This is a genomic window from Chryseobacterium sp. Tr-659 (assembly GCF_011752975.1).
Lineage (GTDB): Bacteria > Bacteroidota > Bacteroidia > Flavobacteriales > Weeksellaceae > Chryseobacterium.
On record NZ_VWWP01000009.1, the window covers coordinates 57,672 to 115,342 of the forward strand.

General features: G+C 37.1%; 52 protein-coding genes and 1 riboswitch (2 of these 53 cut by a window edge). Of the genes, 34 read left to right on the forward strand and 18 right to left on the reverse strand.

The genetic code is table 11. From position 1 onward, the window contains the following. A protein-coding gene (locus F3J23_RS18030; RefSeq protein WP_167032267.1) for a hypothetical protein crosses the window boundary here: on the forward strand, nucleotides 1–1,628 show its 3' portion. 412 nt of this gene lie to the left of the window's left edge; the window shows 1,628 of its 2,040 coding nt (coding positions 413–2,040); its start codon lies off the left edge, out of view; the stop codon is at nucleotides 1,626–1,628. A 47-nt stretch (nucleotides 1,629–1,675) separates the two neighbouring features. On the opposite strand, the gene F3J23_RS18035 is transcribed toward F3J23_RS18030, so the two are convergent. The 4 genes from F3J23_RS18035 to F3J23_RS18050 form a co-directional block, all read right to left on the reverse strand. Beyond that, on the reverse strand, nucleotides 1,676–2,275 hold the full coding sequence (locus tag F3J23_RS18035) for a DUF4126 domain-containing protein (RefSeq protein ID WP_167032270.1): 600 nt from the start codon (nucleotides 2,273–2,275) through the stop codon (nucleotides 1,676–1,678). A gap of 182 nt (nucleotides 2,276–2,457) precedes the next feature. Then, nucleotides 2,458–2,829: a ribonuclease P protein component gene (gene rnpA / locus F3J23_RS18040; protein ID WP_167032273.1), complete on the reverse strand. Its 372-nt coding sequence runs from the start codon at nucleotides 2,827–2,829 to the stop codon at nucleotides 2,458–2,460. Beyond that, nucleotides 2,829–3,554, reverse strand: a complete 726-nt coding sequence (locus F3J23_RS18045; RefSeq protein ID WP_167032276.1) for a ThiF family adenylyltransferase — start codon at nucleotides 3,552–3,554, stop codon at nucleotides 2,829–2,831. Before F3J23_RS18045 ends, rnpA begins: the two co-directional genes overlap by 1 nt. Beyond that, nucleotides 3,547–4,173 carry a TatD family hydrolase gene (locus F3J23_RS18050; protein WP_167032511.1) on the reverse strand — a complete coding sequence of 209 codons (627 nt, stop codon included), beginning with the start codon at nucleotides 4,171–4,173 and terminating at the stop codon, nucleotides 3,547–3,549. The genes F3J23_RS18045 and F3J23_RS18050 overlap by 8 nt, the downstream gene beginning before the upstream one ends. Nucleotides 4,174–4,270: 97 nt before the next feature. Here F3J23_RS18050 and F3J23_RS18055 point away from each other — a divergent pair, with 97 nt between their 5' ends. The 9 genes from F3J23_RS18055 (at nucleotide 4,271) to F3J23_RS18095 (ending at nucleotide 13,608) form a co-directional block, all read left to right on the forward strand. Further along, nucleotides 4,271–4,900: a TetR/AcrR family transcriptional regulator gene (locus F3J23_RS18055; protein WP_167032279.1), complete on the forward strand. Its 630-nt coding sequence runs from the start codon at nucleotides 4,271–4,273 to the stop codon at nucleotides 4,898–4,900. 103 nt (nucleotides 4,901–5,003) lie between these two features. Further along, complete coding sequence (locus F3J23_RS18060; protein ID WP_167032282.1) at nucleotides 5,004–5,999, forward strand: outer membrane protein assembly factor BamD; 996 nt, start codon at nucleotides 5,004–5,006, stop codon at nucleotides 5,997–5,999. A 42-nt stretch (nucleotides 6,000–6,041) separates the two neighbouring features. Then, nucleotides 6,042–6,365 carry a DNA-directed RNA polymerase subunit omega gene (locus F3J23_RS18065; protein WP_027372958.1) on the forward strand — a complete coding sequence of 108 codons (324 nt, stop codon included), beginning with the start codon at nucleotides 6,042–6,044 and terminating at the stop codon, nucleotides 6,363–6,365. 124 nt (nucleotides 6,366–6,489) lie between these two features. Further along, nucleotides 6,490–7,695: a bifunctional phosphopantothenoylcysteine decarboxylase/phosphopantothenate--cysteine ligase CoaBC gene (gene coaBC / locus F3J23_RS18070; protein ID WP_167032285.1), complete on the forward strand. Its 1,206-nt coding sequence runs from the start codon at nucleotides 6,490–6,492 to the stop codon at nucleotides 7,693–7,695. 36 nt (nucleotides 7,696–7,731) lie between these two features. Continuing rightward, nucleotides 7,732–8,637 (forward strand): DUF4835 family protein, encoded by a 906-nt coding sequence (locus tag F3J23_RS18075; RefSeq protein ID WP_167032287.1) that lies wholly within the window; start codon nucleotides 7,732–7,734, stop codon nucleotides 8,635–8,637. Between the two features lie 127 nt (nucleotides 8,638–8,764). Beyond that, nucleotides 8,765–10,414 (forward strand): DNA repair protein RecN, encoded by a 1,650-nt coding sequence (locus tag F3J23_RS18080; RefSeq protein ID WP_167032290.1) that lies wholly within the window; start codon nucleotides 8,765–8,767, stop codon nucleotides 10,412–10,414. Between the two features lie 50 nt (nucleotides 10,415–10,464). Then, nucleotides 10,465–11,931, forward strand: a complete 1,467-nt coding sequence (locus tag F3J23_RS18085) for a DUF5687 family protein (protein WP_167032293.1) — start codon at nucleotides 10,465–10,467, stop codon at nucleotides 11,929–11,931. 3 nt (nucleotides 11,932–11,934) lie between these two features. Then, entirely contained in the window at nucleotides 11,935–12,666 is a 732-nt protein-coding gene (locus F3J23_RS18090) for an ABC transporter ATP-binding protein (RefSeq protein ID WP_167032295.1), read from the forward strand. Nucleotides 12,667–12,669: 3 nt separating this feature from the next. Beyond that, on the forward strand, nucleotides 12,670–13,608 hold the full coding sequence (locus F3J23_RS18095) for a Dyp-type peroxidase (RefSeq protein WP_167032298.1): 939 nt from the start codon (nucleotides 12,670–12,672) through the stop codon (nucleotides 13,606–13,608). A gap of 56 nt (nucleotides 13,609–13,664) precedes the next feature. Here the strand turns inward: F3J23_RS18095 and F3J23_RS18100 are convergent, their stop codons facing one another. Further along, nucleotides 13,665–13,871, reverse strand: coding sequence for a bacteriocin-like protein (locus F3J23_RS18100; RefSeq protein WP_167032301.1), 207 nt, complete (start codon nucleotides 13,869–13,871; stop codon nucleotides 13,665–13,667). A 246-nt stretch (nucleotides 13,872–14,117) separates the two neighbouring features. Here F3J23_RS18100 and F3J23_RS18105 point away from each other — a divergent pair, with 246 nt between their 5' ends. From F3J23_RS18105 to F3J23_RS18115, 3 genes are read left to right on the forward strand one after another with little or no spacing between them, the layout of a single operon-like run. Then, a complete protein-coding gene (locus F3J23_RS18105) occupies nucleotides 14,118–14,678 on the forward strand; it encodes an RNA polymerase sigma factor (protein ID WP_167032306.1) in 561 nt (186 codons plus the stop codon). Then, a complete protein-coding gene (locus F3J23_RS18110) occupies nucleotides 14,665–15,279 on the forward strand; it encodes a hypothetical protein (protein WP_167032311.1) in 615 nt (204 codons plus the stop codon). The genes F3J23_RS18105 and F3J23_RS18110 overlap by 14 nt, the downstream gene beginning before the upstream one ends. Nucleotides 15,280–15,308: 29 nt before the next feature. Continuing rightward, on the forward strand, nucleotides 15,309–16,346 hold the full coding sequence (locus tag F3J23_RS18115; protein WP_167032314.1) for a porin family protein: 1,038 nt from the start codon (nucleotides 15,309–15,311) through the stop codon (nucleotides 16,344–16,346). A gap of 90 nt (nucleotides 16,347–16,436) precedes the next feature. On the opposite strand, the gene fumC is transcribed toward F3J23_RS18115, so the two are convergent. After that, entirely contained in the window at nucleotides 16,437–17,831 is a 1,395-nt protein-coding gene (fumC, locus tag F3J23_RS18120) for a class II fumarate hydratase (RefSeq protein ID WP_167032317.1), read from the reverse strand. Between the two features lie 226 nt (nucleotides 17,832–18,057). On the opposite strand from fumC, the gene F3J23_RS18125 reads away from it, so the two are divergent. The 3 genes from F3J23_RS18125 (at nucleotide 18,058) to F3J23_RS18135 (ending at nucleotide 21,102) form a co-directional block, all read left to right on the forward strand. After that, nucleotides 18,058–19,062 (forward strand): hypothetical protein, encoded by a 1,005-nt coding sequence (locus F3J23_RS18125; RefSeq protein WP_167032320.1) that lies wholly within the window; start codon nucleotides 18,058–18,060, stop codon nucleotides 19,060–19,062. A 54-nt stretch (nucleotides 19,063–19,116) separates the two neighbouring features. Continuing rightward, nucleotides 19,117–20,724, forward strand: a complete 1,608-nt coding sequence (locus F3J23_RS18130; protein WP_167032323.1) for a fumarate hydratase — start codon at nucleotides 19,117–19,119, stop codon at nucleotides 20,722–20,724. Nucleotides 20,725–20,817: 93 nt separating this feature from the next. Beyond that, nucleotides 20,818–21,102 (forward strand): hypothetical protein, encoded by a 285-nt coding sequence (locus F3J23_RS18135; protein ID WP_185156478.1) that lies wholly within the window; start codon nucleotides 20,818–20,820, stop codon nucleotides 21,100–21,102. 92 nt (nucleotides 21,103–21,194) lie between these two features. Here F3J23_RS18135 and F3J23_RS18140 read toward each other — a convergent pair whose 3' ends face one another. Further along, the gene (locus F3J23_RS18140; protein WP_167032326.1) at nucleotides 21,195–22,067 is read right to left on the reverse strand and encodes a helix-turn-helix transcriptional regulator; all 873 of its coding nucleotides are present in this window, start codon (nucleotides 22,065–22,067) and stop codon (nucleotides 21,195–21,197) included. Between the two features lie 156 nt (nucleotides 22,068–22,223). Between F3J23_RS18140 and F3J23_RS18145 the strand changes: the two genes are divergently transcribed. The 15 genes from F3J23_RS18145 (at nucleotide 22,224) to F3J23_RS18215 (ending at nucleotide 47,822) form a co-directional block, all read left to right on the forward strand. After that, nucleotides 22,224–24,302, forward strand: a complete 2,079-nt coding sequence (locus F3J23_RS18145; RefSeq protein ID WP_167032329.1) for a T9SS type A sorting domain-containing protein — start codon at nucleotides 22,224–22,226, stop codon at nucleotides 24,300–24,302. A gap of 174 nt (nucleotides 24,303–24,476) precedes the next feature. Beyond that, nucleotides 24,477–27,311 (forward strand): alpha-amylase family glycosyl hydrolase, encoded by a 2,835-nt coding sequence (locus F3J23_RS18150; RefSeq protein ID WP_167032332.1) that lies wholly within the window; start codon nucleotides 24,477–24,479, stop codon nucleotides 27,309–27,311. Between the two features lie 82 nt (nucleotides 27,312–27,393). Beyond that, nucleotides 27,394–27,499: riboswitch (SAM riboswitch) on the forward strand. A 93-nt stretch (nucleotides 27,500–27,592) separates the two neighbouring features. After that, nucleotides 27,593–30,016, forward strand: a complete 2,424-nt coding sequence (locus tag F3J23_RS18155) for a TonB-dependent receptor plug domain-containing protein (protein ID WP_167032335.1) — start codon at nucleotides 27,593–27,595, stop codon at nucleotides 30,014–30,016. A gap of 4 nt (nucleotides 30,017–30,020) precedes the next feature. Further along, complete coding sequence (locus F3J23_RS18160; RefSeq protein WP_167032338.1) at nucleotides 30,021–31,316, forward strand: APC family permease; 1,296 nt, start codon at nucleotides 30,021–30,023, stop codon at nucleotides 31,314–31,316. Nucleotides 31,317–31,452: 136 nt separating this feature from the next. After that, a complete protein-coding gene (gene prfA / locus F3J23_RS18165; RefSeq protein ID WP_167032341.1) occupies nucleotides 31,453–32,538 on the forward strand; it encodes a peptide chain release factor 1 in 1,086 nt (361 codons plus the stop codon). Nucleotides 32,539–32,613: 75 nt separating this feature from the next. After that, nucleotides 32,614–33,285, forward strand: coding sequence for a hypothetical protein (locus F3J23_RS18170; RefSeq protein WP_167032344.1), 672 nt, complete (start codon nucleotides 32,614–32,616; stop codon nucleotides 33,283–33,285). 101 nt (nucleotides 33,286–33,386) lie between these two features. After that, nucleotides 33,387–35,489, forward strand: a complete 2,103-nt coding sequence (locus tag F3J23_RS18175) for a prolyl oligopeptidase family serine peptidase (RefSeq protein WP_167032347.1) — start codon at nucleotides 33,387–33,389, stop codon at nucleotides 35,487–35,489. Nucleotides 35,490–35,626: 137 nt separating this feature from the next. Beyond that, nucleotides 35,627–38,683 (forward strand): reprolysin-like metallopeptidase, encoded by a 3,057-nt coding sequence (locus F3J23_RS18180; RefSeq protein ID WP_167032350.1) that lies wholly within the window; start codon nucleotides 35,627–35,629, stop codon nucleotides 38,681–38,683. A gap of 138 nt (nucleotides 38,684–38,821) precedes the next feature. Further along, entirely contained in the window at nucleotides 38,822–40,942 is a 2,121-nt protein-coding gene (gene scpA / locus F3J23_RS18185) for a methylmalonyl-CoA mutase (protein ID WP_167032353.1), read from the forward strand. Between the two features lie 713 nt (nucleotides 40,943–41,655). Next, nucleotides 41,656–42,150 (forward strand): hypothetical protein, encoded by a 495-nt coding sequence (locus F3J23_RS18190; protein WP_167032356.1) that lies wholly within the window; start codon nucleotides 41,656–41,658, stop codon nucleotides 42,148–42,150. Between the two features lie 14 nt (nucleotides 42,151–42,164). After that, nucleotides 42,165–42,389, forward strand: coding sequence for a hypothetical protein (locus tag F3J23_RS18195; RefSeq protein ID WP_167032359.1), 225 nt, complete (start codon nucleotides 42,165–42,167; stop codon nucleotides 42,387–42,389). A gap of 27 nt (nucleotides 42,390–42,416) precedes the next feature. Next, nucleotides 42,417–43,808 (forward strand): RtcB family protein, encoded by a 1,392-nt coding sequence (locus tag F3J23_RS18200; RefSeq protein ID WP_167032361.1) that lies wholly within the window; start codon nucleotides 42,417–42,419, stop codon nucleotides 43,806–43,808. A 149-nt stretch (nucleotides 43,809–43,957) separates the two neighbouring features. Beyond that, the gene (prfH, locus tag F3J23_RS18205) at nucleotides 43,958–44,656 is read left to right on the forward strand and encodes a peptide chain release factor H (RefSeq protein ID WP_167032364.1); all 699 of its coding nucleotides are present in this window, start codon (nucleotides 43,958–43,960) and stop codon (nucleotides 44,654–44,656) included. After that, nucleotides 44,643–45,149: a hypothetical protein gene (locus tag F3J23_RS18210; protein WP_167032367.1), complete on the forward strand. Its 507-nt coding sequence runs from the start codon at nucleotides 44,643–44,645 to the stop codon at nucleotides 45,147–45,149. The genes prfH and F3J23_RS18210 overlap by 14 nt, the downstream gene beginning before the upstream one ends. 87 nt (nucleotides 45,150–45,236) lie before the next feature. Further along, nucleotides 45,237–47,822, forward strand: coding sequence for a T9SS-dependent M36 family metallopeptidase (locus tag F3J23_RS18215; protein ID WP_167032370.1), 2,586 nt, complete (start codon nucleotides 45,237–45,239; stop codon nucleotides 47,820–47,822). A gap of 49 nt (nucleotides 47,823–47,871) precedes the next feature. Here F3J23_RS18215 and F3J23_RS18220 read toward each other — a convergent pair whose 3' ends face one another. Then, nucleotides 47,872–48,159 (reverse strand): c-type cytochrome, encoded by a 288-nt coding sequence (locus F3J23_RS18220; protein WP_167032373.1) that lies wholly within the window; start codon nucleotides 48,157–48,159, stop codon nucleotides 47,872–47,874. Between the two features lie 19 nt (nucleotides 48,160–48,178). After that, the gene (locus F3J23_RS18225; RefSeq protein WP_167032376.1) at nucleotides 48,179–48,472 is read right to left on the reverse strand and encodes a c-type cytochrome; all 294 of its coding nucleotides are present in this window, start codon (nucleotides 48,470–48,472) and stop codon (nucleotides 48,179–48,181) included. 199 nt (nucleotides 48,473–48,671) lie between these two features. Here F3J23_RS18225 and meaB point away from each other — a divergent pair, with 199 nt between their 5' ends. Beyond that, nucleotides 48,672–49,664, forward strand: a complete 993-nt coding sequence (meaB, locus tag F3J23_RS18230) for a methylmalonyl Co-A mutase-associated GTPase MeaB (protein WP_167032379.1) — start codon at nucleotides 48,672–48,674, stop codon at nucleotides 49,662–49,664. Here the strand turns inward: meaB and F3J23_RS18235 are convergent. Continuing rightward, nucleotides 49,661–50,209, reverse strand: a complete 549-nt coding sequence (locus F3J23_RS18235; RefSeq protein ID WP_167032382.1) for a DUF4251 domain-containing protein — start codon at nucleotides 50,207–50,209, stop codon at nucleotides 49,661–49,663. The two genes, meaB and F3J23_RS18235, sit on opposite strands and share 4 nt — an antisense overlap. A 106-nt stretch (nucleotides 50,210–50,315) precedes the next feature. Between F3J23_RS18235 and F3J23_RS18240 the strand changes: the two genes are divergently transcribed. Beyond that, nucleotides 50,316–51,122: a M48 family metallopeptidase gene (locus tag F3J23_RS18240; RefSeq protein ID WP_167032385.1), complete on the forward strand. Its 807-nt coding sequence runs from the start codon at nucleotides 50,316–50,318 to the stop codon at nucleotides 51,120–51,122. Between the two features lie 86 nt (nucleotides 51,123–51,208). Next, nucleotides 51,209–51,520, forward strand: a complete 312-nt coding sequence (locus F3J23_RS18245; RefSeq protein ID WP_167032387.1) for a hypothetical protein — start codon at nucleotides 51,209–51,211, stop codon at nucleotides 51,518–51,520. A 37-nt stretch (nucleotides 51,521–51,557) separates the two neighbouring features. Here the strand turns inward: F3J23_RS18245 and F3J23_RS18250 are convergent, their stop codons facing one another. The 8 genes from F3J23_RS18250 to pgi all read right to left on the reverse strand — a co-directional run. Further along, complete coding sequence (locus F3J23_RS18250; RefSeq protein ID WP_167032390.1) at nucleotides 51,558–52,169, reverse strand: outer membrane beta-barrel protein; 612 nt, start codon at nucleotides 52,167–52,169, stop codon at nucleotides 51,558–51,560. Next, complete coding sequence (locus tag F3J23_RS18255) at nucleotides 52,153–52,968, reverse strand: ABC transporter ATP-binding protein (protein ID WP_167032393.1); 816 nt, start codon at nucleotides 52,966–52,968, stop codon at nucleotides 52,153–52,155. The genes F3J23_RS18250 and F3J23_RS18255 overlap by 17 nt, the downstream gene beginning before the upstream one ends. Further along, on the reverse strand, nucleotides 52,968–53,720 hold the full coding sequence (locus F3J23_RS18260) for an MlaE family ABC transporter permease (RefSeq protein WP_167032396.1): 753 nt from the start codon (nucleotides 53,718–53,720) through the stop codon (nucleotides 52,968–52,970). The genes F3J23_RS18255 and F3J23_RS18260 overlap by 1 nt, the downstream gene beginning before the upstream one ends. Nucleotides 53,721–53,823: 103 nt before the next feature. Next, nucleotides 53,824–55,194 carry an exopolysaccharide biosynthesis polyprenyl glycosylphosphotransferase gene (locus F3J23_RS18265; RefSeq protein ID WP_167032407.1) on the reverse strand — a complete coding sequence of 457 codons (1,371 nt, stop codon included), beginning with the start codon at nucleotides 55,192–55,194 and terminating at the stop codon, nucleotides 53,824–53,826. 43 nt (nucleotides 55,195–55,237) lie between these two features. Continuing rightward, nucleotides 55,238–55,867, reverse strand: coding sequence for a 7-carboxy-7-deazaguanine synthase QueE (locus F3J23_RS18270; protein ID WP_167032409.1), 630 nt, complete (start codon nucleotides 55,865–55,867; stop codon nucleotides 55,238–55,240). A gap of 7 nt (nucleotides 55,868–55,874) precedes the next feature. Beyond that, complete coding sequence (locus F3J23_RS18275) at nucleotides 55,875–56,759, reverse strand: bifunctional 5,10-methylenetetrahydrofolate dehydrogenase/5,10-methenyltetrahydrofolate cyclohydrolase (RefSeq protein WP_167032411.1); 885 nt, start codon at nucleotides 56,757–56,759, stop codon at nucleotides 55,875–55,877. A gap of 7 nt (nucleotides 56,760–56,766) precedes the next feature. Continuing rightward, nucleotides 56,767–57,600, reverse strand: a complete 834-nt coding sequence (locus tag F3J23_RS18280; protein WP_167032413.1) for a class I SAM-dependent methyltransferase — start codon at nucleotides 57,598–57,600, stop codon at nucleotides 56,767–56,769. 3 nt (nucleotides 57,601–57,603) lie between these two features. Beyond that, nucleotides 57,604–57,671, reverse strand: the 3' portion of a protein-coding gene (gene pgi, locus F3J23_RS18285; protein WP_167032415.1) for a glucose-6-phosphate isomerase. 1,573 nt of this gene lie beyond the right edge of the window; the window shows 68 of its 1,641 coding nt (coding positions 1,574–1,641); the start codon falls outside the window, past its right edge — the gene reads right to left on this strand; it ends in the stop codon at nucleotides 57,604–57,606.

A 57,671-nucleotide genomic window follows, 5' to 3' on the forward strand; every position in this document is an offset into this window, starting at 1 on the left:
TCAAGCACATCTATATCAATGGAGAGCGAAACAGAATTTTGTTTGAAGGAGAAGAAAACTTTCTGGATGAAGAAAATTCTGAAACCATAGATATTGAATCTACGCTGGAATCAGGAACTTTAGTAACTCAGAAAGTGCAACCCGCTGCAGAGCCGCTTAAAGTTCAATCCGAAGAGGATCTTAAGGAAATTGAAGAGGAGACGGGTGAAAATTTCACACCGGAAACTATCATTCATGAAGAAGATATTCCTTCGGAAAAAGAAGAAGAGGAAATTGAGAAAGACGAAAACTTAAGTTTCCATGAAGTGGAACCTATAGTACCGGAAGTAAATATTGAAGAAGAAATAGAAGAAGAGCCGGAAAGTAAAGATACAGCAGAGAATAATGAAACCCTTTCCAAGGAAGAAGAATCAATAGAAGAATCCGATGCTGAAGTAAGTTTCCATGGAACGGATGCTTTTATGCCGGATGTTAAAATACAGGCCAATAGTGAAGTAATTGCAGAAACGGCTGAAGTCTCACAACCGAATGTCAATAAGCATGAGGAAGAAATGAGACGTTTGATTGAACAGGTTGAAAAAAAGATGAAAGAAGCTAAACCTGTTGTACAAGAAGAAAAAGAAGAGCCTGAAACTGCTGAAGATCATGAAATAAGTTTTGCGGAAACCCAAAGTTTCCATTTTTGGTCGACAGATCAGGAAAATGCAGAACTTAAAACAACGGAAAACGTACAAGAACCAATACAGGAAGAGATTGTTGAAGCTCAATCAACTATAGAAGAGGAGTCCAAAGAAGAAATCGTTGAAGAAGGAATAATATCTGAAGCTCAGACAGCATGGAAGCCAATGAACGTTGAATCTAATATGCCGGATTCTTTGATCAGTAAATCAGCGGAAACTTCTGCTCCTGAAGTGAAAATTCCTGTAGAAGAGATTCCGGTGCCAATAGCAGAGCCGGTTGTGGAAACCATAAAAGAATCTGAAGCTGTTGCAGAAGCTTCTAATACTGAGATCTTACCGGTAGTAGATGAAAATCCGGAAATATCAACAGAAGAAGATGTAGAAGAACTTTCTGAAATTACCAATCCAGAAGAAAAAACAAATATTGAGGCTTCAAAAGATAAAAAAGAAGAAGTTCCTGTGATGAATGTTTCATTCTTTGGTACAGATATTTCGACTCTTAAAGTGGAAGAAAAGCAGAAAGAAAATAATGAGGAACCTGTAGAAAAAGAAACTGTACAGGAGGTTACAATGAAGAATACAACTCAAACTTCAGTAGATAGCAATGTTCCCGGTTTTATTAATACATGGCAAAGCTGGCTTAAAATCGACAGAACAGATGAAATTGAAAAAGAAAAGTCTGAGATCAAAGAAAAAGCGATTGAGACTTTTATCGAGAATAATCCTAGAATAAGCCAGTTAAAAGAAGAAAGTACTTATGTGATTAAGGAAAAGAATGATGATATTTCACATTTGATGACTGAGACGCTGGCCAATCTTTATTTTGAACAGAAACTCTATACTAAAGCCATAAAAGCGTTTGAAATACTTATCAGAAAGACCCCTGAAAAGAAAGAATATTTTGAATCGAAAATTAAGGATATAAAAGACTTCAGAAGTAAAAATTAAAATAAAAGGTACTGTTACAGAAAACAGTACTTTTTTATTTATAGGTTTTAGGGAGTGTCTTTATGAGCTCTGAACTTTTTCCAGGCCTTTCGTCCGAAAACAATGACCAGAATCAATATAATTATTGCAAAAACAGCAGCAATAATAGGGGCTGCCATGGCAAGAACAGACATAATGCCGGCACCTGCCGTTTCAGTGGTTCCTACGACAGAATTTCCCAATCCTCCGGTTGTTGCAGTAGAAGCGGCCCGTATCCCTGCAAATCCTGAGCTGATGGTGGCCGCAGTACCACCGCCGGCAATTAAGGCAAGCGCCCATTGTGGAAACGTACCCAAATCGGCAAACTGACTTGCAAATAGTATAGAGCCAGCCACTGTAGCCATCGGAATAGAGATGGTATCCAGCAAATGATCAATAAACGGAATATAGTAAGCTAAAATCTCTGCAACAGTAGCAATCCCTGTCGTTATAAGTGTAGGAAGACCTGCCAGCCACTCAAACTGTTCACTCATCGGAATCCATTGGAAATAGGAAGCAAGGCTTACAAAAAACATGGGAAGAAATACCCTGAAGCCTGTTGCAGCGGCTAATCCAATGCCGATAAAAGCACTGAGCACATAGGGAAGATAGGGAACATGATCTAACATATTAATTTTCAGATTTATTGTTTTCCCTAAATTACAAAAAGTCCTTGATATTTGGAATATTCGGATGCTGAGTTAAGGCATATTTGAGGATATATCAATAAACGTTTATACAAAACCACTCCTAAAAAAATCATATTATTTGTGCTGAAATCAGGATGGTTGGTAAAATTGAAGAAAATGTTTTATTTTTTGTGCGCCTCACAAAGTTTTTTAAACTGAACTTCCACATCCTGAAGTTTTTCAGGCATTTCAGGAGATACCCAGAATAACATAGCCATCGTCTTTTTTCCGAAAGCTTCATGAAATAAATCCTTATTCAGGCGGTAGCACTCTCTCAGTAATCTTTTGATCCGGTTTCTGTGTACCGCTCTCTTAAAATATCTTTTAGAAACAGAGACGGCCAGTTTGGTAGATTCTACCGGAATAGAGGGTTTATCTTTCAGAATAATGATTCTCAGGTTTCCGCTGGTCTTCCATTTACCTTTATCAAAAAGTAAACTGATTTCCGTATTTTTTTTGAGCTTTTCCGCTCTGGGATATTGAGAATTCTGCATTAATCTTTTTTCACTAAATAATTGATCACTTCAGCAGCTGCATACAGACCGAAAATAGCAGGAATAAAGCTGATCGTTCCATAAAATGATTTTTTGAAGTTGCTGCCGTCAGTCATTTTTAAACTTTCTTCTTTCTGAATCTCGTTAGAAAATACACATCTGAAGCCCTTATTGATCTTTTCTTTCTTTAATCTTTTTCTGACCTGTTTGGCAAGGAAGCAATTATGGGTTTTGCTGATGTCTCTTACCATAACCATGCTCGGGTCTGTTTTTCCGCCAGCACCCATGGAGCTTACAATTTTAATTTTTCTCCTTCTAGCAGCCTTTATCAGACAAATTTTTGGTGTTACACTATCAATACAGTCCAGTACATAATCAAACTTTCCGGAATCAAGAATCTCATCCATTCTTTCCGGATTCAGAAATTCGTTGATTTTGATTAAATTAATTTGTGGGTTGATATCAAGAAGCCTTTCAGCCACTACTTCTACCTTGTGTTTTCCCACAGTAGAATGTAAAGCGGGAAGCTGCCTGTTAATATTGGTAATGTCTACCGTATCACCATCCACAATGGTCATATTTCCTACTCCGGCTCTCGCAAGAAATTCTGCGGCAAAAGAACCTACCCCGCCCAAGCCTACTACAAGCACATTGGCTTTGATCAGCTTATCCAATCCATCTTCCTTAATCAAAAGTTCAGTTCTTTCCAGCCAGTATTTATCCATTTTTTATTGCGTGTAAATTTTGTAAAATCTGTTCATTCAGTTGTTCCAGGGAAATCCCTCTTATTTCCGAGACTTTAAGGTACAATTCTTCGATGTTAAAATCTTCATTGTCAGTCTCTAAAAAGAATTTATCCGGTGGAGTGTTTTTTAAAATATCCTGCAAAGATAGATTATACAAAACAGCTTTTCCAAAACTCAGATAAAAATTATTGGCAAGAAGATCCTCTGCAATCCTCTTTTTTTTATTAAAACCATGAATGATCATGGGTTGTTCAGCTTTCTTTTTAAAAGAAATTACCTCGTAAAATTTTTTGACGCAATGGATAATAATAGGTTTTTTTACCTCATTTGCGATCATGATCTGCCTTAAAAATACGGCCTCTTGTATTTTCTGGTCAATCGGAACCAATGCATCCAGACCACATTCTCCAATGGCAAAGCAGCTTTTAAACATCATGCTTCCCATCCACGAAAACTGTTTTTGAATATTGCTCACATCAATATCTTTTGGATGAATTCCAATGGAATAAGGAAAATCGGGTGGAATTCGCCCGATATCCAGATTATAAATTCCGTTTCTGATATATTTTTTATGATGGTGAAAATCAAAAAATTCCATCTTCAAAAATAATGTTTTTTTAGATTTAATCTAAAATTATTAAACGATCGTTTATAAATGTGTTAAAAATTTCTTAACTTTACTCAAAGTACACTTCATGAAAAAAAAATTTACAGAAAAACAGATTCACATACTGGATATTGCAGAAGAATTAATTGCAAAAAAAGGGTATGAGGGAACTTCTGTAAGAGATATCTGCTCTAAAGCAAACATCAATGTCGCGATGATCTCTTATTACTTTGGCTCTAAGGAGAAAATGATGTCTTACCTCTACCAGTACAGGGTATTGAAGACCAGGGAAAATTTTTCGGAATTTGCAGACACCATCAAAGAAGGAAAACCTGAAATGCAGCTGCGTGAAATGATTAAATATATTGTTTCCCAACTTTTCAAATACAATTATTTCCACGGATTTGTTACCCAGGAACTCCGCCATACAGAAAATCTTAAAGATGAACTCCTTGATTTCTATCAGTTGTTTGTAAAGAAACTAGACGAAGTCATTAAAAAAGGAGTGACTTCCGGAGTTTTTACTTTCACTCCAAAGCCTGAGGATATTCTTACTATGATTATCGGTTCCACTTTATTTGTGATCAGAAACAAAAATTTCTATGAGCTTTACGTCCCGAGTAAAAATGAAGAAACCTACGCCAAAGAAGCTGAGAAAAAAGTGAGAATGAATCTTTTATTAAGTGTTTTTGCAATTTTGGGATACGCTGCAGACTAAAATTACGTTAAATATTCATAAAAAAAAATCTATTGACAAAAAAGTTATATTTTTGCAAATTAGTAAATCGGCTGTATAATCCGAAAACTGTTGAATTTTTTATATGAAAAAATATATTTTAGGTCTTTTTGCTGTAGCGGTGGTTACTTCTTGTGTAAGCCAGCAGGAAAGAGCAATGAGAAGTGCTGATAAAGATTTTATCCTGAAGGCAGCTAATGAAAACTTCGCTAAGAAAAAGTGGAAAAATGCATTGGCTCTTTATGACAGGCTTGCTAATCTTGTAGCAGGAACAGATGATTTCCCTAATGTAGGTTTCAACACGGCTTATGCCAACTATTATGACAAAAGTTATAAGCTGGCAGGGCATCAGTTTAAGAATTTTGCAGTTAGCTTTCCAAAAGATCCCAGAGCAGAGGAAGCAGCTTATATGTCTGCACTATGCTACTATGAAGGGTCTATGGATTATAACCTGGATCAATCCAGTACAGAACTCGCAATTAATGAGCTTCAGGACTTCCTGAACAATTATCCTGCTTCTGAAAGATCTAAAAATATCAGCCAGCTTATTGATGAACTGTCTTACAAGCTTGAATTCAAAGCATATGAAAACGGAAGGCAGTATTTCAAAATGGGAGAATACAAGGCAGCGAACGTTGCTTTGGAAAATGTATTGGAAGATTTCCCAAGTACAAAACTTCGTTCAAAGATTTATGATTATATCATGAAGGCCCGTTATGAACTGGCAATGAAATCAATCTATGATCTTAAAAATGAACGTATCGAAAGTGCTTTAACCTATACAAAAATGGTTGAAAAAGAACTTCCAAATACAGAATATTCTAAAACGGCTACAGATCTGAGAGAAAAACTTGAAAAAGAAAAACAGAACTTTGTTATCGTTAAAAAACAAACGGAAGCAAGAATTGCAGCTTTAACTGCAAGACAAAAGAAAGAGGCTGATAAGCTGGCAGATAAGAATAAATCCGATCAGCAGGTGAAAGATCAGATCAGTAATGAAAAGAAAGCAATGCAGATCCAGAGGGACAGTGCGGCACTTCAGACACCTCCTCCTGCAGCGACTTTCAAAATTCAAAGATAATTCGTAAATTTGCCATCTTAAAATAAAAATAATTTTCTCAAAATGAGTGTAAAAGATACAAAAGCAGAAGTAAATACAATTACTTACGATAAAGATAAGATTGAAGATAAAGTAGGTTCAATCTATGAAGCTATTGTTATCATGGGAAAGAGAGCAGAGCAGATCAATGCGGAGATCCGTACGGAACTTCACAACAAATTGGATGAATTTGCCGTTCACAATTCTACATTAGAAGAGGTTTTCGAAAACAGAGAGCAGATTGAGATCTCTAAACATTACGAAAAGCTTCCAAAGCCAACTTCAATTGCTATTGAAGAGTGGTTAAACGAAGATATCTATTTCAGAAAAACAGAAGACAGAAAATAATCATCTGTGTTTTTTATAAACGAAGGTCATAAAGGAATTTACTTCTTTTATGACCTTTGTTGTTTTAAAGCCTGATTGTGTGGGAAAAAATAAGTATTTTAGTATTTCAAAAAATTAGAACTAAATGAGTGTTTCCGGTAAAAAGATACTGATCGCCGTTTCGGGAGGAATTGCCGCTTACAAAATCCATTTTCTGATTAGAGATTTTGTGAAAAAAGGAGCCGATGTACAGGTAATTATGACTCCTGATGCAGAGCATTTTGTGACGAAATTAAGTCTGTCTACCTTGTCCAAGAAGCCTGTATATTCAGACTTTTATGGTGATAACGGAACCTGGAACAGCCATGTGGAAATGGCGCTGTGGGCAGACGTGATGATCGTAGCCCCGTGTACAGCTAATACACTGTCTAAAATGGTTCATGGAATGTGTGATAATCTGGTAATTGCCACATATATGTCTGCAAAATGTCCTGTATTCATCGCTCCTGCTATGGATCTGGATATGTATATACATCCCTCCACAAAGAAAAACCTGGATCTTGCGGAAAGTTTTGGCCATATAATCATTCCTGCTGAGAATGGAGAATTAGCAAGCGGACTCGTTGGGCAGGGCAGGATGGCAGAACCGGCAACTATTTTTGCTGCTGTAGAAAATTATTTTACAGGAAATAAGCAATCAAAAAGTCTGGAGGGGAAAACGGTTTTAATTACAGCCGGACCTACTTATGAAGCTATCGATCCCGTAAGATTCATCGGAAATCATTCCTCAGGTAAAATGGGCTTTTCCCTGGCTGAAGAAGCTTCAAAAAGAGGGGCAAAAGTGATTCTGATATCGGGACCAAGTTCTCAAACTCTTCAGGATAAAAATGTAGAACTGCATAAAGTAACTTCTGCCAAAGAAATGCTTGCGAAAGTATTTGAATTTTATGACAGGATAGATATCGGTATTGCAAGTGCTGCCGTTGCTGACTATGCTCCGAAAGAAGCAGCCAAAGAGAAGATCAAGAAAAATGACGATCATCTGACGATTGAACTTGTTAAAAATCCGGATATCCTTAAAACCATGGGCGAAAAGAAAACACATCAGTTTTTGGTAGGATTTGCTTTGGAGACCCAAAATGAAGAAGAAAATGCAAAAGGAAAGCTGGAAAAGAAAAATCTGGATATGATTGTTTTAAACTCCCTAAGAGACGAAGGAGCAGGTTTTAAGAACGATACCAATAAAATCAAAATATTTACCAAAACGGAAAAGAAAGAATTTGATCTGAAATCCAAAGACGATGTAGCAAAAGATATTCTCAATTTTATGGAGTCTCAACTTTTAAAATAATTTTAATAAATTTCCGTTCTCAATTTTTAATAGACAATGAAAAAAATTATAAGTTTATTTTTTCTGTTTTTTATATTCACCCAGAGTTTTTCTCAGGAGCTGTTGGCAACCGTTCAGGTAAATGCACAGCAGATAGGAGGAAGTAACCAGCAGGCCTATAAGGCATTGGAAAAAAGCCTTAGAGACTTTATCAATAATACGAGCTGGACAGGGAAAAAGCTTCAGAACTTTGAAAAAATAAAATGCGGTTTTGCCATTGTTATTAGCGAGAGAGATGTTAATAAGTTTAAAGGATCTATTGTTATCCAGGCAGTGCGTCCTGTTTATAATACTACTTATGAATCCCCTTTAATCAACCTGCAGGATCAGAGGTTTGCTTTTGAATATGTTGAAAATGAAAGTCTTATTTTTAATGAAAGACAGTTTTCAGGTAAGAATCTTACAGATGTGATCAGTTTCTATATTTATCTTATTCTGGGATTGGATGCAGACAGCTTCCAGTCTATGGGAGGATCTCAATGGTATGCAAAAGCACAGCAGATTGCTCAGAATTCTCAGAACAGAAATTATGAAGGCTGGAATACCATCAATGAGCCAAGAAGCCGTACTATACTGATTAACGAAATAATTAATCCGAACTGGAGCCAGCTGCGTTCCACAATATATACTTACCACAGAGCAGGTTTGGATAACCTGTTCAATCAGGATCAGACTGCCGGTAAAAAAGTAATCTTTGATGCGCTGATGCAGTTGAAAATGTATGAAAACTCTTTCCAGCAGGCTTATTTCTTCAACCTGTTCATGGATACCAAGAGTGATGAGATTTTCAATATTTTCAATTCCGGGAATAATGGAGGGCTTATTCTCAATGACCTTAAGCAAACAATGATCATCCTTTCGCCAAAAAATATTGATAATAAGTGGAATAAATGGAAAGTGTAGAATTTTGATATTAGTAAATATTGGTTCGTTACATCTTTTGCTGTAGGCCTAAAAACATTTTACAGTTCATTAAAAAAAACTTATTTTTACAGTTCAAATTCCAATTGGATCATAACCCGGATTATCAATGCTTTCGAGAATTTACATTAAAAATTTTGCCTTAATTGATACCCTTGAAGTATCACTGAAAAACGGTTTACAGGTTATAACCGGTGAAACTGGGGCGGGAAAATCTATTATTTTGGGTGCACTTCGGCTTATTCTGGGTGAAAGAGCAGATGTAAAATCCATTGCGAAAACAGAAGAGAAAAGTGTTGTAGAAACAGAATTTGCTCTCAATAATCAATTCAAAAAGTTTTTTATTGAAAATGATCTTGATTATGAACTTCAGACAATTATCAGAAGGGAAATTCTTCCGTCAGGAAAATCAAGAGCATTTATTAATGATGTCCCGGTAACACTGGATATTTTGAAAGAGCTTTCTTCTCAGCTGATTGATATCCATTCTCAGTTTGAAACGTCTAATCTTTTTACCTCAGAATATCAGTTTAAAATTATTGACGGGCTTTCTGAAAATAAGAAAATTATTGAAGAATATCAGCAGGAATTTTCTGAATTCCAGAGCCTGAAAACATTGTTGAAAAAGTTGAAAACGCAACTTTCGGAATCCAATAAAGAAAGCGATTATAAAGAATTTTTACTCAATGAGCTGGAAGAACTAAAGCTGGATGATGTGGATTATGAAGATGTTCAGAATCAGCTTTCCATTCAGGAAAATGCAGGCATGATCTCTGAAAATGTAGGTCAGATTCTGGCGAGATTTCATCAGGAAGAAATCGGAATTCTTTCCTTCTTCCATGAAGCTAAAAATAAACTTTCGAAAATTTCAGAAGTTTCCACCAGTTTTGCAGAACTTGATGAAAGGCTGGAAACCTCTTTTGTAGAACTGAAAGATATTATCTCAGAACTGGAGCATGAAGCAGAGAGCGTAGAAATTAACCCGGAAAACTTAGTTTATCTTACTGATCTTAATAATAAAATCAATGCTTTATTTCTTAAACATAATGTTTCGGATCTAAACGAACTGATTGACATCAGAAATCAGTTGGCCGGAGACCAGAAAGGAGCCTCAGAACTGGAAGCACAGATTCAGGAAACTGAAGAAAATATCTCTCAGAAAGAAAAAAGAATGCAGGTTTTAGCAGAAAAGCTTTCAAGCAACAGAAAGAAAAATGTACCTGTATTCATTAAAAAAGCTGAAGGTCTCCTGAAAAAACTAGGATTGGAAAAAGCAAAAGTAGATATTGAACTGCAGGATGCTGATGACTTCAATCAATTTGGAAAAGAAAATATTCAGCTGTTGTTTCAGGCTAATTCAGGATTTCCTTTAAAACCGATTCAGACTGCTATCTCAGGAGGGGAAAGATCAAGAGTAATGCTTGCCGTAAAAAAGATTATTGCAGAAAGTGATGAGCTTCCGACACTAATTCTGGATGAAATTGATACCGGAGTTTCAGGAAAAGTAGCTGAAGAGATCGGAAATCTTATGCGTGAAATGTCTGAGGACATGCAGCTTATTGTTATTTCTCACCTTGCACAGGTCGCGGCCAAAGGAAATGACAACTATAAAGTAGTGAAGCAGGATATTTCCGGCAGAACGCAATCCACCATTATACCTTTAAATGACGAAGAAAAGCTGAACGAAATTGCCCAGTTACTTTCCGGAAGCAAAATTACCGAAGCAGCCCTGGCACAAGCGAAAGAATTAATTGGTTAAAACACTGTAACATATTTTACATTATATTTACTAATGTAAAAAACTAAAATATGTTTCTAAAGTTCCTTAGGCTTGAAATTAAAAGCTTCTTCCGTGGTACATCTTTAGGGATCAATCTTACCATGAAGATTTTCCGATTTATAGGAATTCTTTATTTTATGGGATGCCTTGTTGCTGGCGCTTTCCTTGCATTTTTCTACGTGCAGGAAGAGCTTCATCAGAATCCTTTAAAGATGGTTTCGAAATTCCTGATAGTAGCCTGGATTCTAGATCTTGTTCTTAAGTATCTCTTGCAGGAGATTCCCACCCAGAACATTAAACCATTTCTCACTCTGAATATCAGAAAGAATACGCTGGTTAATTATATGCTGGCAAAAACCTTTCTTTCGGCACTCAGCTGGTTGATTTCTCTCTTTTTTATTACATTTTCTCTTATAGCATTATTTAATGATTATAGTATTTTAGGCGTTGTACTATGGCTAATAGGAGTAACTTCACTACTGTATCTGAACAATTTTATCAATATTTTCTTTAATGGTAAAGAAACATTGGCCATAATAGTAGGGGGTTGCTTTGCCATCATAGGAGCATTGGGCTATTACAATATTATTCCCGTTTTGTCTTATTCAGAGAAGCTATTCTTCAGCTTTTATGAGAAACCTTACTTTGCTTTGATCCCGGTTGCTTTATTTACCGGTCTTTGGTTCCTTTGTTTCAGATATCTGAAAAAAGAATTTTACCTTGATCAAGGTCTTGAAGCTAAAAAAACGGTAGGAAAAACAGAAAATATTGCTTTTTTAAACAAATATGGAGCTACCGGAACATTTATCAATAATGATATTAAAATGTTGAGACGTAATAAGGTCACTAAAGGAATTTTGTTAGGTAGTTTTATGTTCCTGTTCTATGGGCTGCTTATGTTTACCTCCACGGTATATAAAACACCTGCAATGATGATGTTTATGGGGCTTTTTGTAACGGGAGGATTTCAATTTTTATTTGGGCAGAGAGTTCCTGCCTTCGATAGCTCTTACTACCCACTGATGATGACTTTGAATGTTCCGTATAAGGAATATTTAAAGGCAAAATGGTGGCTGATGAATATTGTAACGGCAGTTTCTGTGGTTATTGCTTTATGCTATGCTTATTTTGGATGGGAAGTTTATATCACATTCTTTGCCGCAGGAATATACAATATCGGTGTGAATTCCCAGTTCACCTTATGGTCGGGGGCTTTCAACAAAACACAGATTGATCTTAATTCAAAAGAAAAAAGACTGGGGCAGAAAGGAAGTTTCAATATGGTTGCAATGCTTCTGTTGATTCCTAAAATGTTACTTCCGATGGCCGTATTTGCAATCGCAAAATATTTCTCAGGAATTACAGCCGGAGTGATAAGTATTGCCATCATAGGGATCGCAGGTTTTGTATTTAGGGAAAAGATCTTCGATATTATCGTGAAACATTATAAAAAAGAAAAATACAGCACACTTGATGCATTTAAAAATAAAGGGTAAGCTATGATCAGTATAAATAATTTATCAAAAACATACGGACCTGCCACGGTTCTTAATATTGAACATCTTGAAATTCCGAACGGTGAAACATTTGGCCTTGTAGGAAACAATGGAGCGGGGAAAACAACCCTGTTCAGTCTGATGCTTGATCTTATTCAGGCAACTACCGGTTTTGTAAGCATAGACGGAATAAAGGTGAATGAATCTGAAGCCTGGAAGAATAAAGTCTCAGCATTTGTAGATGATACCTTTTTGATCGGTTATCTGACTCCGGAAGAATATTTTTATTTCATTGGTGAATTGAGAGGGCAGAACAAAGCTTCCGTAGATGAATTTCTGAAACCTTTCCATGATTTCTTTAACGGTGAAATCCTAAAATCCGGGAAGTACATTCGTGACCTTTCAAAAGGAAATCAGAAAAAAGTAGGTATTGTAGGAGCGATGATTGGAAATCCGGAGATCATTATTCTTGATGAACCATTTGCCAACCTCGATCCGTCCACACAAATCAAACTCAAAAACCTGATCAAGGAGTTATCAAAGCAGGATGGTGTTACCTTTCTTATTTCCAGCCATGATTTATCCCATACTACAGAAGTATGTAACAGAATTGTGGTGGTTAATAAAGGACTTCTGGTAAAGGATATTCAGACGAATCCGGAAACCCTGAAAGATCTTGAACAATATTTTGCTGATCAGGTGTCCAGCCCTGATATTGAATATGATAAGGCATAAAGTATGAACACGGTAGAATCACAAAATGTAACGGATTATCCTAACAGCAATACCATTTTTATGGTTTGGAAACTTAATGACGATCCGCAATTGAAAAATGTTTTTCAGGAGTTGTGTGCATTGGTACTAAATCTTAATAATTCGGTTTTCAACAGATTTCCGGACAGCAGAGCAAGCTGTGTGATGGGAATTGGTTCGGAAGCCTGGAAAAAACTGAATCTTCCAGCTCCGCCGCCAAAAGAGCTTGTGAGTTTTGAAGAGATAAAGGGTATAAAACATACTGCAGTTTCCACTCCCGGAGATCTTCATTTTCATTTAAGAGCAGATAACAAGAGTCTTATCTTTGATATGGCTATTGAAATATCAAAACTTTTGGGATCCGTTGCAGAAAGCATTCTGGAAATCCACGGATTTAAATATTGGGATGCGAGATCTATTCTTGGTTTTGTAGACGGAACAGAAAACCCACATGGAGAAGATCGTGATTACTTTGCAAAGATCGGAGATGAAGATCTTCAGTACAAAGGAGGAAGTTATCTGTTTGTTCAGAAATATCTACACAATATGGATGCCTGGAAAAGTCTTTCCACAGAGGATCAGGAAAAAGTAATCGGAAGATCAAAAGAAAATGATATTGAAATGTCTGATGAAGTGAAGCCTTCCAATTCACACATCGCTTTAGCCAATATTGAAGGGGAAGACGGAGAAGAGTTAAAAATAGTAAGAGATAATATGCCTTTCGGAAATCCTTCTACTAATGAGTTTGGAACTTATTTTATTGCTTATTCAAGCACATTTACAACCACAAAAAAGATGTTGACGAATATGTTTATAGGTGATCCTCCCGGAAATTACGACAGAATTTTAGATTTCAGTACAGCTGTTACGGGAACGCTTTTCTTTGTTCCTACCAGAAATATGCTTGATGAATTCTCAGGATAAAATACAAAAATACAGTCTCACTTCTGAGGCTGTATTTATCAGTTGTTTTTACGGTACTATACGGGATTCCCAGGATTGTAAGAATCACACATTCCGTTTTCTACCAGACATTCTCTTTTCTTCAGTTCGCAGGGGTTGGTCGTAGGAACACTGCAACAAGCATAGTAGCCATTATATTGCACCAGATACATATCGCAAAGCGGGCTGTTTCCTCCGTTAATTGTTTTCAGGTTCTCTCTTCTTAATTTTTTTAAATGCTTCATGGGTTTAGTTTTAAATTAATTATATCCCCAATATAGGAAAAAATAAAACACTAAATAGAATTGATTAAAAAGCTATATTTCAATTGTTTATTTCAAATTTTTTTTGCTTTTTGACAATAAAAGAGTATTGAATTTGTAACTCATGACAAAAAAAATCAACTCATTGTATCAAATAGTAAAATTTTTCTTTTAAAAGTTGTAACCTTTTTTTGTTTTGATTGTCTTTAGTATAGAAACAGTATAAGCATGAAACTCTTGTTTGGAAATAAAAAGAATGACTTATTGAGCCTCCTGAAGAAACAGGATCCGGCTGCACAGAAGGTTTTCTATGAACAACATGTAAGGAGATTTCTGAGTGTAAGCAAAAGCTATGTGAGTGATTTATACCAGGCGGAGGATTGTGTGATCAAAGCATTCTGCAAAATTTTTAAACACATAGAAAGCTTCAGAGGAGAATCCAATCTTGAAAGTTGGGCCAGAAGAATTGTAGTGAATGAATGCCTGAATTTTATCAAAAGCCATAAGACTGTTTTCTACCTGGATGAGATTAACCAGTCTTTTCATGAAGATATCCATGAAGCAGATATTGAGTTTGATTTTAATGCACAGGACCTTCTGGATCAGCTTCCCGATGCATACAGGATGGTTTTTAACCTTCATGTGCTGGAAGGATACTCGCATCAGGAAATTGCAGATACACTAAAAATTTCGACTGCCGTGAGCAAAACCCAATTGTTCCGGGCAAAAGAAAAATTAAGAAAGATTTACTTTCAACAACAAAAACAACTGAAAAATGAACACTTCTAAAGATAATTTTGAATTTCAGATCAGAAAGCAGATCAATGAACGGGAAGTTACTCCATCCCGAGACTTGTGGTCTGAGATTGAACTTCATAACTCAATGAATAACCGCCCCAAATCACAAATGAATTGGTTTTTAGTAGCTGCCTGCCTGATCTTGGCGTTCAGTCTGGGAACTCTTCTGTTTTTTCTGAGAGAACCTTCGGGAGCCCAACCGAAAGTTGCTAAAGAAGCGGGATCTGCTGAAGCTGTACAAAGAGTAAGTGATTCTGAAAAGAGCAATATTTCCCTAATCACTGAAAGTTCTGAAAAAGTGAAGCATAATAAAGCTTCTTCTCAAGAAAACAAAGACAAAGAAGTATCTCGTGTGCTGGCTGTAGAAGATAAAAAACTGATATTGAAAGAAACTTCTCAGGGTAAAAAACCTGAAATGATTCAGATTACCAACCCGAAAATTATAGCAAAAGCTGATTCAGCAAAGATTCCGGCTAAAAAGAAAAAATATGTAGATCCTTCCACATTGCTTTTTTCAGTAGAGCATAAAGATGTCATTGAAAAAACAAAGGACGGAAGCAACGTTGCTACCATAGATTTGAATTCCAAGTAATTTATCGTAAAATATTAAAATTAATAAATATGATCAAGAAATTAATCGTGATGGGATTGCTATGCCTTCTTCCGGCATCATTCCAGGCACAAAAGACATTGAATATCAATTTGTCTTCCAAAAAGGATACCGAGGTAAGCCCTATTGTGAAAGAAAAGGTAGAAGAGTATGCCACAAAGATCAATACAATTATACAGGAGGAAAAGAAGCTGATGGAGGCAGAGCTGGAAGTATTGAAAGCAAGAAATCTGGATAAAAGTGATTTTGATAGAGAAAAAGCACAGATCGCAGACCGTTATTCTGAAAAAATGGATAAGAGAATTGAAGATCTTGGATTTGATCTTGATGATGTAATTCAGAAACAGGTAAGATATTCTCTGTTAAACACCGATGCGGCATCCAAGGAAGAACTTAAAGAAAAGCTATTAAAGAAATTCCGTCCAAACAGAAGTATTTCAGGATACTTTTCTTATGGAATTATGACATTAACAAATGATCTCCCGGATAATGGACTGGATAAGAACCTCGGATATTCCAATAACCTTGAGTTTGGTGTGAAACTGAATTACCAGCTTAGCAGAACAAGCCCGTGGGCTATTACTTCCGGATTAGGTTTCTCTTGGAGAACGGTTAGAGTAGATAACAATATGTACTTTACAAGATTAGGGAACCAGGGCGTTTCTTTAGTTCAAAACGAGGAAAGCCTGGATAAAAGTAAACTGAGAACAGGCTATATTATGATTCCGCTGGGAATTCAGTATAACTTTTCAAGACTTAAAAATGCGGGGATGGACGTTCAGTACAGAAACTCTCACAACGGATTTAAAATAGGAGCCAATGTATATGGAGGTGCAAGAATGTCTACCAACAATATTATAAAAGGGAATAATGGCGAAACAAGAGATCGTTCGAATTATGACGTAAATCCTTTTATTTATGGGGCACAACTTACATTTTCTTACAACAGCTTCAGTGTGTTTGTTAAAAAAGATTTCAGCAATTTCTTTAAAGACAGTCATTTTAAAAATGATAAGGCACTCATATTCGGACTTGCGATCGGGTTATAATAGATCGACCTTCATATTAACTAAAAACTCCGGGGAAAAATCTCCGGAGTTTTATTTAAAATCTATGAATATAAAATAAATTAGATATTCCTATTTCAGGCTTCCTACCATATCTTCAGGCTTCACCCATTCATCAAACTGCTCAGCAGTAAGCAGTCCGAGATTAATGGCCTCTTCTTTTAATGTGGTTCCGTTTTTATGAGCTGTTTTTGCAATTTTTGCAGCATTTTCATATCCGATGTGAGTGTTCAAAGCAGTAACCAGCATTAAAGATTTGTCTACAAGCTCTTTAATTCTTTCATGATTAGGCTCAATACCTACCGCGCAATGATCATTGAATGAAATACACGCATCAGCAATCAGCTGCGCAGACTGTAAGAAATTGTAGGCCATTACAGGTTTAAATACATTCAGTTCATAATTTCCCTGAGTTCCTGCAAAAGAAATAGTGGTATCATTACCTAAAACCTGTGCGCAAACCATAGTCATAGCTTCATTTTGAGTAGGATTCACTTTTCCAGGCATAATGGAAGATCCCGGCTCATTTTCAGGAATATGAATTTCCCCGATTCCGGAACGTGGTCCTGAAGCCAGCAATCTGATGTCCTGGGCGATTTTAAATAAAGATACAGCCAGTTGTTTCAGTGCTCCATGGCTTTCAACAATAGCATCATGGGCAGCCAAGGCTTCAAATTTGTTTTCAGCAGTTATAAAAGGATGATTAGTAAACTTGGCAATATATTCCGCTACCTTTACATCGTAACCGTTCGGAGTATTCAATCCTGTTCCTACAGCGGTTCCTCCCAATGCAAGCTCAGAAAGATGAGGGAGCGTATTTTTTAAAGCTCTTAAACCGAATTCAAGCTGCGCTGCATATCCGGAAAATTCCTGCCCAAGAGTAAGAGGTGTGGCGTCCATCAGGTGGGTTCTTCCGATTTTTACAATATCTTTAAATGCTTTCGACTTTTCAACCAGTGTATTTTTTAATTTCTCTACCGCAGGAATGGTAACTTCCACTACTTTTGTATAAGCAGCAATGTGCATGGCAGTAGGATAGGTATCATTGGAAGACTGCGATTTATTGACATCATCATTGGGGTGAACTTCTGATTTTTCACCCAAAGTTCCGCCATTATTAACATGAGCTCTGTTTGAAATTACTTCATTGACATTCATGTTCGATTGCGTGCCGGAACCCGTTTGCCAGATCACCAAAGGAAACTGGTCGTTCAGTTTTCCTTCCAGTATTTCGTCACAAACCTTCGCTATCAAATCTCTTTTCCCCGCAGGAAGTACTCCCAGATCCGTATTGGCATAAGCTGCAGCTTTTTTCAGATACGCAAAAGCTTCAATAATCTCATGCGGCATTGAACTCTCCGGTCCGATTTTGAAATTATTTCTTGAACGTTCCGTCTGCGCACCCCAAAATTTGTCTGCAGGAACCTGCACTTCTCCCATGGTGTCTTTTTCTATTCTGTAATTCATTGTGATTGAAATTTTTATAAAATTAGTGATAACCTAAGAATTCTGCAATTTATAATCATTATAAATATCAATGGAAATGACTGATTTTACTCATGTTTTTAAGATAGATAAAAACGTATGTCCCTATAATGGTTTTTATTGTATTTTTGAGCTCTTCCGAAGGGCGAAAATAATTTTCACCACAAAGGAATATGAAGTAGATACTTTATAATAAAAACTATATAACATGAAAAAATATCTTGGTTTACTATTTTTAGTTTACTCATTCTTTTTTAATGCCCAGATTGCAATAGGAAGTTCTGTAACAGATCACAAGGGCAAAATTGAAAATAAGAATCTGACACAATTCCTCAATTCTGAAACTATTTTTGTTTTTCCTCCGGTTTATGATAAATCTGTTTATGAGAAGATTTTAAAGGATGTCTGGACTATAACACCTTATAAAGTATTCATTTATGGAGAAACAGACCTTAGTGATTTTATGAATGATAAATACTCATTTGCAACTATAGATGGTAAAGTGGTGGAAAAAAATATATCAACATCTATCTATACATATTTTTCCTTTTTCACATTCGATATGAAAGAGAAAACGAAAGAAATTGAGAAAGTTCTAAGCAAAAGCAAAAAGAAGAAAGACTATGATTTATTTGAAAAACACAGACAATATGTAGGAGGATTTTATTTGTTTCAAAAAGGAGAGTTGGTGCAGTCGTCATATGCCAATTCAATTAAAGAAACATCTAAATTAGCATACTCCGAAGATATATTCTTTAATTTTAAACCTGGTTTTTTGAAGAACTATTTTCAAGCCGTTCAAAAGGGTATCAATGATAAAGAGGCAAGCAGTGTATATGATGTGTTTAAGACTGAAGAGTTAAAAGAACTTCAGACAGCAACTTTATATGTGCCAAGTTATATTGGAATTAGGTTTAATCCCAATCTGTATAAACTTGAAGATAAGGAACGAAATGAGGAGGAAAAGGCAGACTTATTTTCAAAATACGAATTTAAATATGAGTACATAGATGATAATGCATTGAGTGAAAAAATTCTCAATAATGAAGATATTTATTATTTGCGTTATGTAAGAATGAATAACGGAAAATTTATAAATATAGTGGAAGCAAAAACAGGGAAAATTATTTATTCAGAAAGCATCTTTGGAATGTCTTATAATTTAAAACCTGATTACATTAAAGATATTAAAACAGCAATAAAGAAGTTCTAATCTAAAATGATTCTTAGTAGTATATTCCTTAATTTTGTACAAACAAAAAATTGAATGGAATTTAGATATCAGGATCCGTATCCAATTCAGAAGGATGATACGGTGTATAAGAAGCTTACATCAGATTATGTAAAAATTGAAAAACTGGGAGACAGAGAGATTTTAACAGTTGACCCGAAGGGATTGGAATTATTGGCTGAAGAAGCTATGGCAGACGTTTCATTCATGTTGCGTTCATCTCATTTGGAGAGTCTTAAAAGAATCATTGATGATCCGGAAGCTACAGATAATGACAGATTTGTTGCTTACAATCTTTTACAAAATGCTGCAGTAGCCGCTGAAGGAGCTCTTCCTTCATGCCAGGATACCGGAACCGCTATCGTAATGGGTAAAAAAGGAGAAAACGTTTACACAGGCGTAGATGATGGAGAATACCTAAGTAAAGGAATCTTCAATACGTATCAAAAAAGAAACTTAAGATATTCTCAGGTAGTGCCTTTAACGATGTTTGATGAGAAAAACTCAGGATCAAACCTTCCTGCTCAGATCGATATCTATGCTAAAAAAGGAGATTATTATGAATTCTTATTCTTAACAAAAGGAGGAGGTTCTGCAAACAAAACGTTCTTATATCAAAAAACAAAATCTTTATTGAACGAAAAATCTCTTGAAGAATTTATCAAAGAAAAGATTTCAGACCTTGGAACGGCTGCCTGCCCGCCGTATCACCTGGCATTGGTAATCGGTGGAACCTCAGCAGAAGCTAACCTTGCTGCAGTAAAAAAGGCCTCTGCAAAATATTATGACAATCTTCCAACGGAAGGAAATGAAGCCGGACAGGCATTCAGAGACCTTGAATGGGAAGCTAAAGTTCAGAAAATCTGTCAGGAAAGTGCAATCGGAGCACAGTTTGGAGGTAAATACCTTACTCATGACGTAAGAGTAATCAGACTTCCGAGACACGCGGCTTCTTGCCCGGTAGGAATGGGAGTTTCCTGTTCTGCAGACAGAAATATCAAAGGTAAAATTACAAAAGAAGGAATCTTCCTTGAACAATTAGAACAGGATCCGAAAAGATTCTTACCTGATACTCCGCCACATCTGGAAGAAGCCGTTGAAATCAATCTGAATAAGCCAATGCCGGAAATCCTGGCTGAGCTTTCAAAATATCCGATCAAAACAAGATTAAAACTGAACGGAACATTGATTGTTGCAAGAGATATCGCTCACGCAAAAATCAAAGAAATTATCGATAGTGGTAAACCCATGCCGGAATATTTCAAAAACCATCCGATCTACTATGCAGGGCCGGCAAAAACACCGGAAGGAATGGCTTCAGGAAGTTTCGGGCCTACAACAGCAGGAAGAATGGATGTGTATGTAGATGAATTCCAGAGCCATGGAGGAAGTATGATTATGCTGGCAAAAGGAAACAGAAGTAAAGATGTTGCTGATGCCTGCAACAAATATGGAGGGTTCTATCTTGGATCTATCGGCGGACCGGCTGCTATTCTTGCAAAAGATAATATTGTGTCCGTAGATGTAGTAGACTTCCCGGAATTAGGAATGGAAGCCGTAAGAAAAATTGAAGTGAAAGACTTCCCGGCATTCATTATTACAGACGATAAAGGCAACGATTTCTTCGCAGATCTTGCCCATTAATTAGTTTAAAATTAAAATAAATAATAAAATAGAACGCTGATCTTTTGTGTAAAAAAGAAAAAAGTTCTATTTTTGCCTAAAATCTTTAAGAGAATGATAACGATTTTATCAGCATTTTGGCCGTTCTACCAGTTCCTATGGACTGTTTTCTTCATTACTATGTTCTTAGTGGGGTTCTGGTGTATTTTTATGTTCTTCGGATTAGTAATCCCAATGTGGCTAACTGAAGGTTTGAAAGAGTATTTCGGAAAAGTAAAACCTTTCGATCCTGAAGATATCAGAAGAAAACTTATTACTGAGCAGGAAGGTGTAGAAGTTATCTACAGCGAGCCTAAAGGGAACGGACCTTTCATTCACGATCACGGACATCATCATTAATTGATTGTCATTGCTTTTTCACCTGAATTCTGAAAAAGTAATATCAAAGCAAAACAACATATATGAACCGCTTAATTTTTTAAGCGGTTTTCTTATTTATTATTTCTCAGATTTTCAGGAGAAATCCCAAATTTCTTTTTAAAAGCGCGGGTAAAATTCTGAAGATACTCATATCCGCATTCTATCGCAATTTCTTTAATCATAATATCACCGTTTGTAATCAGTTTCTTGGCCTTCAGCATTCTCAGCTCTGATATGTAATTGGCAATGGTGGTATGATACTGTGCCTTGAATTCTCTTCTGATGGTATTCTGATTCATTCCGATGAGTTTTCCTATCTCTTCCGCTTTTATATTCCGATGGTAATTTTCATCAATAAATTTTTTAATCATTTCCGGTGTTTTAGGAGTTGATTCCAAAACATTCTTTTCATTGAACTGCTCGAAAATAAGAATGAGAAGTTTAATGATCTTTGCCTCCACAAATAATTTCTGCATTACCCCTTTTTTCGAATAAGTTCTGATCTCATTCAGGATCATATGCATTTCAACCGTCATATTCGGGGGAGTTTCCTTATGGAGGAAAATGAAATTATTCTGAACCATATTTTCCAGGATTTCCGCATTTTCTCTGTTAAGTTCCGGATTGATGAGGTTAAAAATATATTGATAATTGATCTGTATCTGAAGGTATTTAAGAATCTCCTGATTTTCAGTCCATAGTTCAGCCCTGCTTTCCTTAGGTGAATAATGCAGGATGTATTGGTTCTTTTTGAACAAAAACTTTGTTCCGCAGTCATGAGCCGCAAGATTGATATCATGACTGAGCAAAAAAAGAAGGTTAAAACTTGATTTACCTTCCAGCATATGAGACTTATAGGATTGATCCGGACACAAGTCTTCCTGCATTACAATTTTGATGTCTTCGGATCTGAACAAAAGTTCATGGGTAGATGGATTCCTCATACAACACATTTTTACAGCCATAGGTACAATTAACTTTAAGTAAAAATACAACCCAGGATAACCGAAAGTTTGAAAATGATAACTAGGGATTAATATTGTGGGGTACTTTTGCGCAAAATTAAATTAAATTTAGAATAATTAAAAATAATATTTTACATGTTTAAAAATTTACATTTTGATATAAAGAAAATAAGAACCGGATTAGCCTTGCTAACCATTGCAGGAAGCTGTTTCTATGCACAGCAATGGGAAAATGTAGGAGGTGTTCAGGATGTGTCCACCGGAGGAAGCAGTTTTAATAATCTGGTTATAGATCAATCAGGAAATTATTATTTGTCGTATTATGATGTCTCAGTAGCCAAAGGTTCCGTTCAGAAATTTGATGGGAATTCATGGTCTTATCTGGGAGGAAGTGCAGGTATTACAACAGGAACGGCAACTTACAATTCATTATCAGTAAATCCTTTTGGAAACGTTATCTATTATACCAATCAGCTTGGTTATCCGGGATCCGGAATGGAGGTACGTCAGTTTATAGGAACTTCGTGGTCGCAGCTCCCCAATGCTACGGATAGTTCAGTGAACTATCAGGCTTCTGCAGTTTCACCAGATAATATTTTATTTACTTACGGATCCTATGGATCAGGAACAGTAAAAAGGTACGTGAACGGAATCTGGGAGCAGGTGGGGAATACAGGTTTTTCAGGAGGAGCAGAATTTGCTGAAATGGCAATCGGAACCAACAATACAGTATATACATGCAACGTATCCGGTGGAGTAAAAGTATATCAAAACAGTACAAATGCTTCATCAGTACAAAACTGGACTTTAGTAGGAGGCGGATCAGTAGATGCTTCATCTTCGGGTGAACAATACAACACAGATATTGCATTAGATGGTTCTAATACTATTTATGTTGCCTATGTTTCAAATACGGCGGCAGGAAAAAAACTTAATGTCAAAAAATTCGATGGAACCTCATGGGTACAGGTTGGAAATGCTAATTTTTCAGATGGAAAAGTGCAGCATGTTGCTATTGCAGTAACGGCATCCGGAGCTCCTTATGTTGTGGCAAGCCGTTTTGAAAATGATAATTTCCTGAGAAATACAGTCTATCAATTAAATGCTTCCCAGAACTGGACAACATTTGGAGGAGATTTCGTCTCTGATGGTGAGGCTAAATATAATGATCTTTCAATAGATAAAGCTCATAATTACCTGGTATTGGCATATTCAGATAATACGACCAAGGTTAAGAGAATCTCTCTTACAGGAAACACTCCGGCTTGTAATAATACGGATCCGGGATCTAACACGGGTGATATTGGCTGTGTTACTTTTACTTATCAGGGCCAGCAGGTTTCTTATACTACGGTAAGAGGGGCAGACGGAAAAGTATGGCTTCAGCAAAACCTTGGAAGCGCACAAGTGGCTACTTCAATGTCTGATGCTGATTCCTACGGAGATCTGTTCCAGTGGGGAAGATGGGATGACGGTCATCAGCTTAGAAATTCCCAGACTGCAGCGTTGCCTACACCTAATACTCCAGTGGGAGTAGCAGTTGCAATAACAGGATTTGTTACCGGTTCACCGGGCTGGTGGGCAGATTTCACTGCTACGGATAAATGGGAGTTGAGCACTCCGGCATCAGCAGACCGATATAATGGAGTAGATCCGTGTAAAGCCATCGGACCAGATTGGAAAATGCCGTCACAGGCAGATTGGACTGCTTTGGTGGGGGCAGAAAGTATCGTAAACCCTGCAACTGCTTATGGAAGCCATCTGAAGCTGCCGGCAGGAGGATACAGAAGTTCAAGCTCAGGAGATTTTACATTTGTAGGACAAAGAGGATATTTCTGGAGTTCTGATACTTCAAGTGTTGGAGGTAAATACCTTTATGTGGGAACTACGCTAGCCAATCCATCTTCAGGTGCTATGAGAGGACAGGGCGCGTCCGTAAGATGTATTAAACCTTCTTCAGCATTAAGCACATCAGAGATTCATCTGAATAAAGCTTCAGTAGGGATTTATCCAAATCCTACCAAAGGAATTCTTTATATCAGAGCAGAATCCAATATTGAAAAAGTAAACGTTACCAATTCAGTGGGACAGAAGATGAATGTATCATTTTCTAATGATCAGATCAATATGACTGAACTGCCTGCAGGTGTTTATATCGTAGAATTACAATTAAAAAATGGACAGTCCGTTTCAAAAAAGATTATAAAAAATTAAAATATTCGTTTAAAAAATAGTTCATTACAATTACTTTTATTGGAAGGCTCATGAAATTTTCATGAGTCTTTTTTTATGGATTTTTAATCAAAAAAATTAAAATATTTGAAAATAATAGAATAAAAATAGTCATTGTGAAGGAAAATTAATATTATATTCGATAAAAAATAAGAAATGAAAAAGTTTTATTCCGTTGTTTTTCTGTTCGTTGCAGTCATTGTTTTTGGGCAGATTAACTATACCATTAATCCCAATCCGTTTAATGAAACGGATACCGTTACGTTAACGGTTCCCGGAGATCAGATCGATGAATCGGCATGGGGAATTAGCAATAATGCTGTTTATATCTGGACATGGTCTTTCGATGCCAATTATCAGAACAGTCAGGATTGTCCCACCAATGGGAGCTGGAACAATTCCAATGAGCTGAATAAACTCAGCTATAATTCAGCAACAGATACCTATACAATGACTTTTATTCCAACTGCATTCTTTAACAGAACGGGAATCGGCAGGTTTGGATTTCTGTTGAAAGATAAAACAGGTGCCCACCAGACCTCACCGGACATTTTTGTGAATGTGGGTATTTTAAGTCTGAATTTAACCAATCCATTAGCAAACAGCCTTACATCAGTTCCGGTTGGAAATTCAGTCAATATCACAGCAACAACAAATGTTAACGCAACTTTTCAGTTAAAAGCAAACGGAGTGGTGGTTCACTCTGCTTCCACGCCTTCGCAATCCTATTCTTATCAATATACGGTTTCACAGGATGCCAATATGGAACTTGTAGCTACTCAGGGAACCAATTCCAAAAGTGCAGCATTCATCGTACAGGTTCCGAGAAATGTAGTTTCTGAAGCGGTGCCGAGCTGGATCAGACAGGGAATTAATTACCATCCTACAGATCAGACAAAAGTGGGGCTGGCTTTATATGCTCCGGGTAAAAATTTTGTACACGTGATCGGAAGTTTCAATAACTGGACGGTTAATGATTCTTATTTAATGAAAAGGGATACTACGAATCCGGACCTTTACTGGATTGAATTAAACGGGCTCACTCCCCAGCAGTTATATTCTTTCCAATACAGAACCAATGATCTGCGAAAAGTTGCGGATCCTTATTCACCACAGATCTTGTCTTCTTACGATGATCAATGGATCTCATCATCTACCTATCCGGGCTTACCTGCATTTCCGGCAGGACAGGATTTTGAGGTTTCAATATTTAAAACAGGGCAGACGGCTTATAACTGGCAGGTTACCAACTTTCAGAGACCGGCTAAAGAAGATTTAGTGGTATATGAACTGTTATTAAGAGATTTTACACAGGAAAAGAACTGGCAGTCGCTGATCGATAAAATTTCATATTTGAAAAATCTGAAGATCAACGCTATTGAGTTGCTGCCAATCATGGAATTTGAAGGAAATCTTTCATGGGGATACAATACCTCTTTCCATTATGCATTGGACAAAGCTTACGGGACTCCTGAAAAATTTAAGGAATTCGTAGATCTGTGTCACCAGAACGGAATTGCCGTCATCCTGGATATCGCATTTAATCATGCAACAGGACGTTCTCCTTTGGTAAGGCTCTGGAATATTGATCCGGATGGAGATGGTTATGGAGATGTAGCTCCAAACAACCCATATTTCAACCAGGTCCCGAAACATTCATACAATGTATTTAATGATTTTAACCATACCAGTTCTTCAACGCAATATTACGTTGAAAGATGCCTTCAGCAATGGTTAACCGAATATCATATTGACGGATTCCGCTGGGATTTAACAAAAGGATTTACGCAAAGCTGCTCTGAGAATGATGAAAGCTGTACCAATGCTTACCAGCAGGACAGAGTAGATATTTTGAAAAATTATGCCGATAAACAATGGGCAATTGACCCGAATTCTTATATGATCTTCGAACACTTGGGAACAGATGCAGAAGAACAGCAATGGGCCAATTACAGAGTAGCGGAAGGAAAAGGTGTTATGCTTTGGAATAAGCAAACGGATCCTTATAATCAGAATACGATGGGATACAAGGAAAATAGCAATTATGACCGTATGAACCATAGTCTTCATGGCTTTACAGAAATGCGTGCTGTAGGCTACGGAGAGAGTCATGATGAAGAAAGACTGATGTTTAAAAACCTTGCTTATGGGGCAATGAATGGGAGTTATAATGTAAAGAACCTAAATACTGCCCTGGAAAGGATGAAAACCTTTGGTGCTACTTTCTTTACCATTCCAGGCCCGAAAATGATCTGGCAATTTGGAGAACTTGGGTATGAATTCAGTATTAACAGATGTGCCAATGGAACCATCAACAACGGTTGTAGAACTGATGAAAAACCAGTGGCATTTACATTAGGATATGACACAGATACAAATAGAAAAGCGGTGTATGATACATGGGCTAAAATTATAAGTATAAGAAACAGCCATCAGATTTTTAAATCTAAAACCTACAGTATAGAATCAAATAATCTTGCCAATGATCCGGACGGATTGATTACAAGAATTTACATCTATGATAATTCAATCAACGGAATGAAAAATGTAGTGGTTCTGGCAAATTACAATACTTCAGTACAAAATGTTGTTCCTTATTTTCCCTATACGGGGCAGTGGCAGAATCTAATGGATGACAGTATCTCGAATGTTGTTTCTACAACAGCTCCGATTACCCTTCAGCCAGGAGAATTCAGAATCTTTGGAAATTATGCGGGAACGCTGTCAACAACAGACATCAACGCAGCAAACAAATTATCACTTCAGATTGCTGATAATCCCATAAAGAATGGTACCGCAAAACTGGTATTTAACAAAGCTAGGAACGGAGAGATCTTTATTTTTGATATGACCGGGAAAAAACTGGAATCATTCAAACTTGATAAAGAAACGGGAACTTATGAACTAAAAGCGAATTATCCACCAGGAAGTTATTTAGTTCAACTGAAATCCGATACCGGAACGGCTATTCAGAAAATGATAGTGAAATAATAAAAAAAATAAAAAGGCAAATTTGCGAATCAGCAGATTTGCTTTTTTTGCATATTAAAAAAAATACTCTACCTTTGCACTAGATTTATCAAGAAAGGTGGAGGGATTTGGCCCAATGAAACCTTAGCAACCTGCACGATTCCAGAAGTGTAAAGGTGCTAATTCCAACCCGGTGGGGGAGATAAGTGAAGTCAATATTCTCATATGAATTCCATTTCTTGAAGTCTTGTATATCTGTGGATGGCTCCACAGGATGATAATTTAATTGACAAGAACAAAGGATGAAAAAATTAAGCATAGCTGCATTAGTGTTGGGGACAATCTGGGTTTCCGCCCAGGAGCAGGAAGAAAAAGGAAAACAGATCGAAGATATCATCATCGTCGGAAACCGTAATGTTAAAAGAACAAAACTGGAAACACCGGTTCCCGTAGATGTTATTAATATCGAAAAAATACAGAAAGCTTCCCCACAAATAACAGTTCAGGATCTACTGAACTATGTGATCCCGTCATTCAATTCCGTAAGACAATCCGCATCAGACGGAACAGAACATATTGATCCGGTTACTTTAAGAGGAATGGGACCAGACCAGGTTTTGGTTTTGGTGAATGGAAAAAGAAGACATACCACTTCTCTGGTCAATTATCAGAATACGGTTGGTAACGGGTCTGTAGGAACGGATCTTAGTACCATTCCGGTGATTGCCATAGACAGGATTGAAGTGCTAAGGGACGGAGCAGCAGCACAATATGGCTCTGATGCTATTGCCGGAGTAATCAATATTATTCTTAAAAAAGATCTGGGAGCTTCAGCAAATATAACTTATGGTCTGAGTGGAAGAAATGATGGTGAGACCTACCAGGCAGCTGCCAATTATGGAACTGCACTGGGAAAAAAAGATAGTTATATCAACCTTTCATTGCAGCTAAGCCACAGAGGAAAGACCACAAGGACTCAAAATCATGATCTGGATATTTTCGGGGATAATTTTGCTTATGAGTTTGCTGATGATCCGGCAGCAGCCAGGCTTGCTGATGATAAAAAAATTGCTGAAAGAGGTCTTACAAGAGATTATTTCAACTTTCAGATTGGTGATGCACAAATCAGGCAGGGACAGCTATTTTTCAATTCAGAATACCCTTTTAATGATCATTTTAAGCTTTATTCTTTCGGAGGTTTCAGTATCAAGGAAGGAGAAGGGTTCGGATTCAGAAGACTCCCAAGCGAAACATCCAATGTGGTTTCATCTATTTATCCCAATGGTTTTCAGGCAGTACTGGCATCCAGAATTTATGATCTATCCTATGCTGTGGGGGCAAAGTATAACATGAACAACTGGTTCTTCGATCTTAGCAATACTTTCGGGAAAAATACTTTCGATTATAACGTCAATAATACCAATAATGCTTCATTAGGCGCAAAATCACCAACCAGCTTTTATGCGGGAGCACACAGTTTTTTACAAAATACCATTAATCTAGATGTTTCTAAGAATATAAACAGATTCAATCTGGCGTTTGGAGGAGAATTCAGGTTTGAGCAGTATGAGATCAATGCGGGAGAAGAAGGTTCGTATGCACAATATGATATCAATGGAAATATTGCCACCGGCGGATCATCGGTTCTTGGGGCCGGCGGATCACAATCTTTTATCGGCTTTTCCCCGAGCAATGCTTTAAAAAAAGACAGACATTCAACGGCAGTATATGCTGATGTTTCTTACGACCTGGATAAAAAGTTAAGCATTGATGCAGCAGCAAGGTTTGAGAACTATTCAGATTTTGGAAATACATTGAATGGAAAATTGGCTGTCAGGTATGAATTCGCAAAAAACTATGCCGTAAGAGCTGCCATTGGAACAGGGTTCAGAGCACCATCACTTCAGCAGCAGTATTTTAATAATTCATATGCGGATATTTCTACAACAGGTTCAAAAATTGTCACCAAAGGTATTTTCAGAAATGACAGCCAGGCAGCTCAGGATCTTAATTTTGATAAATTAAAACAGGAAACGTCAGTGAATGCGAGTGCAGGATTTACTTTTAAACCCTTGAATAAACTTTTCATTACCATAGACGGATATTGGATCAAAGTAAAAGACAGAATTGTTATCACAGGAAATATTACAGATAAAAAACTGGACCAGTATAACGTAGAAAGCGGAAGGTTTTTTGCCAACGCAATTGATACCGAAACAAAAGGTGTGGATGTAGTTGTTTCTTACGACTGGAAGCTGGGTGGCGGAAATTTAAACGTAAACCTTGCCGGAAACTATACCGAAACAAAAATCACAGGTTTTCACTTTCCTGAAAATATAGATACTCCAAGGGATCAGTACTTCGGTCCGGATCAGATTAATATCATAGAAACCCTTTCCCCAAAAACAAAAGCTTCATTGGGATTAAATTATGGAATCGGAAAATTTAACTTTCTCGTAAGAAATACTTATTTTGGCAAAGTGATCAGAGACGGATATCCATTCGGTGGTGTTCAGGAGTTTTCGCCAAAGGTTGTTACAGACGTTAGTGTAGGGTATGATATTACAAAAAATGTCAACTTTACGGTGGGCGCTAATAACGTATTTGATGTATTCCCGGATCTGCAGATCTATCAAAATTCATATTATGGAGTATTTAAATATGCCCCGGTTCAGATGGGAACACTGGGAAGTTATTTCTTCGGAAGACTTAATTTTAATTTCTAATTAAATGAGTACTTCACATCAGATCGGCTGGAAGACCGCTGCCGCTATTGTGGTTTCCAATATGATAGGAACAGGAATCTTTACAACATTAGGATTCCAGTTATCCGATATCACCAATACGTACAGTATTTTTTTGTTATGGATGATCGGGGGTGTTTTGGCGCTGTTCGGAGCTTTCTGTTATGCCGAATTAGGATCTCATTTCAAAGGAAACGGTGGCGATTTTATTTATCTTAAAGAAACTTATCATCCGTTATTCGGATATCTGATAAGCTGGATTTCTTTGATTATCGGATTTTCCTCTCCCGTTGCGCTGGCCGCTTTGGCCATGTCAAAATATCTCTCCGTGTTTGATTATACTTTCGGAAACGGTTTTGCCATTGCCGCTATTTTTCTGGTAGCAGCCACACTGTCATTCAGCTTAAAAACCTCCAGCAGGTTTCATAATTTCTTTACATTTATAAAAATAGCATTTATTATTGTTCTGGTTATTCTGGGAGTTGTGCTTTCAGGTGATCCTCACGTGGGAAATAGTCTTAATTTCAGCGACAGCTGGCAAAATGAAATTATGCTTCCGGCATTTGCAACCTCTCTGGTATTTGTGACTTACTCGTACACCGGCTGGAATTCTGCATCCTATATTGCCGGAGAGATCAAAGATGTTCAGAAAAACCTTCCAAAATCCCTGATTATAGGAACTGTTTTTGTGACGGTGAGCTATATTCTCGTGAATTATATTATGCTTAAACATGCTCCTGTAAACCAATTGGCAGGAAAAGAAGATGTAATGGGAGAAGCAGCAGTAAATATGCTCGGATCAGGGTTCGGCAAGATTGTGAATATTTTCATCGCTTTACAGCTGATTGCAACCATCAGCGGATATTTATGGGTAGGTTCAAGATTAACACAGGCTTTTGCAAAACATACCTACATATGGAAACCATTATCAGCAGGAAATGCAAAAGGAATTCCGGTGAGAGCTATTTTTGCTCATGCTGTGATTGCTGCGATTATTATTTTGACGGGAAGCTTTAAAGAAATTTTTGTCTATACGGCTTTTATTTTACAGCTTTTTGCAAGTCTAGCTATTTCTACCGTATTCTTTCTTAAGAAAAAAGACAGGAAAATTTTTAAGTCTAATGCTTTCTATATTTTTCCGGCTGTTTTTCTGTTGTTCAGCATTTATATTCTTTATTTTACCTTTATTCATAACCCTAAAGAAAGCTTAATCGGACTGGGAGTTATCGCGGTGGGAATTGTTTTGTATTTAATAGACAGAAGGCTTTCTAAAGGATATTAGAGCCTGATTTCAATATAATAAACAAATTTCCAATTCAGCTTTTTTACCTTTTTGCATCTTTATCCCTAATGCTCAAAAATTTATGCTTTAATTTTGAATTAATAATTCTTATCTTTGCACCCACAAAATTTCCACAATGTCTAAATCATTAATTCCAAAATTAGAAGCTATAAAACAAAGATATAATGAGGTTGCAGACCTTATTATACAGCCTGATGTAATTTCAGACCAAAAAAGATATTCTTCTTTGAACAAAGAATATAGTGATTTGGGGAAAATTGTAAAAGTTTACGATCAGTATAAAGGAGCTTTGGACAGTATCGAAGAATCTGACGAAATCATTGCAGATGGTTCAGACAGAGATCTGGTAGATCTGGCTAAAGAAGAAAAACTGGAGGCACAATCCAGAATTCCGGGACTGGAAGAAGAACTGAAAGTATTATTGATCCCTAAAGATCCTGCAGATGACAAAAACGTTATCGTGGAATTACGTGCGGGAACAGGAGGAGATGAAGCGGCAATCTTCGTGGAAGATATCTACAGAATGTACACCATGTATTTCAAAACGAAAGGATGGAGACATGAGGTGACAGATTCCAATGAAGCTGCGAAAGGATACAAAGAACTGATCATGAAAGTAGAAGGAGAAGGTGTTTACGGTATCATGAAATTCGAATCAGGAGTTCACCGTGTACAGCGTGTTCCGGAAACCGAATCTCAGGGAAGAGTGCACACTTCTGCCATCACAATTGCTGTTCTTCCGGAAGCTGAAGAAGTTGATTTTGAATTGAATCCCGCTGATATTGAAATGCAGACTTCACGTTCAGGAGGTGCCGGAGGTCAGAACGTAAACAAGGTTGAAACGAAAGTTCAGCTTACTCACAAACCTTCAGGTCTTGTTGTAGTATGTCAGCAGGCTCGTTCTCAGCTGGCTAACCGTGAGCTGGCAATGGAGATGCTAAGAACAAAATTATATGATATCGAATTACAAAAAGTACAGGGAGATATTGCTGCACAACGTAAATCTATGGTATCTACAGGAGACCGTTCTGCAAAGATTAAAACATACAACTACCCTCAAGGAAGAGTTACAGATCACAGAATCAACAAATCAATGTACAATCTTGATGCTTATATGAACGGAGATATTTCTGAAATGATTGACGCTGTCATCATGGCGGAAAATGCAGAAAAGATGAAAGGAGAAGAAGAAAACTACTAAAATTTTCAAAAAATAAATACAAGCCTCTGATTCTTCAGGGGCTTTGTTTTTAAATAACTGATTAAAATATAAACTATGAAAAACTACAAAATTATTTTGATGCTGCTGCTCACAATGATGGGGCAGCTTCTTATGGCTCAGACTGAGGTCAAGAAACCGGCAGAAGCATTTGAATTGTTCTTCGGAACTTTTGTGAGTAATGATGAGGTAGCACTTGGTAAACTTAATGATTATCTGAGACCTACCGTAGAAGGGCAGAATGCTTACCAGATTAATTTTAAAGAGACTTCTGAAGAGATGCTTACGACAAGTGTTGACCATTTTCTGTCCGCTTTTCCGAAGGCTATCGCTTCAGTATGTAAAAAAGAAGCGGAGGAGTATTTCAAGGCCATGTTCGGAAATTTTAAAAACGGAAAACTGACCATTAAAAATGTGAAAGTAGTTCCTAATGAATATGTTGAAGATCAGAAAATCGCTCAGGTTTCTTATTCTGTAAGCTTTAAAGTTCCTTCAAAACTAACTTCGGGGCCAACCGGAGATCTGCAGAAGATAAAAGCCGAAGATCTTAAAAAATATCTGGTTCAGGCTGTTCAGGATTTTAAAAATTCAGATAAAACAGTCATTACAGATCAGGAATTCAGCTTATACGAGCTTAAAGAAGGAGGAAAGATATACTATTGGAACGGAAGCCCGGATGAGATTGTTTCTAATCTTACCGATTTCTATTTCGAAAGTTTCGGATCATAAAAATAATTTGACAACACTCCGTAAAAACATATAAAGTCCCATAAAACCGGGGCTTTTTTTATTTCATATACTTTGCGTATTTTTGAGAAAAACCAATCAGTATGAATTTTAAACCTATATTGTTAACAGCTGGAGTTTTATTTTCAGCATCTTTTTATTCTCAGAAAATGAATTATCCTAAAGCCGTAAAAGGAAGCCAGACAGATACCTATTTCGGAAGTGCTGTTTCAGACCCTTTCAGAGATCTTGAAAATGATTCTGAAGCTACAAAGAAATGGGTGGATGAAGAAGTGGCTTATAGTCAGAATTATCTTTCAAAAATTCCGTTTAGGGATAAAATCAAAAACCAGCTGAAAGATATCTGGAACTATGAAAAAATTTCTGCTCCTTTCAAAGAAGGAGACTATACGTATTATTACAAAAATGACGGTCTGCAGGCTCAATCTGTTTTGTATAGAACAAACAATAAAACAAAAGCCACAGAAGTATTTTTAGATCCGAATAAATTCTCAGAAAAAGGAACCACTTCACTTTCTAATCTTTCTTTCAACAAAAAAGGAAACCTTGCTGCTTATTCCATTTCTGAAGGAGGAAGCGACTGGAATAAAATCATCATTATTGATGCGGTTACCAAAAAACAGATTGATGAAACAATATTGGATGTAAAATTCAGTGGCATCTCATGGCAGGGAGATGAAGGATTTTATTATTCAAGCTATGATAAACCTAAAGAAGGAACCGTTCTTTCCGGGATGACAGATAAGCATAAAGTATACTTCCATAAACTGGGAACAAAACAGTCTGCCGATAAACTGATTTTTGGTGGTGATAAAACTCCAAGAAGATACCTGGGTGCCGGCGTTTCAGAAGATCAGAGATATCTGATTATTTCAGCGGCCAATGCTACCAATGGAAATGAACTGTATGTAAAAGACCTGAAAAAAGGAGGAGATTTTGTACAGATCGTAAAAGGGTTTGATGTCAATGCAAATATCGTAGATACACAAGGTGATGAGCTTTTCATTTTCACAGATAAAGATGCTCCGAACATGCGACTTGTAAAAACTACTATCAGCAATCCTTCCCCTGAAACATGGAAAGATGTGATTCCACAGACGGAAAACGTGCTGGGAATCTCTTCAGGAGGGGGATCTTTCTTCGCTACTTATATGATTGATGCCATAGATCAGGTAAAACAGTTTGATAAAAACGGGAAACTGATCAGAGAAATTGAATTGCCTGGGAAAGGAAATATTTCAGGCTTTGGAGGTAAAGAAAAAGAAAAGGATGTTTATTATTCTTTCAGCAACTATATTACACCGGGAACTACCTATAAATTTAATGTAGACTCAGGTAAGTCTGAAGTATACCAAAAGCCGAATGTGAAGTTTAATCCGGATGATTATGTTTCTGAACAGGTATTCTACACGTCAAAAGATGGAACGAAGATTCCTATGATGATCAACTATAAAAAAGGAACCAAGCTGGATGGTAAAAATCCTACCATTCTGTATTCTTACGGAGGGTTTAATATCAGCCTTCAGCCGTCATTCTCCGTAGTGAATGCAATCTGGATGGAAAACGGAGGGATCTATGCAGTACCCAACATCCGTGGCGGAGGTGAATATGGTAAAAAATGGCATGATGCAGGAACCAAACAGCAAAAGAAAAATGTTTTTGAAGACTTTATTGCTGCAGGAGAATACCTGCAAAGTAAAGGATATACCTCAAAACAGTATATGGCACTTTCCGGAAGATCAAACGGAGGTCTTTTAGTAGGAGCAACAATGACGATGCGCCCGGATCTGGCAAAAGTAGCCTTCCCTGGCGTAGGCGTTCTGGATATGCTGAGATATAACAAATTTACAGCAGGAGCAGGCTGGTCATATGACTACGGAACTGCGGAAGACAGTAAAGAAATGTTTGAATATCTTAAATCGTATTCTCCGGTACACAATGTAAAAGCAGGAACGTGCTATCCATCAACAATGATCATTACCAGTGACCATGATGACAGAGTAGTTCCGGCTCATTCATTCAAATTTGGGGCAGAACTTCAGGAAAAGCAGGCATGTAAAAATCCTATCCTATTGAGAATTGAGAAAAATGCAGGCCACGGAGCAGGAAGATCAACAGATCAGGTAATCAGTGAAAATGCGGATCTTATATCATTTGCTTTGTATGAGATGGGAATAAAGAAATAATTATAAAAAAGTAAATTTTACAATGTAACGGCTGATTTTATTAAAAATTAGCCGTTATTTTTATGTTAATATGTTTATAATTCCTATTTTTACGAAGGATATTTAAAGTTTACTAATTTTTATTCAATTAGGTAATTATGAAAAAAAGAATTTTACTGGTTTGTGCATTAGCCGCTGGTCTTACTAGCTTTAATGCACAGAGGTGGGAACCGGCCTCACAAAGAACGTCTCAGATTAGAAAAGAAGTGGAAGTTCAACATTCCTACAGAGTAGACCTACAGTCTCTTAGGAGTATTTTGAAAGGTGCTGTGGAAACTGGAAAAGGAGCTGCTCCTGTTATTGTTTCTTTACCTACAGCCGAAGGGAAAATTGAAAAATTTGCCGTTTACAGTGATCCTGTTATGGAGAAATCCGTGGCAGATAAATACCAGCTAGGCTCTTACATGGGAGTTGGAGTAGATGACCCTTCTAAATATTTAAGATTAAGTACTGCACCTTCAGAAATGCAGTCTATGATTATTAAGGATGGGAAATTCCAGTTTATAGAGCCTATTTCTACAGATAAGCAGGTATATGGTGTTTTTTATAAAACGAAGAGAACAGAAGGAGAACACGGATTTGAATGTTCTACAGAAGAAAAGACACTTAAAAAAGATATACAGGCTTTAGAAGCAAACGGAAGAAGAAGCCTTTCTAATGTAGGAATTACAAACAGACCGGCAAGTACAAAGTTCAGAACTTATAGATTGGCGATTTCTGTTACCGGAGAATACACGCAGTATTTTATGACTCAGGCAAATGTACCTGCTACCGCTACTGATGATGAAAAGAAAGCTCCGGCGCTTGTGGCAATCAATAATACGATGAACCGTGTAAACGGAGTATTTCAGAAAGATTTTGGAATCAAATTAATTGTTCAGAACTTTCCAAATATAGTATACATTGATCCTAATGGGGATCCATATTCAGCGGCTCAGGCAGGATCTGCAGGAGCATGGAACCTTGAACTTCAGCAGACATTGACCTCTCAGGTAACTAGTGCAAACTATGATATCGGACACTTATTTGGTGCTTCAGGAGGTGGAGGTAATGCCGGATGTATCGGTTGTATATGCGTAGACCCGGCAACCAGCAGCAGTAAAGCTAAAGGATCAGGATTTACGTCACCATCTAATAATGTTCCAAGTGGAGATTCTTTTGATATAGACTATGTGGCTCACGAAATGGGGCATCAGTTAGGAGGAAACCATACCTTCTCAAATATCTCTGAAGGAAGTAATGCAAACGTAGAACCAGGTGGGGGAACTACCATTATGGGATATGCAGGAATTACAAGTGACAATGTTCAGATGTCTTCAGACGCTTATTTCCACTATAAATCAATAGACCAGATTTTAACAAACCTGGAAGGTAAGCCGGTAACATGTGGTACATCGGAAAATATTAATAATAATACACCTCCTGTAATCGGAGCACTTACAGCGTATACTGTTCCTAAGGGCACAGCATATTATCTTGATGCAACCGCAACAGATGCGGAAGGTGATGCCCTTAATTATACTTGGGAACAAAATGACAGTGTTACAGGGTTAGCTACCATTTCAGGAGATACCGGATGGGGATATAATACACAAGGTGCTTTAACAAGATCCCGTTTCGGAACAGCCAGCGGAAGAAGATATTTCCCAAGTTTCCCGTTAGTGATGAACGGAATTCTTACCAATAAAACGGATGCCGCAAATAATCCAAACCCGAATTGGGAAACCGTATCTTATGTTCCTAGAACTGTACGTTATGCTATAACAGTAAGAGATCAGAATGCACAAAGACCAATGTTGTCTTCAGAGGAAGTGAATACCGTAATCGGAAATGACGGACCATTCAAGTTTAACGGTCTTACGGCATCATCAGTTTTATATAGAAATGCGAATAACGTGATCCAATGGGATGTTGCTAATACAAACACTGCTCCATATAACTCACCGAACGTAAAAATAGACTATACAGCTGATAATGGAACTACATGGACAGATCTTGTAGCTTCTACACCTAACACAGGAAGTTTTACTGTTCAGATGCCAAATACGATTACTACACCAATCAAATTGAGAATATCATCTATTGGTAACGTTTTCTATGCTGTTTCTCCGGCAGTTACTGTGGCAGATGCCCCAACATCTACAACTGCAGCGCCAACAGGATTAACAGCCATCAGCACAGAAGTATTCAAAACAACAGCAAGAGTATCCTGGAACAGCGTACCTGGAGCAACATATTCTGTTAATTACAGAGTACAGGGAGCTTCAAACTGGTCTAATATGACAAGCCCTACCAATTCCGCAGTGTTAACAGGTCTTGAAGATGAAACCAATTATGAAGTACAGGTGGCAGCAGTTGTGAACAGTGTTCCTGGTACATTCTCGAATAATTACGTATTAAAAACAAATGGTTTAAAGACAGGTATTGATTACTGTCTTATGAATACGGGAACATCTTATGTAGGAGCAATCAGAGCAGTACAGGTAGCAAACCTTACTTATGACGATCCGTCATTAAGATCTTATAAAGATTTATCTGAAGATGCAACTAAGACTATCAACCTTGTTCAGGGAACGGCTTACTCTATTACACCTGTAGTAAGACAAGCATACAGCAATTCTAGTGTTCCTTTAAATCTTTCCGTTTGGATCGATTACAACAGAAACGGAGTATTTGAGCTTTCTGAAAGAGTAATTTCTGTTTCAGGAGGGGTGCCGGCAGGAAGTGTTAGCTTTGGAGCACAGAACTTCACAGTGCCTTCAACAACCTATGCTGGTGACAAACTTCTTAGAATGAGAATTGTTACTAAGTATAACACTGCTGCTTTAGCAAGTGCATGTGGAGATATCTCTACAGGAGGAGGTTCAATTATGGATCTACCGGTAAAAATTACAGGTACTCTGGCAGTAAACGAAACAAAAGATACAAAATCATCTGAGATTTCTATTTATCCAAACCCTGCAGATACTTTCGTAGAAGTTAAGAATCTTAAAGGAAAAGCAGATTACAAAATTTATACTGCCGATGGAAGATTAGCTCAGGAAGGTCAGATTGACGGACAGAGAATTAATGTAGCTTCATTAATTAAAGGTATGTATGTAATCACCATAAAAGATGACAAAAATACTTACAATACGAAGCTTATCAAAAAATAAGCAGACTATTTACCAATAAGAGAGGCCGGGCATTTGCCCGGCCTTTTTCTTTGCCTAAAATTTAGAAAAACAGAACGTTAACATAAGTTTCATGTTTCGCACAAAAAAATTAACTTTACGGAGACAAAAATTATTGGAATGCGAAAGACAATTTCTGTGAAAAAGCCGGATTTTAATATATCACCTCAGGAAAGAGAGATATACAATTTTGAAAAAGACGGGCTTGAACTTAAATCATCTTATGAGAAAAAAGATGTAAAAGATGAATCACTAACACAGACTTCTCCAGGAATTGAACCCTATCTGAGAGGACCGTATTCCACCATGTACGTTCAAAAACCATGGACGGTCCGCCAGTATGCAGGTTTTTCCACAGCAGAAGAATCCAATGCATTTTATAGAAGAAACCTTGCAGCAGGCCAAAAAGGACTTTCAGTAGCATTTGATCTTGCGACTCACAGAGGATATGACTCAGACCACACAAGAGTGGTAGGAGACGTAGGAAAAGCAGGCGTAGCCATCGATTCTGTTGAAGATATGAAAATCCTTTTCAATGAAATTCCATTAGATCAGATTTCAGTATCCATGACAATGAATGGTGCGGTACTTCCGATCTTATCCTTTTATATTGTGGCTGCAGAAGAGCAGGGCGTAAAACAAGAGCTGCTTTCAGGAACTATCCAAAATGATATCCTGAAGGAATTCATGGTGAGAAACACCTATATCTATCCGCCTGCACCTTCTATGAAGATTATTGCAGACATCTTTGAATATACTTCGCAGAATATCCCAAAATTCAATTCCATCTCCATTTCAGGATATCATATGCAGGAAGCAGGCGCTACTCCCGTATTGGAAATGGCTTATACATTGGCTGATGGTCTTGAATACGTAAGAACAGGAATTAAAGCAGGGATGAAGGTAGATGATTTTGCTCCAAGATTATCCTTCTTCTGGGCTATCGGGATGAATCATTTCATGGAAATTGCTAAAATGCGCGCCGCAAGATACATCTGGGCGAATCTTTTAACGCAGTTCAATCCTCAGAATCCAAAATCCCTTGCATTAAGAACCCATTCTCAGACTTCAGGATGGTCTCTCACAGAGCAGGAACCTTTCAATAACATTACAAGAACAGCAATTGAAGCATTATCTTCAGCGCTCGGTGGAACCCAGTCGTTACATACCAACGCATTGGATGAAGCCATTGCCCTTCCAACAGATTATTCGGCGAAAATAGCGAGAAATACCCAAATCATCCTTCAGCAGGAAAGCGGAATATGTGATGTAGTAGACCCTATGGGAGGAAGCAATCTTGTAGAAAGCCTAACCCAGCAGATGATTGAAGAAGCAATGAGATACATTGATGAGGTAGAACAGGAAGGAGGAATGACCAAAGCTATTGAAGCCGGAATTCCAAAAATGAGAATTGAAGAAGCGGCAGCCAAAAAGCAGGCGAAGATCGATAGCGGAGAAGAATTCATTATCGGGGTAAATTCATTCAAATCCTCCTTAAAACAGGAGGAGATTGAGATCCTTGATATTGATAATACAGAAGTACGCAGAAAACAGATCGAAAGATTGAATACGATAAAGACAGAAAGAGATCCGGAAGCTGTAGAACAGATATTAAATGACATCCGTGAAAGTGCAAAAACAGGAAAAGGAAACCTTCTGGCATTATGTATCGAAGCGGCAAGAAGAAGAGTTACCCTTGGTGAAATGAGTGATGCCATGGAAGAAACCTTCGGAAGATATAAAGCTAATATTAAAACAATCTCTGGTGTATATGCAATGAATGCCGGTAAAAACGAATACTTTGAAAAGGCCCTTCATCTCACTCAGAAATTTGAAGAAGAAGAAGGACGCCGCCCAAGACTAATGGTGGCTAAAATGGGACAGGACGGTCACGATAGAGGTGCAAAAGTAGTCGCAACTGCCTTTGCCGATATGGGATTTGATGTGGATGTGGCGCCATTATTCCAGACACCGGAAGAAGTGGCAAAACAGGCTGTTGAAAATGATATTCATATTCTTGGAGTATCTTCACTGGCTGCCGGCCACAAAACATTGGTTCCGCAGGTTGTGGAAGAGCTGGCAAAACTGGGAGCAGATGATATTACGATTGTTGTAGGAGGAGTAATTCCTCAACAGGATTATGAGTTCCTTTATGCCAACGGAGCAGACTTTATCTTCGGCCCGGGAACGAACCTTCCCAAGTGTGCCGTAGAAATTTTAGAAAAATTTTTAGAAAACTAAAAGATAAAAGCTTTAATTTCAACATTGAGATCAAAAGCATTAACGATGAGTTTTAAAAATATAATAAAGCCTACGAGGAAAAAACTGATGCTTCTCGTAGGCTTATTGTTTATAAAAGTATTTCTGTTGAGTTCAGAAAAAAGGAATACAATACTGCAAAAGGAAATTTGATTTTCCTGCTTTGATAATCACAGATACTACCTTTTTCAGAAATAAAAATTATCATCAAGCTGCACACGCCATAGGAACTGTTAATATGAGGCGTATGACGAAGTTTATTGACGGGATTTTTCTCATCATTATTCACCTTAAGTGAAAAAAAACATTTTGATTGTCAGAAAAATTTATATATTTGCACCTTAAAATCAAGTTTAACCATTAAAAAACAACGAAGCAATGTTCAAAATAAATCAGAATTCTTCAGTAGGATTGCCACTTATGGTGGTAAGGCTTCGTGGTTTGGTACACTCTTAGAATAACAGTACAATGAAATATCAGAACCCGAAGTCGTAGAGATTTCGGGTTTTTTATTGCGCAATATTCCAAACTCCCAAGTTTACCCGAAATCTTTTTTAGTGTCATCGAAGACAAGATAGGATGAGGTGCATTCCTCAAAACTGTTACTGTCTATTATTAATCCATTCAACTAGTATTTTAGTTGATTAAAAGTTGTGTGAGATAAAATATTGTTTCACATCCAACTTCTGTTAACAATGGAAAATGATAACCGCCTGTTTTCCCGCCTGAGAAGTGTGAGGAGCAGAAAAAGAACAATTAGGAAAGATGTAGAAAAGCAGATAAGGAAAAAATACAAACGTAGTAGAGAGCTCTGGGTAATAAGGAGAAACCTTCCGTTGATTCCATTAGATAAACCCTATCAAAAAGGATTTGTAAGGTTTTTTGTAGTGAGGGATGATGTAAAACGATCCAAAGACGGAGACTTTTTTGAAGAAATTTTAAGGAAGATCAATACACACATGTATTCTGAAAACCGTAAGTTTTTAAAAAAGAAAAGAAAATTCGGGAAAAAAATATATGTAAAGAAGGAGCAGAAGCTCAGGTATATTCCTTCATTTTCATGGAATGATCCAAAATTAGACTTACCGAGAGAGAAAGACAATATTTTGAAAAGAAAGAAGAATACTGTCCTATCCGTAAAATTTTTGGAATCTACTACAAATTTACTGAACCATGGAGATTTACTTTAAGGATAAAGCCTAATATGATTACCCATTACAAGCCCTTAGATCTGGAACTGGAAAAAGAATATGCAGAACTGGAATCTAGCTTAGGCCAGCATAAAGTAGTGGCAATTATTCAGAAGACTATGGTGTGTAAATCAAACTCATGGAAAGAAAGGTATCAAAGAAAGCTTATCAGGAGCAGGAAGTATTTTACCTGTACCATGTCTGCAACAGAAATTGCAGAAAGCGTAATGGACATATAAGTCCAACTGTTATTTAAAACAAAAACAATGGGAAATTTAAAACTAAAAGGAAAAGATATATTAAAACTAGGCTATCCAAATAATCAAAGCGTAAACGTAGCATTGGAAGTCATGAAAAGAAATTTTGCAACAAAAAATATTCACCACGTAAAATCTCTTTTAAAAGAAATTCTGCTGAATCCCGAAGAATTTGAAAAAGATTTGACCTTCGGACAAATTGCAGAAACATTGCTTTCATCCAAAAAAACAGAAAAAAGAATGCTGAATTCACAGCGTGCTTCATTTCAGGTTTTTGGAAACAATATTTCAGAAGAGGCAAAAAATCAGCTATATACAGCATTGAAACTACCAATCTCTATTCAAGGAGCATTAATGCCTGATGCCCACAGCGGTTACGGACTTCCAATCGGTGGAGTTCTTGCGGTGGAAAATGCGGTAATTCCCTATGGAGTAGGTATGGATATTGGCTGTAGAATGAGCCTCAGTATTTTGGATACACCAGTTTCATATCTTGACGGAGCAAGGCACAAATATGAAAAAGCGCTTGCAGAACATACAAAATTTGGAATGTATGAAACGCATAAATCTCATATTGACCATGAGATATTCGATAGAGATACATTTGATATGATCCCTGTTTTAAGGAGATTAAAAGGAAAAGCTATCAAGCAGATGGGATCCTCAGGCGGAGGAAATCACTTTGTGGAATTCGGAGAAGTAGAAATCACTGAAGAAGATGAACAGATTGGATTACCAAAAGGAAAATATCTGGGTATTCTTTCTCATAGCGGTTCAAGAGGACTGGGAGCTGAAATTGCCCAGTATTATTCAAGAGTAGCAACAGAACAATGTCCGTTACCAAAAGAAGCTCAAAATTTTGCCTGGCTGGATCTGAGCACTCATCTAGGTCTGGAATACTGGACGGCAATGAACCTTGCCGGAGATTACGCTTCAGCCTGTCATGATGACATTCACAGGAGATTGGTAAAAGCGGTGGGTGGAAGAGTAAAAGCAAGAATTGAAAACCATCACAATTTTGCATGGAAGGAAATTCATAACGGAAAAGAAGTGATCGTTCATCGTAAAGGGGCTACTCCTGCCAATGAAAATGAACTGGGAATGATTCCGGGATCCATGACGGCCAAAGGATTTATTGTGCGCGGAAAAGGAAACCCCGACTCTTTGAATTCAGCTTCCCATGGAGCAGGAAGAGTACATTCGAGAGGAGAATGCAGAAGCCTCTTCACTCAGCACGATATCAAAAAAGAGCTGAAGCTGAAGAATGTTACTTTAATGGGAGGGAATGCTGAAGAAGCGCCAATGGCCTATAAAGACATCAACGAAGTGATGAATGCACAAAGCGAATTGGTAGATATTCTGGGAACATTTCAGCCAAGAATCGTAAGAATGGATAAATAGTCAGTCATACCAACCTTATAGGCTTCAAAAACCTATAAGGTTTAAAAGATGAAAAAGCTTCCAATGACAAGTATTGGCTGCAAAAGATTTATTACAAAAAGGTATTGATCCGGTAGGGCATCCCCGGTTAAACAAAATGCCCGAATAACATGGAAAAAATAATACAGATCACTTCAGGAAGAGGTCCTTTGGAATGTCAGTGGGTAGTAGCCAAAGTTCTGAAAACCTTTCTTGAAGAAACAAAAGATCATTCAATAGAATACGAAATTATACACCGTGAAAATGGTGATGAAAACCTGACACTGAAATCCGTTACCCTGATCTTAAAAGGAAAGGAATTGACGGGATTTTTGAAAAACTGGCTGGGGAGTATTTGCTGGACTGGAAAAAGTACATTCAGGAAACTGCATAAAAGAAGCAATTGGTTTATTGGTGTTTTTGAATTGGAAAATGTGAAAAAAACAGATTTCAATGAAAGAGATATACGTTTTCAGACAACCAGGAGCCAGGGAAGCGGAGGGCAGAATGTCAATAAAGTAAATACTGCCGTTCGTGCTACTCATATTCCAACCGGAGAAAGCGTATTTGTGCAGGACTCACGGTCGCAGCTGGAAAATAAAAAATTGTCTGTCCCCAGATTAAAAGAAAAAGTAATGGCCGCTTATATTCAGCAGTTAGAAAGGAAAATGAAGGAAACATGGGAACATCATCTGCAGGTACAACGTGGAAATCCTGTTCGTACATTCTCCGGAACAGATTTTAAAAAGAATTACGAAGACAAGTCATTCAGAAAACAAAGAAATGCCTTGAAAAATGAATTAAAAAACTACAAAAATGACCTTAACTAAAAGTAAATATTATTTTGAAGCTTTACAATGCTTTCCTTATAACCTTTCAGAATGTATGGATGCATTGAACTATGCACTGGCTTATGAGCCCGAAGATTCAGACAGTCTCTGCCTTATGGGTAGAGTATATTCAGAAGTGCTAAAAGATTATGAAACAGCAAAAAAGTATTTTGATGAAGCATTGCAAAGTAACATCGGAAATATCAATGTTCCCCAATATTATATTGCGTGTCTTTTAAGCAATGAAGATTATACTGAAGCAGAAAAGTTAATTGAATTTGCTCTCAAAATAAAAGGAATTGATAAAGCTGAAATTCTAAACTGCCAATCTTTTTTATTAGAAAGAAAAGAAGAATACGGGCCCGCTCTGGATGTTCTCAAAGAAGCAAAAAGATTTTGCTATACCAGAGAAATGCTTGAACTATTAGAAGACAGAGAGAAACTGATTCAGGATAAGATGCCTGAAAATAACAAAAGAGAGAAGACTGAATAAGTCTTCTTTTGTTTTTAGTGAATTTTTTAAATAAATAGGCTTAATGTTGAAAATAATTTATAGATTTGATAAATAAAAAGCAATTATATGAATAAAAAATTATTTTTGTTGCCAATTTCTGTGGCGATATTTTTCTGTTTTTGTGAAATTAATGGACAAAATTCTACAAAAATCGTTCAAGACTATTATTTAAAAAGCGGAAAGCTTAATCAGAAGAATAATATTAACGATAACGTTGGTATTGTTATTTTGAATGAAGATGTTTCCAAAAGTTTAGGCGCGAATATTATCAATGTACAGCAGACTTTTAAAGGAAATAGAGTTTACAATGCTTTAGGTAAGGTAATTATTAAAGGAGATAAAATTATTTCTGAAAATAATAACTTTAGTAGAAATATAGTAGTTGCCAGCCAAACAAAAGCAAAGGAAAAATTTTCAGAAGATCAGCTCAAACAAATGCTGGGGCTTAATAAAATTTCAGAAGTAGATTATTCTCCTGAGGTCTATTTTGAAAAAAATGGGATCTATGTTCTTTCAAAAGAAATATTTGTTTCTGACGGTAATTCTTCAGATGTATGGCATATTATTGCTGATGCAGCGAGCGGAGAAATATTGAGTAAAGATAATATGACCGTAAGCTGTAATTTTGAAAACGGTTCAGATTCTCATGTAAAGTCTGAAGAGGTATCAGATTTTCAATGGAAGTCTCAGTCTGCTATTCCTAAAGAAAATATTCAAAATATAACAGTAGGTTTACTTGTGCCGTCCAATGCATCCTATAATATTTTTCCATTGCCAATAGAGGCTCCAACGTTTGGAGGGCGCTCAGTAGTTAATAATCCGTGGGATGTGACAGCATCTCCTGAAGGATGGCATTCTGATGGTACCAATAGTTATACTAACACCAGAGGAAATAACGTATATGCCTATTCTGATCAGAATAATACCAACTTACCGGGTTATTCACCTGACGGAGGCAGTACCAGAAACTTCAATTTTCCTTTTGCAGATGACAGATATGCTGATCCTTTTGCATACAGAGATGCAGCGGTTACCAATCTGTTTTATATGAATAATAAAATGCATGATATATTCTATAAGTTTGGGTTTACAGAAGCAGCAAGAAACTTCCAAACCAATAATTTCGCCAATGGAGGAATAGGAGGCGATGCGGTAAGAGCAGAAGCTTTTGATGGAAGTGGTCTTAATAATGCCAATTTCAGTTCAGGATATGAAAGAATCATTTCTGGACAAACTCAGGTGTCAGCACCTAGAATGCAAATGTATTTGTATGACAGAACCCAGACACCAGACGATCCTATCGTGAGATATCAGTATAATTCGCCTGCAACTGCTGTAAACAGACCTAAGGTTTTGACTGGAGGTGCTTCGTTCGGACCTGTATTTGGTCCTGCAGTTACAGGTGATCTTGCGGTTTCTGTTCCTGCGGATGCTTGTACAGCTCCTGCGGCGGGAAGTCTTACAAACAAAATTGCTATTATTACCAGTACAAGCTGTGAATACGGTCTTAAAGTTTTAAATGCTCAAAATGCAGGAGCGGTAGGGGTAATTGTTTACAGACCATCAAGTGATACTCCTGTAAGTATGGGAGCAGGGGCCTCAGGAGGGCAGGTAACCATTCCTTCAATCAACATCGGTAAAACTGAAGGTGAATTTATGGTCTCACAAGTTAACGCCGGAACCACAGTAAATGCCACTTTAAACTTTGATTATAATGGCTTTAAACATTCAAGCTTCGATAATGGTATTATCGCCCACGAATATGGTCACGGAATTTCAAACAGACTTACAGGACAAGGGTATAGCTGTCTCTCTACTGCCAATACCGCTGAACAGATGGGAGAAGGATGGTCTGATTATTTTGCACTCATGCTCACTACAAGACCGGGCGATACCTCTGCCCTTGCAAGAGGGGTAGCTACCTATTCAAAAGGACAGCCTACTACTGGAGATGGAATCAGGCTTGCTAAATATTCTCCGGATTTTGCTATAAATAATTATACATATGCAAGAACCAATACTGTCACAGGAGTTCATGCAATAGGATTTATCTGGGCAACTATGCTTTGGGATCTTACCTGGAAATATATTGAAAAATATGGATATAACAGTGATGTTTTGGCCAGTACAGCATCCGGAAATGCAAAGGCTTTACAAATAGTGGTTGACGGTCTGAAATTACAGGCATGCAGCCCTACATTTATTGACGGAAGAGATGCTATTTTGCAGGCAGATGCTGTGGGGAACGGTGGTCAGGATAAATGTATGATATGGAATGCTTTTGCAAAAAGAGGACTGGGAGTAAATGCTTCCGCAGGAAGCCGTACAGTAGCCAACGATCAGGTTGAAGATTTTACGGTGCCGCAGGAATGTGCGAATATGCTATCAGCTATGGATAACAAAATAGCGGATAACAAGCTTGTTGTTTTCCCTAACCCTACCTATGATGAATTCTTTGTAGGAAATACAGATAAATCTTCAAATGAAGTTAAAATCAGAATGTTTGATATGTCTGGAAAATTGGTGTTTTCCGACTCCAGAGAATCAGGCTCAAAAAGAGCTGTTTCTACAAAAGGATTTCCGAAAGGAGTATACATGGTTCATATCCAGCAGGGAGATAAGACTCAGGTTGAAAAGCTGATCGTGAGATAAATACGTTTTATATCGGTTGAAAAATAAAAAATAAGCTTTCATAGAAAGCTTATTTTTTATTTACAGAGATCAGATAATCATAAACCATTTGATGCTGGTCATCAGTAAGTTTGGCTTTAGGGGCCATTCTGCTTAAGGTGTTGATCCAACCCTGATTATCATGCTTTGTAGGTTCTGGTAACTTATGGCATTTCGCACAGGAATTTTCAAAAATTGTTTTCCCTTGCGCCAATTGTTCAGATGAGGTATACTTAGGCCCTGTTACAGCCACACTTTTTGGTCCGCAGGAAACCAGAAATACTGATACTGCAATACCGCTTAAGATTAATTTTTTCATAGCATATTTTGTTTGATGATTACTTCTTCACAGAAACAATATAATCATAAACCCATTGGTGCTGCTCATCCGTTAACTTTGCTTTAGGAGCCATCGAATTCATGATACCAACCCACTGTACAGGATTGTGAGAGGTGGGATCAGGCAATTTATGGCACTTTGCACAGGAATTTTCAAAAATCGTTTTTCCCTGGGCGATCTGTTCCGCAGTAGACGTTGAAGTTCCTGGAGTAGCAGTGGATGTAGAAGCTTTTGGCGTACAGGAAACCAGCAATATACCGGTAAACGAAGCCGAAGCAATGAGTTTTTTCATGTTTCTTATTTTTGATATATAACAAATGTAATAAATTCCTCAACCCGTTGATACGACGCAGTCTAGTTTTAATTTAGAAGAAATAAAAATTAAATAAATCCAAAATCAGTAATTGTAAATTGATGAATTTCACCCCTTTTGTTCTATCAATATTTAGCGGCTATTGATCATTCCCATTTTAATTATTAATTTTGAATCAATGAAATTTTCTACAGAAGAGCTAATAGAAGGAATACAGTCAGGAAATAAACGCCTGATTGCAAAAGCTATTACATTGGTTGAAAGTAAAAAAGCAGAACACAGAGTACAGGCAGAAGAGCTATTGAAGAAGATAATGCCTTTTACCGGCAACTCTGTCAGAGTCGGGGTAACGGGGGTTCCCGGAGCGGGAAAGTCTACTTTTATTGAAAATTTCGGAATGCTGGTTATTGCTCAAGGCAAAAAAGTAGCGGTACTGGCTATTGACCCAAGTTCTTCAATTAATAAAGGAAGTATTTTAGGGGATAAAACCAGGATGGAAGAACTTGCTAAAGAAGAAAATGCTTTCATACGCCCGTCCCCAAGTTCAGGATTCCTGGGAGGTGTTGCCAATACCACTTTTGAAACCATGATGATCTGTGAAGCAGCAGGTTATGATTATATTTTAATAGAAACCGTTGGAGTAGGACAGTCAGAAGTACTTGTAGCAGATATTACCGATGTTTTTCTGTTTCTGAAAATTATTGGAGGAGGAGACGAGCTTCAGGGGATAAAACGCGGTATCATGGAAATGGTAGACCTTATTTTCATTAATAAAGTAGATCAGGACAATCTTCAGAAAGCTAAGAATACAAGACTGGAGCTAAAAAGAGCACTGGATTTTATACCGCCTAAAGAACAGGGATGGAAAATCCCGGTTTTGCTAGGTTCCGCTTTACATAATGAAGGGTTACAGGATATCTATGATAAAATTTCCGAATTTATTGATCTGAAAAAGAAAACAGGCCGTTTTGGGGAAATCCGTACCCATCAGGCAGAAAAACGTTTTGAATATTGGGTTCAGGAATATATTTTATCCCTGATGAAGAAAAGTAATGCCGTTGAAGAAGCTTATTTGATGCATAAAAAAAATGCTTCAGAGATGGTTTCCAATCCAAGCACTGAAGCAAAATTATTTGTTGAAAAATTTTTGTCAAATGAAAACAGAGGTTAGGGTTTTTCCTTTTCCTGTTTTACCTCACTTTTTGATACATAACCATCGTAGGTGATTGGCTGTCTGTCATTACTTCTCATAGAAACAAAAGCTTTACCGTTTTTATAGATTTCAATGTTCATTTCATCTACATTCTTCACATCATTAGGTTTAATCTTTAAAGTCCAGGTTCCTTTTTTATTCTGAGATTTATTAATGGTAAAATCTTTAGAAGTAAACCTGTAGCTGTTGTCACCTGTATTTCCATAAGTAGGATTGAATAAACGCCCGAAATAAGGCAATACAACATCTAGATTATTTTTACTCACATCAATCGTATAATCCCCATTCAGGTTCAGCATTCTTGTTGCGGTAGCATTCGGCATTGAATTCATGATATTGATGACATCATAATTAGTAGGATTAGCTCTCTGTGCATAGAAGGTAAACTCTTGAGAATTAACCAGATTGTCTACTGTTTTTGGATCTAATGAACCTTGAGATGCACAGCTCTGAAAAAAGAACAGAAACCCAAAGATCATCAGAAGAGAAATATACTTTTTCATGATGGATATAATTATTAAATTTAAACAGCAAAATGTATGCAAATATATTCTTTCTAAAATATTTTGGAATAAAAATTGTTAAGGTTGAATTATTAACACTCAAACTATGAAAGTTACACATCTATTTGGAATAGGAGCTATCGCTCTGTCGGCCGTTGCCTGTACTACAAACCCGATAACGGGAAGATCTTCTTTACAGCTGGCCAACAATTCAGAAATTTTAACAATGTCTGCACAGGAATACAAGACGACATTGTCTAAAGGTAAAGTGATTACCGGTACAGCAGATGCAAAGAGAGTGGTAAATGTAGGGAACAGAATTAAGAGCGCAGCAGAAAGATATTATCAAAGTATAGGGAGATCAGCAGATCTTGCCAATTACAACTGGGAATTCAATCTTCTGCAAAGCAATGAATTGAATGCTTGGTGTATGCCTGGAGGTAAAGTGGCTGTTTACACAGGGATTTTACCAGTTACGAAAGATGACAACGGACTTGCTGTAGTATTGGGACATGAGGTTTCCCACGCATTGGCTGGCCACGGAAACGAAAGAATCTCTCAGGCTATGGTCGCTCAATACGGAGGAGCCATTTTAGGAGGAACCATTTCCAATTCACAATGGGCAAGTATTTTCCAGAAGGTATATCCTATCGGTTCGCAGGTTGCTTTATTAAAATATGGAAGAGGTCAGGAATCTGAAGCAGATGAAATGGGGCTTTACCTGATGTCTATGGCAGGATATGATCCAAGAGCTGCAATACCTTTCTGGAATAGAATGGAAGCTGCATCTTCAGGGGCAAGACAGCCGGAATTCTTATCCACTCACCCTAATCCGGAAACGAGGATTGCAGATATCAATAAAGATCTTCCAAAAGCTTTGGAATATTATAAGGCTGCGGGAGGAAAAATATAATTAGAATTTTAATCTTGAGTAAGGCCTTATTAAATTTTTAGTAAATTTGGTAAGGCTTTTTTATGTAACCACCTAAACACAATATTATGAAGAGTTTATCAATCACAGGACTTATACTTTTAGCGGTTTCAGCTTTACTTTTCTACCTGACAACAGATTTTGCCGTAGAACAGATTAAAATTTCTCACATTATGGGAATGATGGCCGGAGTTGGGATAGGTCTTATCATTGGAGGAATGGTAGGATACTTAAGCAAAGGAAGTGCTATAAAAGCAGAGCAGAAGAAAAAAGAATTCAAACAGCTGCAGAAAGAAAAAGAAGAGCTTGAAAAACAAGCTGCAGATATTGCTAAGCGCCAGGCTGAGCTTGAAAATCAAAATAAAAACCCTCAGATATAAAATCCGAGGGTTTAAAGTTGTTATTTTCGATAATTGATTAAAATTTATATCCCAAACCTACCATAAATAAGTTAGGTCTGTTGTCGTATCTGATTTCCGAACCGGAAACTTTGTTAATGAAGTTTCTTTCATCTTTGCTGAAAGCCCCTTCATATTTTGCATTGATGATAAGCTTTTTAATTTCAAGCTGAGCTCCAAACTGATACCCTACTGTAAAATCATTTTTAGCATTTTCTTTAAAGTCATTGTACGTATTGTCTTTGCTTAAGTTAAAACTTCCGACAGGTCCTACAAAAACTCCAAGCATATTACCTAAAAGGTTATATCCCAAAAGAACAGGAACATCAATACGGTTACTTTTCACATCGAAAGTAGTATTTTCCGTAGTGAACTCATTCTTGAAATGAGTATAATAAATCTCCGGCATCACAAATAATGAAGTAGGAAGACCTACTTTTAATGAAAGCCCCACATTGAAACCTACATTATTTTTCCCTGTTCCGTTAATTGCATCATTTACGGTTCCTTTAATATTTGACCATGATGGAGAACCGGTAGGAAAAATTAAGTTGGCTTTACCTGCCAGTGAAATCTGCGCGGAAGCCCACATTGAAAACCCTATTAACGCTATACTAAGTACCTTTTTCATTATCGTCTATTTTTGTAATTGTATTTTCAATAGTTTTATTATTCTCAAGTAAATATTCCCGCAGTTCTTTAAACAGTTCTGAAGAATAAACGAAATCGATCAGGTTTTTATTGCCTGCCGTAATGAGAATATCTTTATTACCTTCCCATTCCTTGATTCCCAGTCTCAGGTATACAATTTTCTCGCCAATCGTCATTACAGAGTTCATATCGTGGGTGTTGATGATGGTTGTTGTATTGTATTCTTTTGTGATTTCGTAAAGAAGATCATCAATGACTTTTGAGGTATACGGGTCAAGTCCCGAGTTAGGTTCATCGCAGAACAGATATTTAGGGTTGTTCACAATTGCTCTTGCAATAGCTACCCTTTTTTGCATTCCTCCTGAGATTTCAGACGGAAATTTTCTCTCTGCTTTGTCAAGATGTACTCTTCCGATTACTTCAAAAACCCTTTTCTTTTTTTCTCTGTAAGTAAGGTTGGTGAACATATCAAGAGGAAACATGATATTTTCCTCTACTGTTAAGGAATCAAATAAAGCGCTTCCCTGAAATACGGTTCCGATTTCTGAACGCAGATGCTGTTTTTCTTCTCGGTTCATCGTATTGACGTCTTTACCATCAAACAAGATTTCCCCGGATGACGGCAAATAAACATTCAGTAAACTTTTAAGAAAAACTGTTTTCCCGGAACCACTCTGCCCAATGATCAGGTTTACCTTTCCTTTATCAAATGAAGTTGAAATTCCCTTAAGTACTTCAACATCGCCAAAACTTTTCTTAAGATCTTTTACCTCAATCATCAGCTTAATATTAATTGGGTTAAAATTAATTCGGAAATGATAATGAATACCATTGTCCATACCACCGCCTGCGTACTGGCTCTACCTACTTCCAGGGATCCTCCCTTTACAAAATATCCGAAGTAAGAAGGAACAGTTGCAATGATGAAAGCAAACACCAATGTTTTTAAGAATGCATAATAAACAAATAGGTTGGGCATATACATCTGGATCCCGACGATATAATCGTTTTCCGTCCAGTTTCCGGTAAGGATTCCCGCAATATATCCTCCGCCAATACCAAATACAATACTAATGGCAATTAATAGAGGATTGAAAATGACACAGGCTATGATTTTTGGAAATATCAGAAAATTGGGAGAGTTTACTCCCATAATATCCAAAGCATCGATTTGTTCAGAAACCCTCATAGTTCCAATACTGGAAGCAATATATGATCCCACTTTACCTGCTAAGATAAGACTGATAATAGTAGGTGCAAATTCCAGAACCAATACCGCTTTCGTAGCATATCCTACAAATGAAGGAGGAATAGGAAATGAAGATGCATCAAAGTTGTTGAACATCTGAATAGCGACTACAGCCCCCACGAATATTGAGGTGAAGACTACAAGCCCGAAAGAATTTACTCCCAAATCATTAATTTCTCTCATGAACAGCTTCCAGAAAACCCTCATTTTCTGAGGCTTCTGTAGGGATTTCCCTAAAAGGATAATGTATTCCCCTACTGCTGTGAAAAACTTTTTTAACATACTGCTAAATTAGACTTTTTTATTGAATTAGGCTAGGGTTGAATATAAGACCGGAGTTTAGATTTGTGTTAAAATTTTCACCGTTTTTCCCTAAACCTGAATTTTATTTTGCATTTTTATCTCCGCCGATAACCAGTAAAACGGTTTTTAAAATAATTACAAGATCCAGTACAAAACTCCAGTTTCTTACATAGAATGCATCTGCCAGAACTCTTTTTTTCATTTCAACCTCCACATCTCCGGAGTCTCCACGAAGTCCGTTTACCTGTGCTAGGCCTGTGATTCCTGGACTAACCATGCTTCTTAAGCTGTATCTTCCGATTTTCGGTTTGTAATAATTGTCAACAGCCAGCATATGAGGACGCGGGCCTACCACAGACATTTCCCCTTTCAATACATTAACGAACTGTGGAAGTTCATCAAGGCTGGTCTTTCTTAAAAATTTTCCTATTTTGGTAATCCTTGAATCATTTACCGATGTGGTTTTTGTAGCAGATTCCTCATTCACAACCATGGTTCTGAATTTAATACAGCTGAATACCTCTTCATGGAAACCATATCTTTTCTGAAGAAAGAAAACAGGGCCTTTAGAGGTTGTCTTGATTAAAATGGCGAGGATAGGGAATACCCAGGAACAAACAAATACCAGTATAATAATAGAAAAGAAAATGTCAAATGTTCTTTTCATCAGGAAATTAGAATAATAATCTAAAGGATATCTGGCCTGATTAAGAACAGGCTGTGTCTGTATATATCCCAAATCATAAAGGAAAAAATCACTTTGTGTAATACTTGGGATCAAGGAGATATGAATTTTATTATCTTCCGCCAGCCTGAATATTTCATTTTCCGTTCGCTCACCATAAGAATTTTCTGCAGATAAAAACAGGGTATGAATTCCGTTTTTCTTCCAAAAAGAGACAAGTTCACTTATATTGAAATCAGAGCCTTCATAATCAAATATTCTGTATCCGTAATCTTTACGATCTATAAATATATTTTTTAGGATTTCTGTGGAATTATTGTCTCCCAGAAACATTACGTTTCTGTAGTTGATCCCCAGAGACCGGAAATACTTGATAGCGAAATAAATCAATGATTTTGCCAGGAAAATGAAGGCAAAAAGATAAAACGAAAGCCAGTAAATATCCGAATTGAAAAATACATTATTGCTTACCTTTCCTATAAGCAGAACGCCAAGGATAAAAAGCAGGAAATGAATTAAAAGGCGTTCAAGAAACAAGGTATACGTAAGGTTTCTGGGAATATTGTAAATTTTTGTCCTACCGCTCAGAAGCACCCAGAACAAAAACAACAAAATCAGAGAAAAGACATTCTGATACCAGGTTTCCTTATTGTATTTTAAGCTTTCGTTTCTGCTTATAAAAAAGAATATAAAGATAGATGCAATAACCATGAGGTCAAGCAAAATAATGATCGATTTCAGGTATCTAGAGTATCGAATTCTCTGCATCTATCGGTGTTATAACGGATACGGTCAGCTAATGTACGTAATTTTACGGGATATTGAGATATTTATGAGTTTGAACCGAAGCCTGCCATTCCGGGTGTTCCAGAATGAAGTCTGTGATCTTAGGGTACATATCATTTCTTTTGCTCCATTCACTCTGAAGATAAAGCTTACAGTTTTCCGAAACTTTTGAAGCTTGCTCCTGGGCAAATGTAAAATCGTGCTGATTGAAAATGATTACCTTAAGCTCATTGGCCTTCTGATAAATCTCTTCTTTCGGTAATCCTGTTTTCTTTGGAGAAAGGGTAATCCAGTCCAGATGTCCGCTCATAGGATATGCTCCCGACGTTTCAATATGAACGGTACAACCCAGTTCTTTCAATTTTGAAGTAAGGATTTCTAAATTCCACATCAAAGGTTCGCCGCCTGTCAGAACAATGGTTTTACAATGTTTTGCTGCTGTTTCTGCAATTTCTTCTGTGCTCATCAAAGGATGCAGCTCAGGATCCCAGCTTTCTTTTACATCACACCAGTGGCAGCCCACATCACAGCCCCCCAATCTTATGAAATAAGCGGCTTTTCCGGTGTGTGCTCCTTCTCCTTGTAAAGTGTAAAAATGCTCCATCACAGGGAGCATTTTACCTTCTTTTAATAAAATATCTTGTTCTTTATTCATTTTAAAATTAGTCGTTATAGACCGAAGTTTTGTAAGCAATGATGGTGTTTTTCATCAGCATCGCTCTTGTCATTGGGCCTACGCCTCCAGGTACCGGAGTGATCCAGCCGGCTTTTGCGGCACAGCTGTCAAAATCTACGTCACCTGCAAGATAATATCCTTTCGGAGAGTCATTATCTACTCTGGTAATACCCACATCAACGATTACTGCTCCTTCTTTGATCATATCTCCTTTTAAGAAGTGAGGATCACCTAAAGCGGTAATAACGATGTCTGCTTTTCTTGTATATTCTTCAATGTCTTTTGTATAGGAGTGTGTAAGGGTAACGGTAGAGTTTCCGGGGAAATCTTTTCTTCCCATCAGAATACTCATCGGTCTTCCTACAATTTTACTTCTTCCGATGATGACACAGTCTTTTCCTTTGGTTTCAATATTGTATCTTTCCAATAATGTTAAGATTCCGAAAGGAGTTGCCGGCAAGAAAGTATCCATTTCAAGAGCCATTTTTCCGAAATTTTCAGGGTGGAAACCATCCACGTCTTTTCTAGGATCAATAGCATTAATGATCTTTTCCTGATCGATTTGATCCGGTAAAGGCAGCTGTACAATAAATCCGTCAACTGCTTTAGACTTATTGAGTTCATCAATTTTTTCCAATAGCTCAGATTCGGACACAGTGCTTGGAAATTTAATTAAGCTGGATTGAAATCCTACTTCCTCACAGTCTTTCACTTTAGCGTTCACATAAGCTTTACTGGCTCCATTGTTTCCTACAAGAATAGCAACCAAATGGGGAGCTCTTCTCTTATTTTCAAGGATTTTTTCAACTTCAGCCTTGATCTCTGCTTTTATTTCTTTGGATACTTTAAGTCCGTCAAGAATTTCTGCCATTTTTACTTTATTTAGATTTAATTTTTTCGAATACTACAATATCCTGAAATTCATCAGCGTCTTCTTTTTTTATGTCATTTCTCCAGAACCCTCCCTGTATGGCTACTACTTTCATGCCCGCATCATGTGCAATTTGGTCTAATAATGAGGTGCTGATAGCAATGTTGGCCGCCGTTACTTTGTTATCCATTAATCTATACCCATCATACTGATATGGAAAATGCATACTGCCAACTTCTACCTTAGAATCATCATATAAGAAAAACGTTGCTAAACACTGTCCATCATTTTTTAAAACCCTACTAATCTCCTTCAGATATTGTTTAATTTCTGGGATCTGCATGTGTGTGAATACAGAAAACAAAAATGTTTTATCAAACTGGGCATTGTCATAAGGGAAGATAAAATTCTCAGCTTTTTCGCTGAAAGTATTATACAGATCATTGTAAATGGGTGTAAACTTAAAGGTGAAGTTCGGATATTTTTTCTGAATATGTTTTTGACACCATTTAACTCCTTTTTCCACCGCATCAAAACCATCATAAGTTCCCTTGTCTATAAATCCTGAAAGTGCAACCGCAGTTCTACCAATTCCGCATCCTATATCTAAAACATGGTCAGTGTTTTTAAGGTCGATATATTTTTTTAGAGCATTCATTTGACGGATTCCATGAGGGATAAAGTCACTATTTCCTACATAAATATCTCCTTTTTTAGGCTCGTTTTTAGCTCTTTTTCCCGAGATTCCTTCATAGAAATCTATAGGGAAATAATAAATTTTTCTTCCTAAAAGTCTAAGAGTAGGAGGTAGTTTATAATAATATGATCGTAATGAAGACATCTGTTATTTGTTTCTTTTATAGTAACTGATCAGTCCATTGGTTGAGCTGTCATGAGAATGTACAGCTTCGT

Bases quoted from the DNA above. Each gene is read 5' to 3' on its own strand.
- F3J23_RS18035 (WP_167032270.1), bottom strand. From the start codon at position 2,275: ATGTTAGATCATGTTCCCTATCTTCCCTATGTGCTCAGTGCTTTTATC.
- rnpA (WP_167032273.1), bottom strand. From the start codon at position 2,829: ATGCAGAATTCTCAATATCCCAGAGCGGAAAAGCTCAAAAAAAATACG.
- F3J23_RS18045 (WP_167032276.1), bottom strand. From the start codon at position 3,554: ATGGATAAATACTGGCTGGAAAGAACTGAACTTTTGATTAAGGAAGAT.
- F3J23_RS18050 (WP_167032511.1), bottom strand. From the start codon at position 4,173: ATGGAATTTTTTGATTTTCACCATCATAAAAAATATATCAGAAACGGA.
- F3J23_RS18055 (WP_167032279.1), top strand. From the start codon at position 4,271: ATGAAAAAAAAATTTACAGAAAAACAGATTCACATACTGGATATTGCA.
- F3J23_RS18060 (WP_167032282.1), top strand. From the start codon at position 5,004: ATGAAAAAATATATTTTAGGTCTTTTTGCTGTAGCGGTGGTTACTTCT.
- F3J23_RS18065 (WP_027372958.1), top strand. From the start codon at position 6,042: ATGAGTGTAAAAGATACAAAAGCAGAAGTAAATACAATTACTTACGAT.
- coaBC (WP_167032285.1), top strand. From the start codon at position 6,490: ATGAGTGTTTCCGGTAAAAAGATACTGATCGCCGTTTCGGGAGGAATT.
- F3J23_RS18075 (WP_167032287.1), top strand. From the start codon at position 7,732: ATGAAAAAAATTATAAGTTTATTTTTTCTGTTTTTTATATTCACCCAG.
- F3J23_RS18080 (WP_167032290.1), top strand. From the start codon at position 8,765: ATGCTTTCGAGAATTTACATTAAAAATTTTGCCTTAATTGATACCCTT.
- F3J23_RS18085 (WP_167032293.1), top strand. From the start codon at position 10,465: ATGTTTCTAAAGTTCCTTAGGCTTGAAATTAAAAGCTTCTTCCGTGGT.
- F3J23_RS18090 (WP_167032295.1), top strand. From the start codon at position 11,935: ATGATCAGTATAAATAATTTATCAAAAACATACGGACCTGCCACGGTT.
- F3J23_RS18095 (WP_167032298.1), top strand. From the start codon at position 12,670: ATGAACACGGTAGAATCACAAAATGTAACGGATTATCCTAACAGCAAT.
- F3J23_RS18100 (WP_167032301.1), bottom strand. From the start codon at position 13,871: ATGAAGCATTTAAAAAAATTAAGAAGAGAGAACCTGAAAACAATTAAC.
- F3J23_RS18105 (WP_167032306.1), top strand. From the start codon at position 14,118: ATGAAACTCTTGTTTGGAAATAAAAAGAATGACTTATTGAGCCTCCTG.
- F3J23_RS18110 (WP_167032311.1), top strand. From the start codon at position 14,665: ATGAACACTTCTAAAGATAATTTTGAATTTCAGATCAGAAAGCAGATC.
- F3J23_RS18115 (WP_167032314.1), top strand. From the start codon at position 15,309: ATGATCAAGAAATTAATCGTGATGGGATTGCTATGCCTTCTTCCGGCA.
- fumC (WP_167032317.1), bottom strand. From the start codon at position 17,831: ATGAATTACAGAATAGAAAAAGACACCATGGGAGAAGTGCAGGTTCCT.
- F3J23_RS18125 (WP_167032320.1), top strand. From the start codon at position 18,058: ATGAAAAAATATCTTGGTTTACTATTTTTAGTTTACTCATTCTTTTTT.
- F3J23_RS18130 (WP_167032323.1), top strand. From the start codon at position 19,117: ATGGAATTTAGATATCAGGATCCGTATCCAATTCAGAAGGATGATACG.
- F3J23_RS18135 (WP_185156478.1), top strand. From the start codon at position 20,818: ATGATAACGATTTTATCAGCATTTTGGCCGTTCTACCAGTTCCTATGG.
- F3J23_RS18140 (WP_167032326.1), bottom strand. From the start codon at position 22,067: ATGAGGAATCCATCTACCCATGAACTTTTGTTCAGATCCGAAGACATC.
- F3J23_RS18145 (WP_167032329.1), top strand. From the start codon at position 22,224: ATGTTTAAAAATTTACATTTTGATATAAAGAAAATAAGAACCGGATTA.
- F3J23_RS18150 (WP_167032332.1), top strand. From the start codon at position 24,477: ATGAAAAAGTTTTATTCCGTTGTTTTTCTGTTCGTTGCAGTCATTGTT.
- F3J23_RS18155 (WP_167032335.1), top strand. From the start codon at position 27,593: ATGAAAAAATTAAGCATAGCTGCATTAGTGTTGGGGACAATCTGGGTT.
- F3J23_RS18160 (WP_167032338.1), top strand. From the start codon at position 30,021: ATGAGTACTTCACATCAGATCGGCTGGAAGACCGCTGCCGCTATTGTG.
- prfA (WP_167032341.1), top strand. From the start codon at position 31,453: ATGTCTAAATCATTAATTCCAAAATTAGAAGCTATAAAACAAAGATAT.
- F3J23_RS18170 (WP_167032344.1), top strand. From the start codon at position 32,614: ATGAAAAACTACAAAATTATTTTGATGCTGCTGCTCACAATGATGGGG.
- F3J23_RS18175 (WP_167032347.1), top strand. From the start codon at position 33,387: ATGAATTTTAAACCTATATTGTTAACAGCTGGAGTTTTATTTTCAGCA.
- F3J23_RS18180 (WP_167032350.1), top strand. From the start codon at position 35,627: ATGAAAAAAAGAATTTTACTGGTTTGTGCATTAGCCGCTGGTCTTACT.
- scpA (WP_167032353.1), top strand. From the start codon at position 38,822: ATGCGAAAGACAATTTCTGTGAAAAAGCCGGATTTTAATATATCACCT.
- F3J23_RS18190 (WP_167032356.1), top strand. From the start codon at position 41,656: ATGGAAAATGATAACCGCCTGTTTTCCCGCCTGAGAAGTGTGAGGAGC.
- F3J23_RS18195 (WP_167032359.1), top strand. From the start codon at position 42,165: ATGATTACCCATTACAAGCCCTTAGATCTGGAACTGGAAAAAGAATAT.
- F3J23_RS18200 (WP_167032361.1), top strand. From the start codon at position 42,417: ATGGGAAATTTAAAACTAAAAGGAAAAGATATATTAAAACTAGGCTAT.
- prfH (WP_167032364.1), top strand. From the start codon at position 43,958: ATGGAAAAAATAATACAGATCACTTCAGGAAGAGGTCCTTTGGAATGT.
- F3J23_RS18210 (WP_167032367.1), top strand. From the start codon at position 44,643: ATGACCTTAACTAAAAGTAAATATTATTTTGAAGCTTTACAATGCTTT.
- F3J23_RS18215 (WP_167032370.1), top strand. From the start codon at position 45,237: ATGAATAAAAAATTATTTTTGTTGCCAATTTCTGTGGCGATATTTTTC.
- F3J23_RS18220 (WP_167032373.1), bottom strand. From the start codon at position 48,159: ATGAAAAAATTAATCTTAAGCGGTATTGCAGTATCAGTATTTCTGGTT.
- F3J23_RS18225 (WP_167032376.1), bottom strand. From the start codon at position 48,472: ATGAAAAAACTCATTGCTTCGGCTTCGTTTACCGGTATATTGCTGGTT.
- meaB (WP_167032379.1), top strand. From the start codon at position 48,672: ATGAAATTTTCTACAGAAGAGCTAATAGAAGGAATACAGTCAGGAAAT.
- F3J23_RS18235 (WP_167032382.1), bottom strand. From the start codon at position 50,209: ATGAAAAAGTATATTTCTCTTCTGATGATCTTTGGGTTTCTGTTCTTT.
- F3J23_RS18240 (WP_167032385.1), top strand. From the start codon at position 50,316: ATGAAAGTTACACATCTATTTGGAATAGGAGCTATCGCTCTGTCGGCC.
- F3J23_RS18245 (WP_167032387.1), top strand. From the start codon at position 51,209: ATGAAGAGTTTATCAATCACAGGACTTATACTTTTAGCGGTTTCAGCT.
- F3J23_RS18250 (WP_167032390.1), bottom strand. From the start codon at position 52,169: ATGAAAAAGGTACTTAGTATAGCGTTAATAGGGTTTTCAATGTGGGCT.
- F3J23_RS18255 (WP_167032393.1), bottom strand. From the start codon at position 52,968: ATGATTGAGGTAAAAGATCTTAAGAAAAGTTTTGGCGATGTTGAAGTA.
- F3J23_RS18260 (WP_167032396.1), bottom strand. From the start codon at position 53,720: ATGTTAAAAAAGTTTTTCACAGCAGTAGGGGAATACATTATCCTTTTA.
- F3J23_RS18265 (WP_167032407.1), bottom strand. From the start codon at position 55,194: ATGCAGAGAATTCGATACTCTAGATACCTGAAATCGATCATTATTTTG.
- F3J23_RS18270 (WP_167032409.1), bottom strand. From the start codon at position 55,867: ATGAATAAAGAACAAGATATTTTATTAAAAGAAGGTAAAATGCTCCCT.
- F3J23_RS18275 (WP_167032411.1), bottom strand. From the start codon at position 56,759: ATGGCAGAAATTCTTGACGGACTTAAAGTATCCAAAGAAATAAAAGCA.
- F3J23_RS18280 (WP_167032413.1), bottom strand. From the start codon at position 57,600: ATGTCTTCATTACGATCATATTATTATAAACTACCTCCTACTCTTAGA.